General features: G+C 64.3%; 51 protein-coding genes, 2 tRNA genes, 1 pseudogene and 1 riboswitch (1 of these 55 cut by a window edge). Of the genes and pseudogenes, 28 read left to right on the top strand and 26 right to left on the bottom strand.

Annotated features, from left to right (window positions below):
• Positions 1–194: 194 nt before the first annotated feature.
• The 7 genes from GE253_RS07810 to GE253_RS07780 all read right to left on the bottom strand — a co-directional run bounded on the left by GE253_RS07810 (position 195) and on the right by GE253_RS07780 (position 4,331).
• Positions 195–271, bottom strand: a tRNA-Arg gene (locus tag GE253_RS07810).
• A 45-nt stretch (positions 272–316) separates the two neighbouring features.
• Positions 317–622 (bottom strand): ETC complex I subunit, encoded by a 306-nt coding sequence (locus tag GE253_RS07805; protein ID WP_089288101.1) that lies wholly within the window; start codon positions 620–622, stop codon positions 317–319.
• A gap of 41 nt (positions 623–663) precedes the next feature.
• Positions 664–740: transfer RNA gene (locus GE253_RS07800), tRNA-Pro, on the bottom strand.
• Between the two features lie 65 nt (positions 741–805).
• Positions 806–1,714: an EamA family transporter gene (locus GE253_RS07795; RefSeq protein WP_153203575.1), complete on the bottom strand. Its 909-nt coding sequence runs from the start codon at positions 1,712–1,714 to the stop codon at positions 806–808.
• 108 nt (positions 1,715–1,822) lie between these two features.
• Positions 1,823–2,356 (bottom strand): hypothetical protein, encoded by a 534-nt coding sequence (locus tag GE253_RS07790; protein WP_153203574.1) that lies wholly within the window; start codon positions 2,354–2,356, stop codon positions 1,823–1,825.
• A 94-nt stretch (positions 2,357–2,450) separates the two neighbouring features.
• On the bottom strand, positions 2,451–2,954 hold the full coding sequence (locus GE253_RS07785) for a DUF192 domain-containing protein (RefSeq protein WP_153203573.1): 504 nt from the start codon (positions 2,952–2,954) through the stop codon (positions 2,451–2,453).
• Positions 2,955–3,149: 195 nt separating this feature from the next.
• On the bottom strand, positions 3,150–4,331 hold the full coding sequence (locus GE253_RS07780) for an acetoin utilization protein AcuC (RefSeq protein WP_247878547.1): 1,182 nt from the start codon (positions 4,329–4,331) through the stop codon (positions 3,150–3,152).
• A 117-nt stretch (positions 4,332–4,448) separates the two neighbouring features.
• Positions 4,449–4,554, top strand: a riboswitch (TPP riboswitch).
• Here GE253_RS07780 and GE253_RS07775 point away from each other — a divergent pair.
• The 3 genes from GE253_RS07775 (at position 4,550) to GE253_RS07765 (ending at position 7,025) form a co-directional block, all read left to right on the top strand.
• Positions 4,550–5,320: an ATP-binding cassette domain-containing protein gene (locus tag GE253_RS07775; protein ID WP_153203572.1), complete on the top strand. Its 771-nt coding sequence runs from the start codon at positions 4,550–4,552 to the stop codon at positions 5,318–5,320. Its footprint overlaps the riboswitch before it by 5 nt.
• The gene (locus GE253_RS07770) at positions 5,317–6,075 is read left to right on the top strand and encodes an ABC transporter permease (protein ID WP_153203571.1); all 759 of its coding nucleotides are present in this window, start codon (positions 5,317–5,319) and stop codon (positions 6,073–6,075) included. The genes GE253_RS07775 and GE253_RS07770 overlap by 4 nt, the downstream gene beginning before the upstream one ends.
• Entirely contained in the window at positions 6,072–7,025 is a 954-nt protein-coding gene (locus tag GE253_RS07765; protein ID WP_153203570.1) for an ABC transporter substrate-binding protein, read from the top strand. The genes GE253_RS07770 and GE253_RS07765 overlap by 4 nt, the downstream gene beginning before the upstream one ends.
• 41 nt (positions 7,026–7,066) lie before the next feature.
• On the opposite strand, the gene GE253_RS07760 is transcribed toward GE253_RS07765, so the two are convergent.
• Positions 7,067–9,160: a methyl-accepting chemotaxis protein gene (locus tag GE253_RS07760; protein WP_153203569.1), complete on the bottom strand. Its 2,094-nt coding sequence runs from the start codon at positions 9,158–9,160 to the stop codon at positions 7,067–7,069.
• A 261-nt stretch (positions 9,161–9,421) separates the two neighbouring features.
• On the opposite strand from GE253_RS07760, the gene aat reads away from it, so the two are divergent.
• Complete coding sequence (gene aat, locus GE253_RS07755) at positions 9,422–10,075, top strand: leucyl/phenylalanyl-tRNA--protein transferase (protein ID WP_153203568.1); 654 nt, start codon at positions 9,422–9,424, stop codon at positions 10,073–10,075.
• On the opposite strand, the gene GE253_RS26210 is transcribed toward aat, so the two are convergent.
• The 4 genes from GE253_RS26210 to GE253_RS07735 form a co-directional block, all read right to left on the bottom strand.
• Complete coding sequence (locus GE253_RS26210; protein WP_247878546.1) at positions 10,009–10,548, bottom strand: DUF2155 domain-containing protein; 540 nt, start codon at positions 10,546–10,548, stop codon at positions 10,009–10,011. The genes aat and GE253_RS26210 overlap by 67 nt on opposite strands.
• A gap of 71 nt (positions 10,549–10,619) precedes the next feature.
• On the bottom strand, positions 10,620–11,165 hold the full coding sequence (mlaD, locus tag GE253_RS07745) for an outer membrane lipid asymmetry maintenance protein MlaD (RefSeq protein ID WP_153203567.1): 546 nt from the start codon (positions 11,163–11,165) through the stop codon (positions 10,620–10,622).
• 91 nt (positions 11,166–11,256) lie between these two features.
• On the bottom strand, positions 11,257–11,646 hold the full coding sequence (locus GE253_RS07740; protein WP_173012555.1) for an NADH:ubiquinone oxidoreductase subunit NDUFA12: 390 nt from the start codon (positions 11,644–11,646) through the stop codon (positions 11,257–11,259).
• 165 nt (positions 11,647–11,811) lie between these two features.
• Entirely contained in the window at positions 11,812–12,750 is a 939-nt protein-coding gene (locus GE253_RS07735; RefSeq protein WP_173012554.1) for a lysylphosphatidylglycerol synthase domain-containing protein, read from the bottom strand.
• Positions 12,751–13,289: 539 nt separating this feature from the next.
• Here GE253_RS07735 and GE253_RS07730 point away from each other — a divergent pair.
• From GE253_RS07730 to GE253_RS07715, 4 genes are all read left to right on the top strand, one after another.
• Positions 13,290–17,075 (top strand): vitamin B12-dependent ribonucleotide reductase, encoded by a 3,786-nt coding sequence (locus GE253_RS07730; protein WP_153203565.1) that lies wholly within the window; start codon positions 13,290–13,292, stop codon positions 17,073–17,075.
• Positions 17,076–17,219: 144 nt separating this feature from the next.
• Positions 17,220–18,671 (top strand): hybrid sensor histidine kinase/response regulator, encoded by a 1,452-nt coding sequence (locus GE253_RS07725; protein WP_153203564.1) that lies wholly within the window; start codon positions 17,220–17,222, stop codon positions 18,669–18,671.
• Positions 18,668–19,096: a VOC family protein gene (locus tag GE253_RS07720; protein WP_348770789.1), complete on the top strand. Its 429-nt coding sequence runs from the start codon at positions 18,668–18,670 to the stop codon at positions 19,094–19,096. The genes GE253_RS07725 and GE253_RS07720 overlap by 4 nt, the downstream gene beginning before the upstream one ends.
• A 74-nt stretch (positions 19,097–19,170) precedes the next feature.
• Positions 19,171–20,193 carry an alpha/beta fold hydrolase gene (locus GE253_RS07715; protein WP_153203563.1) on the top strand — a complete coding sequence of 341 codons (1,023 nt, stop codon included), beginning with the start codon at positions 19,171–19,173 and terminating at the stop codon, positions 20,191–20,193.
• Positions 20,194–20,211: 18 nt separating this feature from the next.
• Here GE253_RS07715 and GE253_RS07710 read toward each other — a convergent pair whose 3' ends face one another.
• Genes GE253_RS07710 through GE253_RS07695 form a run of 4 tightly spaced genes read right to left on the bottom strand, consistent with a single transcriptional unit; the run spans position 20,212 to position 23,084 of the window.
• Entirely contained in the window at positions 20,212–20,694 is a 483-nt protein-coding gene (locus GE253_RS07710) for an OsmC family protein (RefSeq protein ID WP_153203562.1), read from the bottom strand.
• A gap of 13 nt (positions 20,695–20,707) precedes the next feature.
• Complete coding sequence (locus GE253_RS07705) at positions 20,708–22,066, bottom strand: sensor histidine kinase (protein WP_153203561.1); 1,359 nt, start codon at positions 22,064–22,066, stop codon at positions 20,708–20,710.
• Entirely contained in the window at positions 22,066–22,725 is a 660-nt protein-coding gene (locus GE253_RS07700) for a response regulator transcription factor (RefSeq protein WP_153203560.1), read from the bottom strand. The genes GE253_RS07705 and GE253_RS07700 overlap by 1 nt, the downstream gene beginning before the upstream one ends.
• The gene (locus GE253_RS07695) at positions 22,725–23,084 is read right to left on the bottom strand and encodes a PepSY domain-containing protein (protein WP_153203559.1); all 360 of its coding nucleotides are present in this window, start codon (positions 23,082–23,084) and stop codon (positions 22,725–22,727) included. The genes GE253_RS07700 and GE253_RS07695 overlap by 1 nt, the downstream gene beginning before the upstream one ends.
• A 262-nt stretch (positions 23,085–23,346) precedes the next feature.
• Between GE253_RS07695 and GE253_RS07690 the strand changes: the two genes are divergently transcribed.
• Both GE253_RS07690 and GE253_RS25795 read left to right on the top strand, forming a co-directional pair.
• Positions 23,347–23,667, top strand: a complete 321-nt coding sequence (locus GE253_RS07690) for a PepSY domain-containing protein (RefSeq protein ID WP_173012553.1) — start codon at positions 23,347–23,349, stop codon at positions 23,665–23,667.
• Positions 23,668–23,808: 141 nt separating this feature from the next.
• Positions 23,809–25,782 carry a cache domain-containing protein gene (locus GE253_RS25795; protein WP_173012552.1) on the top strand — a complete coding sequence of 658 codons (1,974 nt, stop codon included), beginning with the start codon at positions 23,809–23,811 and terminating at the stop codon, positions 25,780–25,782.
• A gap of 34 nt (positions 25,783–25,816) precedes the next feature.
• Here the strand turns inward: GE253_RS25795 and GE253_RS07675 are convergent, their stop codons facing one another.
• The gene (locus tag GE253_RS07675; protein ID WP_282183199.1) at positions 25,817–26,677 is read right to left on the bottom strand and encodes a TorF family putative porin; all 861 of its coding nucleotides are present in this window, start codon (positions 26,675–26,677) and stop codon (positions 25,817–25,819) included.
• Positions 26,678–27,033: 356 nt separating this feature from the next.
• Entirely contained in the window at positions 27,034–28,758 is a 1,725-nt protein-coding gene (locus GE253_RS07670) for a DEAD/DEAH box helicase (RefSeq protein WP_348770815.1), read from the bottom strand.
• Positions 28,759–29,196: 438 nt separating this feature from the next.
• On the opposite strand from GE253_RS07670, the gene GE253_RS07665 reads away from it, so the two are divergent.
• The 3 genes from GE253_RS07665 (at position 29,197) to GE253_RS07655 (ending at position 31,261) form a co-directional block, all read left to right on the top strand.
• Positions 29,197–30,075, top strand: coding sequence for a dienelactone hydrolase family protein (locus GE253_RS07665; RefSeq protein WP_153203554.1), 879 nt, complete (start codon positions 29,197–29,199; stop codon positions 30,073–30,075).
• A 2-nt stretch (positions 30,076–30,077) separates the two neighbouring features.
• A complete protein-coding gene (locus GE253_RS07660) occupies positions 30,078–30,446 on the top strand; it encodes a CidA/LrgA family protein (RefSeq protein ID WP_153203553.1) in 369 nt (122 codons plus the stop codon).
• A gap of 110 nt (positions 30,447–30,556) precedes the next feature.
• Positions 30,557–31,261, top strand: a complete 705-nt coding sequence (locus GE253_RS07655) for an LrgB family protein (protein WP_153203552.1) — start codon at positions 30,557–30,559, stop codon at positions 31,259–31,261.
• Here the strand turns inward: GE253_RS07655 and GE253_RS07650 are convergent.
• A complete protein-coding gene (locus GE253_RS07650; RefSeq protein ID WP_153203551.1) occupies positions 31,258–32,553 on the bottom strand; it encodes a methyltransferase domain-containing protein in 1,296 nt (431 codons plus the stop codon). The genes GE253_RS07655 and GE253_RS07650 overlap by 4 nt on opposite strands.
• 334 nt (positions 32,554–32,887) lie before the next feature.
• Between GE253_RS07650 and GE253_RS07645 the strand changes: the two genes are divergently transcribed.
• Positions 32,888–33,574, top strand: a complete 687-nt coding sequence (locus GE253_RS07645; RefSeq protein WP_153203550.1) for a transglycosylase SLT domain-containing protein — start codon at positions 32,888–32,890, stop codon at positions 33,572–33,574.
• Between the two features lie 74 nt (positions 33,575–33,648).
• Here the strand turns inward: GE253_RS07645 and GE253_RS07640 are convergent, their stop codons facing one another.
• Positions 33,649–36,141 (bottom strand): ligase-associated DNA damage response DEXH box helicase, encoded by a 2,493-nt coding sequence (locus GE253_RS07640; RefSeq protein ID WP_153203549.1) that lies wholly within the window; start codon positions 36,139–36,141, stop codon positions 33,649–33,651.
• Between the two features lie 98 nt (positions 36,142–36,239).
• Between GE253_RS07640 and GE253_RS07635 the strand changes: the two are divergent.
• Together GE253_RS07635 and GE253_RS07630 are read left to right on the top strand one after the other, a co-directional pair.
• Positions 36,240–36,499, top strand: a pseudogene (locus GE253_RS07635) (type II toxin-antitoxin system prevent-host-death family antitoxin).
• Between the two features lie 205 nt (positions 36,500–36,704).
• Positions 36,705–37,142, top strand: coding sequence for a GNAT family N-acetyltransferase (locus tag GE253_RS07630; RefSeq protein WP_211101386.1), 438 nt, complete (start codon positions 36,705–36,707; stop codon positions 37,140–37,142).
• Positions 37,143–37,148: 6 nt separating this feature from the next.
• Here GE253_RS07630 and GE253_RS07625 read toward each other — a convergent pair whose 3' ends face one another.
• Complete coding sequence (locus GE253_RS07625) at positions 37,149–37,979, bottom strand: endonuclease/exonuclease/phosphatase family protein (protein WP_153203548.1); 831 nt, start codon at positions 37,977–37,979, stop codon at positions 37,149–37,151.
• Positions 37,980–38,062: 83 nt separating this feature from the next.
• Complete coding sequence (locus GE253_RS07620) at positions 38,063–38,482, bottom strand: HIT family protein (protein WP_153203547.1); 420 nt, start codon at positions 38,480–38,482, stop codon at positions 38,063–38,065.
• Between the two features lie 189 nt (positions 38,483–38,671).
• On the opposite strand from GE253_RS07620, the gene GE253_RS07615 reads away from it, so the two are divergent.
• A complete protein-coding gene (locus tag GE253_RS07615; RefSeq protein WP_247878544.1) occupies positions 38,672–41,281 on the top strand; it encodes a glycosyltransferase in 2,610 nt (869 codons plus the stop codon).
• Here GE253_RS07615 and GE253_RS07610 read toward each other — a convergent pair whose 3' ends face one another.
• A complete protein-coding gene (locus GE253_RS07610; protein WP_153203546.1) occupies positions 41,282–41,467 on the bottom strand; it encodes a DUF4169 family protein in 186 nt (61 codons plus the stop codon).
• Positions 41,468–41,545: 78 nt separating this feature from the next.
• Here GE253_RS07610 and GE253_RS07605 point away from each other — a divergent pair, with 78 nt between their 5' ends.
• The 4 genes from GE253_RS07605 (at position 41,546) to GE253_RS07590 (ending at position 48,726) form a co-directional block, all read left to right on the top strand.
• Positions 41,546–44,725: an AsmA family protein gene (locus GE253_RS07605; protein ID WP_153203545.1), complete on the top strand. Its 3,180-nt coding sequence runs from the start codon at positions 41,546–41,548 to the stop codon at positions 44,723–44,725.
• A gap of 114 nt (positions 44,726–44,839) precedes the next feature.
• Positions 44,840–45,622, top strand: coding sequence for a 3-hydroxybutyrate dehydrogenase (locus GE253_RS07600; RefSeq protein ID WP_153203544.1), 783 nt, complete (start codon positions 44,840–44,842; stop codon positions 45,620–45,622).
• A gap of 172 nt (positions 45,623–45,794) precedes the next feature.
• Positions 45,795–46,883 carry a patatin-like phospholipase family protein gene (locus tag GE253_RS07595; RefSeq protein WP_153203543.1) on the top strand — a complete coding sequence of 363 codons (1,089 nt, stop codon included), beginning with the start codon at positions 45,795–45,797 and terminating at the stop codon, positions 46,881–46,883.
• A gap of 265 nt (positions 46,884–47,148) precedes the next feature.
• Positions 47,149–48,726, top strand: a complete 1,578-nt coding sequence (locus GE253_RS07590) for a peptide MFS transporter (RefSeq protein WP_153203542.1) — start codon at positions 47,149–47,151, stop codon at positions 48,724–48,726.
• Between the two features lie 204 nt (positions 48,727–48,930).
• Here GE253_RS07590 and surE read toward each other — a convergent pair whose 3' ends face one another.
• Positions 48,931–49,689 (bottom strand): 5'/3'-nucleotidase SurE, encoded by a 759-nt coding sequence (gene surE, locus GE253_RS07585; RefSeq protein ID WP_247878543.1) that lies wholly within the window; start codon positions 49,687–49,689, stop codon positions 48,931–48,933.
• Between the two features lie 111 nt (positions 49,690–49,800).
• Here surE and GE253_RS07580 point away from each other — a divergent pair, with 111 nt between their 5' ends.
• Positions 49,801–50,133 carry a DUF1491 family protein gene (locus GE253_RS07580; protein ID WP_153203541.1) on the top strand — a complete coding sequence of 111 codons (333 nt, stop codon included), beginning with the start codon at positions 49,801–49,803 and terminating at the stop codon, positions 50,131–50,133.
• 49 nt (positions 50,134–50,182) lie between these two features.
• Here GE253_RS07580 and GE253_RS07575 read toward each other — a convergent pair whose 3' ends face one another.
• The gene (locus GE253_RS07575) at positions 50,183–51,421 is read right to left on the bottom strand and encodes a DUF2336 domain-containing protein (RefSeq protein ID WP_153203540.1); all 1,239 of its coding nucleotides are present in this window, start codon (positions 51,419–51,421) and stop codon (positions 50,183–50,185) included.
• A 186-nt stretch (positions 51,422–51,607) separates the two neighbouring features.
• Between GE253_RS07575 and GE253_RS07570 the strand changes: the two genes are divergently transcribed.
• The 3 genes from GE253_RS07570 (at position 51,608) to GE253_RS07560 (ending at position 53,867) form a co-directional block, all read left to right on the top strand.
• A complete protein-coding gene (locus tag GE253_RS07570) occupies positions 51,608–52,384 on the top strand; it encodes a transporter substrate-binding domain-containing protein (RefSeq protein ID WP_153203539.1) in 777 nt (258 codons plus the stop codon).
• A 124-nt stretch (positions 52,385–52,508) separates the two neighbouring features.
• A complete protein-coding gene (gene zapE, locus GE253_RS07565; protein WP_153203538.1) occupies positions 52,509–53,633 on the top strand; it encodes a cell division protein ZapE in 1,125 nt (374 codons plus the stop codon).
• A gap of 15 nt (positions 53,634–53,648) precedes the next feature.
• On the top strand, positions 53,649–53,867 hold the full coding sequence (locus GE253_RS07560) for a ribbon-helix-helix domain-containing protein (protein ID WP_089286640.1): 219 nt from the start codon (positions 53,649–53,651) through the stop codon (positions 53,865–53,867).
• Here GE253_RS07560 and GE253_RS07555 read toward each other — a convergent pair.
• Positions 53,857–54,045, bottom strand: coding sequence for a DUF1192 domain-containing protein (locus GE253_RS07555; RefSeq protein WP_153203537.1), 189 nt, complete (start codon positions 54,043–54,045; stop codon positions 53,857–53,859). The genes GE253_RS07560 and GE253_RS07555 overlap by 11 nt on opposite strands.
• A 107-nt stretch (positions 54,046–54,152) precedes the next feature.
• Between GE253_RS07555 and GE253_RS07550 the strand changes: the two genes are divergently transcribed.
• From GE253_RS07550 to GE253_RS07540, 3 genes are all read left to right on the top strand, one after another.
• On the top strand, positions 54,153–55,148 hold the full coding sequence (locus GE253_RS07550; RefSeq protein ID WP_153203536.1) for an NAD(P)H-quinone oxidoreductase: 996 nt from the start codon (positions 54,153–54,155) through the stop codon (positions 55,146–55,148).
• 182 nt (positions 55,149–55,330) lie between these two features.
• The gene (locus GE253_RS07545) at positions 55,331–55,933 is read left to right on the top strand and encodes a DUF1013 domain-containing protein (protein WP_089286637.1); all 603 of its coding nucleotides are present in this window, start codon (positions 55,331–55,333) and stop codon (positions 55,931–55,933) included.
• A 195-nt stretch (positions 55,934–56,128) separates the two neighbouring features.
• On the top strand, positions 56,129–56,549 hold the 5' portion of the coding sequence (locus tag GE253_RS07540) for a tellurite resistance TerB family protein (RefSeq protein ID WP_173012550.1). It continues 239 nt past the right edge of the window; 421 of the gene's 660 nt are visible here — the first part of the coding sequence; its start codon is at positions 56,129–56,131; its stop codon lies off the right edge, out of view.

The following is a 56,549-nucleotide window of genomic DNA, read 5'->3' as shown; positions in this document are numbered from 1 at the left end:
GCGATGGCCAGCCGGCGATCGGGCGTTGTGGGTGGCCTGGAAATCCATGACAATGGCGCCAGGCAACCTCATCAGCCAGTTGGCGTAAAATTCGCCCTGGCCGATCCATGCGAAAACCGCGCATGAAAAAGCCCGACCGCACCCCGGCTGGGCTTTGCTTGTGGATCAGCGTCAGCGCGCCAATCACTTATCGTTGGCGACCCCTGCTGGATTCGAACCAGCGACCTACCGCTTAGAAGGCGGTTGCTCTATCCAACTGAGCTAAGGGGCCGTCCTGGCGGCACCGTCATCAGGACGGCGCCGCAAATAGTCAAAATCAGAAGCGGCCGATGCGCGGCCGGTCGGTGCGGAAATTATCCGCATAATTACGCGGGATCACCCGGCGCTCATGCAGCTCGGCTACATCGGCATCCCAGCCCTTCTTGGCGCAGAAGGCCAAAGCCTCTTCCTTGGTCGGGAAAGAGACGCGCACCTGATTGAGCGTATCGCCGGAGCTGGTCCACCCCATCAGCGGTTCCGGCCGGCGCGGCGTGGCCAGCTCATATTCCAGAACCCAGGCGCCCGTCTTGGCGCGGCCAGACTGCATCGTCGTCTTGGCGGGCTGATAGATGCGGACCTTCATGATGTGCCTGCTGTAATCAAGGGTGGCGTCCATCGGGGGGATGGTCGGAGCGAGAGGATTCGAACCTCCGGCCTGCTGGACCCAAACCAGCCGCGCTACCAGGCTGCGCTACGCTCCGTAACCAGGGGTGGGGAATACACCACCCTTTTGCCGGGAGCAAGCCCGGGATACCGCCTGCGCGTCTTATGCATGGCCTTTTACGGTCTGGCGGGCAAAAAAGCCGGTGGGGGCCATCACCAGCAGGTTGCCGACCAAGGCCAGAACCAGCCCGGCAATGCCCGCCGGCGTCCAGTGATACCCCTCGAACAGGGTGGAAATCAGCAGCGCCACCACCGGCGTCATGATGGAGACATACCCTGCCCGATCCGCCCCCATCCGCCCCAGCAGGGTGAAATAGCAGAGGAAGGCAGCGATGGAGCCGAACAGCGCCAGATAGAGCAGCGAGAGCAGATAAGGGGCCGTCAGGCTGACACTGAAATCAGCACCCCGCACCGCCGCCAGCCCCAGCATCAACGCCGCCCCGGTCACCATGCCCCAGCCGGTCAGCGCGATCAGCGGCATACCGCTGCGGCGGGCGGTGGAGACCACCATATTGCCCAGCGACGCGCTGTAATTGGACAGCATCATCAATCCCAGCCCCGCCAGGGCGCCGCTGACCAGCGATCCGCCCTCCAGTTCAGGGGAGAAGAGCAGCAGCACCCCGACCAGCCCCAGGCAGCCCCCCAGAAGCACAGCCGGGCGCAGGGGCTGTTTCAGGAACAGCCGGGAATTCAGCACATTCATCAAGGACAGGGCAGACCCCGCCACGGCGACCAGGCCAGAGGGCAGCAGCACCGTGGCCTTATAGACCAGCAGATAATTCAAAGAGAAATTCAGCAGTCCCGCACCGGCAATCAGCGGCCAGGTTTTACGCGCCGGCCACAGATTCTGCCGGCGCACCACCAGCCACCCCAGCAGCACCGACCCGGCCAGCAGGAAACGATAGCCGATGGAAACAGACGGATCGACCGCGCCCAACTGAAAGGTGATGGCATACCAAGTCGATCCCCAGATGAGAATCGTGGCGAGAAAGAGGGCGAGGTTCAACGGCATAGTAAGACAAAGTCCAAGCGGCGCCGCCAGATCGCGGCTGCCCGACCCTGGCTATAGCCCCGGCGGCCAACCTTACCAATCCGATACTTGTCGCCGGGACATTTTGCTTCAGGCTTCCAAGGTCAGCTGGTGTGTCTCCGGCACCATGGCCTGCAGGGCATGGATATAGGAGGCGATCTTCGTTGCCTGTTCGGAATGCAGTTCCAGCAGCTGGCGCATCTGTTGGGCCAGCTTCACCGCTTCCGCGTTGCTGGGACCGCTGGGTTCGCCCCCATCGCTGATGGCGGACAGCGTAACCGCCAGCGGATCGGCCGGCGGTTGTGGTACGGGGGGCGGCGATGGGGTGTCTGGCGGGGAGTGCTGGGATGTTTCCTGTTGCCCGCCTGGTGCGGACTGCCGATCGGCAAAGCGGTCCAGATTACCGCGAATCCTGTCGCGCTGTTCCGGGGTGAGGTCGGGGAACTCCTCCACCTCATCCATCACCATATCGATGAGGCGCTGACGCAGGCTGCGACCTTGGCGGGCGTCACGCTCCCCCGTCGCCTGGGCCGCCACCTTGGATATAGCGGCCACACGCCGCTCCCGCGTGGGGGGCGTCGCACTGACTGGCAGGCGCTGGATCGGTGGCGTGTATAGAACCATGACTGATTCTACCATGTCGCAAAGGAGCGTAGTTCCGCCCTTTCGGGTGAGGCGCCGGCTTCCCTTCTCTCATGTGCGCATGGCAAGGGCCGGATCAGCTGGGACGTTTGACCCCGAAGGCCGGGTGCAGCAGCCGGTCACCGGCACGAATGCCCAGCCGGGCGCACAGGCCGCCATTCAGCTCCAACACGGCCAGCGCCGGGCGGGAGGATGGCAGTGGGGTGGTGTTGCGCGGCTTGCCATGCTGGATATTGATGATCACGCCTTTCTCATCAATGAAGATGATATCCAGCGGGATCAGCGTGTTCATCATCCAGAAGCTGAGCGGCTGTTCCACCTCGTAAAGGAACAGCATCCCGCGATCATCATCCATATGGTCGCGGTACATCAGGCCGCGCGCCTGCTGTTGCAGGGTCAGTGCCAGTTCGATGGTGAATTTATGGCGGGTGCCGCCCGCCGTCTCCACCACCAGCGTATCTTCCTGCAGGCCGGTCTGCGGCCCCTGTTGGGCCAGGGCCGTGGTGGGCAAGCTCAAGACCGGCACGGCGAGGGCCAGCAGGAGGGCGGTCAACAAGCGACGAAGCAGACGCTGGATCATGGTCTCATCCCGAAAAGGCGGTCTTCCCGCCTGATATCCTGCCAATCCGTCTTGATCGTGACCGATGAAGACGGATTACATTTTCCCTCAGACGCCGGGCGGGCGCATCCGCGCCCTTGGCTTGCGCGCCACGAGGTGCGGGCCGCCGGTCGGCGGCCTCCAATCGACCAAAGGTAAACCTTCGGCCGATTGATATCACAAATCGCGGGTCGCGGCTGCGACCATCCTGATCTCATCGCGGACCGGCCCTTCGCGGGGGGCATCGTGCAGCCGGTCGAACCAGTGGGTGGGCGGGTTGCGCCCTTCCCGCCGGTCCCAGGTCAGGCCACGCAATACCGATACCGCTTCCGGTGTCAGGGGCGTGCCGGCCGGGTCAATCCCGCACAATACCGCCCAGATGCCGGCCCAAGCACGGCCCACCGACCAGGGGTTATAGCCGCCGCCGCCCACCACCAGGGTACGCGGCGCCAGCCCCAGCAGTTCCGATACCGCGTGCCAGAGCGCGCGGTTGGAGAGGCTGAGGCGTGACAGCGGATCGTCCGCCAGCGCATCCGCGCCGGTCTGGATCACCATGGCCTGCGGACGGAAGGCGCAAGCCAGCGGGATCAGTGCTTCTTCCACCAGATAACGCAATTCGCTGTCATGGAAGCCGGCGGGAACCGGCAGATTGCGCGCCATACCGCCCGCCCGATCTTCCAGCTTGCCCGTGTGGGGCCAGCGCCCGCCTTCATGGATGGAGACGGTCAGCACCCGTTCATCATCATGAAAGGCATCCTGCACCCCATCGCCATGATGGGCGTCCAGATCGATATAAAGGATGCGGTCCAGCCCCTGATCCAGCAGGGACAGGATCCCGAGCACCGGGGCATTGAAGAAACAGAAGCCACTGGCCCGGCCGGGCCGGGCATGGTGGGTGCCGCTGGCGGGGCTATAGACGACACCGCCATCGCGCAGCAACTCAGCCGCCTGGATGGCGGCACCCACGGCGATGGCGGGGCGGCGATACATTTCCGGGAAGACCGGGTTTTCCAGCTTGCCCAGTCCATAGCGCTGGGACGTTTCCAGATCGACCCGCTGATCCCGCTCCGCCTGCCGCACCGCCGCGATATAATCGCGCGCGTGAAAGCGGGCGAGCTGCGCCTCCGTCGCCATCGGGCTGTCCAGATAGCGGGTTTCATCCAGCCAGCCCATGGCGCGGGCCAGATCCATCGCCACCGTCACGCGGGGAATCGACAGCGGATGCTTCTTGCCATAGCTGGAATGGCGATAAATCTCCCCGCCCAGGAACAACGGAGGCAACGCCGCCGATAGTTTCGGCAGCGGATCGGGCGCGGCATCGATAGCCGCAGGCGGGGCGACGGAAGCATCCAGCATCATGAGGATAATCCTATGCTGCGCCGCCGCAGGATGACAATGGTGCCTGTCACAGGGCGGGTGGGGTTTTGCCCGTCGTTCAAGTCGCTTGTTCCGCTGTCACGGCAGTGCAATAACCCAACATTCACTGGGGGGAGCCGATGGGCGGCTGAGAGGTTCCGTGCCGGAACGACCCCTGGAACCTGATCCGGCCAAGACCGGCGTAGGGACAGTGAGACAAGATGCCGCCGGGCGCCGATCCGCTTTCACCCCCCTCTCCCGCCATTCATATCCGTCAGGCCCGTCTGGAACTGGCCGGGCGCGTGCTGTTCGACGGGCTGCATCTGGATGTGGCGGCCGGCCGATTCTGCTGTCTGCTGGGCCCCAGCGGGGTGGGCAAAACCACCTTGCTGCGGCTGGTTGGCGGATTGACGCCACCGCAGGGCCAGACACGCATCCAGGCCGGTGACGGGCTGCCACTGGCCGGGCGTATCGCCTGGATGAGCCAGCAGGATCTGCTGCTGCCCTGGGCCAGCGTGCTGGACAATGTGATGATCGGTGTCCGCCTGCGCGGGGGCCGGCCCGACAGTGCCGCACGGGAACGGGCCCTGGGCCTGTTGCAGCAGGTGGGGCTGGCCGATCGTGTCGGTGACCGCCCGGCTGCCCTGTCCGGCGGGATGCGCCAACGGGTCGCCCTGGCCCGCACCCTGTTCGAGGATCGGCCCATCGTGTTGATGGACGAGCCTTTTTCCGCCCTGGACGCCCTGACAAGGCTACGGCTGGGCGAACTGGCCGCCCGGCTGCTGGCCGGACGCACGGTGTTGATGGTGACGCATGACCCAATGGAGGCGCTTCGCCTGGGCCATCAGGTGCTGGTACTGACGGGGCTGCCGGCCAGCCTGTCGGCGCCGATCATCCCGCCAGATGATCCGCCGCGCCCGCCCGACCTGCCGGAACTGCTGCATCTGCAGGGGCGGCTGCTGGCCGAACTGGCGCGGGAGGTCGGACCATGAAGGCGGCCTTACGCGCGTTGATCACCTTTGCCGGCCTGCTGCTGGCCTGGGCGGCCCTGGTCCGCTGGGCGGAACTGCCGCATTACATTTTGCCGGGGCCGGAGCGGGTGGCCGCCCGGCTCTGGTCCGACCGGGCGCTGCTGGCCGATCATGCGCTGATGACCCTGGCGGAGGTCGTGCTGGGCCTGTTGCTGGGCACACTCTGCGGGGTGCTGGCAGCCCTGGCGTTGATGGCCTCCACGGCGGCACGGCGCTGGCTGCTGCCGCTGCTGCTGGTCAGCCAGGCCGTGCCCGTCTTCGCCATCGCGCCGCTGCTGGTGCTGTGGCTGGGCTATGGCATGGCGTCCAAGGTGGCGATGGCGACGCTGATCATTTTCTTCCCCGTCACCGCCGCCTTTTACGATGGTCTGCGTCGCACCGATCCCGGCTGGCTGGATCTGGCGCGCACCATGGGCGCCAGCCCCTGGACGCTGCTGCGCCATATCCAGGGCCCCGCTGCCCTGCCGGCCCTGGGGGCCGGGCTGCGCGTGGCCGCCGCCGTCGCCCCCATCGGGGCGGTGGTGGGGGAATGGGTGGGGGCATCGGCCGGGCTGGGCTATCTGATGCTGCACGCGACCGCTCGGGTTCAGACCGACCTGACCTTTGCTGCCCTGTTCCTGCTGGCCCTGCTGGCTGTCGCCCTGTGGCTGCTGGTTGATCTTCTGCTGCGCCGGGCCCTGCCCTGGCTTCCCGATTCCCACGGTTTTGAAGGATGAGAAAGATGCGACACTGGTTGCGCGGGGCGGCGATGGCCGCCGCCCTTTCCCTGGCCACCCTGCCCGCCCTGGCGCAGGACAAGATGACCGTGCTGCTGGACTGGTTCGTCAATCCGGACCATGGCCCGCTCTACATCGCCCAGGAAATGGGTTACTTCAAGGAAGCCGGTCTGGTGGTGGAGATGATCGCACCGGCCGATCCCAATGATCCGCCGCGTCTGGTGGCCGCCGGTCGCGGCGATGTCGCCATTTCCTACCAGCCGCAACTGCATTTGCAGGTCGATGCCGGCCTGCCGGTGGTGCGCATCGGCACCCTGGTGGCCACGCCGCTCAACTCGATCATCGCGCTGAAAGACGGGCCGGTGAAAAGCCTGAAGGATCTGAAGGGCAAGAAGGTCGGCTTCTCCGTCGGCGGGTTCGAGGATGCGCTGCTGGGCGCCATGCTGGAAAAGCACGGGCTGTCGCTGAAAGATGTGACGCTGGTGAACGTCAATTTCTCCCTGTCGCCGGCTTTGTTCGCCGGGCAGGTGGATGCCATTGTCGGCGGCTTTCGCAATTTCGAACTGAACCAGATGGCCATTGAGGGCAAGCCCGGCCGCGCCTTCTTCCCCGAAGAGGAAGGCGTGCCGGCCTATGATGAGTTGATCTTCATCGCCGCCCGCGACCGCGCCAATGATCCGCGTCTGGGCCGCTTCCTGGACGCGGTGGAACGCGGCACCGCCTATATGATCAACCACCCGGATGCGGCCTGGGCCCTGTTCATCAAGGGGCGTCCGGACATGGATACAGAGCTGAACAAGCGGGCCTGGCGCGACAGCCTGCCCCGCTTTGCCCATAGCCCCCGTGCTCTGGACCGCGCCCGCTATGCCCGCTTCGCCAATTTCCTGAAGGAACGCGGACTGGTGAAGACCACGCCGGACGTGGCGACATATGCGGTGGAACTGAAATAACGGTCAATCGGGGGCGGTGATCACCGCCCCCTTCCCGGTTTTCAGGCCGCCTGCGCCAGAATGACCCCCAGGCGGGAGCGCAGCGACTCCATTTCATCGGTCACCTGGCGTGCCTTGTTCGCCAGATTATCCGCCAGCGTCCGCGTCTCGCTGGCATCGGCCGCCACACTCTGGATGCGGTCCGACACTTCAATCGTACCGCCAGCCGCACTGGCGGCACTGTGGCTGATGCTCTCGGTGGCACTGCCTTGTTCCGTCACGGCGGCGGTGATGGCGCCGGCGATCTCATCGATACGGGCGATCACCTCGTGCAACTGATGAATATCGCCGATCACCCGTTCGGTGGCACGCTGCACGGCGGTGATCTGCGAGCTGATCTCCTCCGTCGCCTGACCGGTCTGGGTGGAGAGGTTCTTCACCTCCGCCGCCACGACGGCGAAACCACGGCCGGCTTCACCTGCCCGCGCTGCCTCAATGGTGGCATTCAGCGCCAGCAGGTTGGTCTGTCCGGAAATATCACCGATCAACTGGGCCGCTTGCCCGATATTCTGTGCTGCTTCGGCCAATTGCGCGATCATGGCGCGGGTCTGGGCGCCACGGGCCACCGCCTCATGCACCATGTCCGCTACCTCGGTCACCTGGCGGCCGATCTCCCGGGAAGAGGTGGCCAGTTCCTCCGTGGCGGCAGCCACCGTCTGCACATTGTTGGTGGCATCCTGGGCGGCCCCGGCCACACCGTGGCTTTGCTCACCCGTCCGCTGGGCGGCGGAATTCATCTTACCAGCCAGGTCGGAGATGCCCGCCGCCTCGGTCAGCACCACTTCAACGCGGCGCGTCACCTCCTGCTCCAACGCCTGGGCCAGACCGCCCAGCCGGTCAGCGAATGCCTGCTTATGCGCACGCTCGCGTTCCTGCTCTTCCACCTTCAGCCGGTCCATCTCCTCTGCATTGACACGGAAGACATCAATGGCACGGGCCATGTCACCGATTTCATCACGGCGGCCAGTGCCTGGGATGAAGGACAGGCGCTCACCCCGGGCCAGCGTTTCCATGGCGCGTTCAATCTGCGCCAGCGGCCCGGTGATCGACCGCACCAGCAGCAGTGACAGGCCACAGAACAGGGCAACCAGCGAACCGCCGATCAGCAAGGTCATCCGCTGGGTCTGGCGGCGGATGGTGGCCTCTGCCTCACGGGCCTGTTCCAGACCACCTGCCGTAAAGGTGAACAGCTCATCAATCAGCGGCGTGGTCTCGGCCACCACCTGGGCGAAGGCAGCAATCGCTGAACGCTGCGCCGCCGTGGCGTCGGCCAGCGCCACCATATCCTGGCGATATTTGCGCGACAGCGTATCAATCGCCGTCCTGGTTTCCGGATCCAGCTTGGATTCGGGAATGAAGAAGGAGAATTCGTTGAAGGCTTTGCGGTGCTGGCCCAGATACTTGTCCTCCCCCGTCAGCAGGAAGGATTTCTCGGCATTGCGCATTTCTGCCATGCCAATATATAGCTCTGCCGCCACGGCCGCTGGCCATTTCTTCAATTCGCCTTCCGTTGCCGCAACCGATTTGAACATCTGGCCCCGCAAGCCGTCCTCATCGGTGAAGCCGACCGCGCGGGTGGCGTCATCCACCTTGTTGAAGGCGTCGGCCAGCGCCACCAGCTTGGCCTGGATGGCGTTGACCGTGTCCGCCTTGTCGGCTGCGGCGGGGTGGGCGGCGATACGGGCGGCTGCCTCCTTCACCTTGGCCAGACTGTTGCGGAAGGCCTCCCCCTCGGCGGGGATGCGTTCCCGCAGGAAGCGGGTGGCATGAAGCTGCAGCGCCGTGGTCTGGCGATTCAGTTCGGCCGCCGTTTCGGCCACCACTGACAAGCCTGTCATGCGGTCGGAGGCATCGCCCCGGCGTGCGTCGCCCAGCAGGAATAGGCCCGCCGTCATCGTCACGGTCAACAGGGCCGCCCCAACCAGCAAACCGATGCGGGTGACGATGGATAGCTGGGCCAAGACCCCGCCTTCCCCACCATCACCCCCACCTTCGCCTTTGCCGCGCAGCTTCTGCCACAATTCGCCCAGGCCCCAACGCCCGGTCCCCGTTTCCAAATCGGCATTCAACGGGGCGGTCAGCGTAACATCGGTCATGCCAGTATCCCGGTGTCTGGAATTTATTTAAAATCCAACACATACATGAGGCGCAGCGGCCGATAGCGGCACTGTTTCCACAACGCCCCACCGGCCTGTCCTGAAGTGATATGGGCCGCCGATATAAAGTCTGTGGGTCAGTTTTATTAATTTTGGGTGACGCTCGCTTTAGCTGCAAAATCACGTTTGCATATTCACCAGCGCCCTTAGAGTTGTTAGTCTATATCCCCGCCGCCTTGGTGGACGTTTTGCCAGGACATCATGGTCATTCTGACACCGGAATTATTGTTAAGGGCCTACGCCAATGGGGTTTTCCCGATGGCGGAGAACGCCCGTTCCACCGATTTGATGTGGTTTGACCCGCCGCATCGGGGGATTCTGCCCCTGAACGGCTTTCATGTTCCCCGCCGGCTGCGCAAAACCGTGCGCCACTTCCCCTTTGATGTGCGGGTCGATACAGCCTTTCGGCAGGTGATGGCCGGCTGTGCCGGCGGTGGTCCGCAGCGGCCGGAAACCTGGATCAATGGGGAGATCACCGACGCCTATTGCCAGCTCCATGCCGTCGGCCATGCGCATTCAGTCGAATGCTGGCTGGATGGGCAATTGGTCGGGGGGCTTTATGGCGTCTCCATTGGCGGCGCCTTTTTTGGGGAGAGCATGTTCTCCCGCGCCACCGATGCCAGCAAGGTGGCCCTGGTACATCTGGTGGCGCGGTTGACGGCAGGCGGCTTTCGCCTGCTGGACACGCAGTTCATCACCGAGCATCTGGCCCAGTTCGGGGCGGTGGAAATTCCCCGCCACCGCTACCGGGCGCAGCTATCGCAGGCGACCCGGATTGAAGCCGATTTTTACTGTTTGGATGATGAACGGGCCTTGGTTTCCGACTTTTTGCAGTCCTTGACCCAGATATCGTAAACCGGATGCTCCATGGCCGACAGGGCCGGGCTGGAGGCAAACATCCAGCCGACGAAAACCGGCACCGGGGCCGCACCGGCCGTGGTGGGGATTTCCGAGATATCCAGGAAGGCAGCCGATTCCGGCGGATCGATCGGCGGGGCCTTGCGGCAGGACTTGACCTCAATCGATAATTGGCCGAACTGCACCACATCGCCCACCTTGGCTTCGAAGGTGGAGGTGCGGGCCGTTACTTTGTCCAGCCCCTGCAGCACAACAACCGGCATGGCCTCGAAACTGCGTTGCGGGGCGGGGGGCGGTGCCGGGCGTTGTACGGCCGGGGCCGTTGCCCCGGCAGCAGGATCTTGTTGAGCATCTGGGGCCGACGATGGCTCCGGCAGCGTCGGTACCGTGGCATCCTGTGCGGCGGCAACAGCGGCGGCGCCAAGGCAGGCCCCCAGCAGCAGCGCACGAACGATCTTCTTCACCAGCATCGAACCTGTCCGGTCAGCTTGACATCACCCTGCCGATCAGGCCCGCCGAAGCGGGCCCTTTGATGGCAGTCTCACTTGCCGCCCAGCAGGCCACCGGGGGCCGGTGCCTGCGCACCCTGATTGGCGGCGGCGGGCGGGGTTGCCGCATTGCCACCGGAACCGGCATTGGAACTGGAACCGCCGGAATTGAACATGAAGCGCCCCAGCAGTTCCTCCAGATTGACGGCGGACTGCGTATATTCGATCAGATCGCCTTCCTTCAGCTTCTCCTCTTCCCCGCCGGGATCAAGCTGGAGATAGCGGCCGCCCAGCAAGCTCTCGCTGGCGATGACGGCAGAGGTATCGCGGGGCAGTTGGATCGTGCGGTCGATTTCCATCTGCACCACGGCCTGGAAAGTCTGCTTGTCCAGGAACTGGCTGGTGACGGTGCCGACCTTCACCCCGCTGATGCGCACATCCGACCCGGCCGACAGGCCGCCCGTGCTGCTGAACCGGGCTTCCAGTTTGTAGCCACCGACCGCCCGCACGGAGCTGCTGGTATAGGCGAAGAACAGGAAGAAGCCGGCCATCACCAGCACCACCGCGCCCAGCACGGTCTCAATCACATTCCTGCGCATGGACAGAACCACTCCCGACTAAACCCCGAAACGGACATGGCGGCGCTGGATCAACGCCGCCATGACGATGATGAACCCTAAATGGTGCCGATCAGTTCGGAGTCCATGCCTGATAATCGCCGGTCGCCTTGTCGCGCTTGCCACCTTCGAACAGGTGGCCGGGCGGACGATAGGCCTGCAACGTACCGGTCGGGTTCGGCTGGTGTTCCTTAATCCACGGCTTGTGGAAAACACTCTGCTCGGGCAGGGGTTCCGCCATCACATAATGCAGCCAGCCATGCCATTCCGGCGGCACATTGGTCGCCTCCGGCTCACCATTATATATCACCCAGCGACGGGCCTTCAGGCCGGTGCGGGCCTTCTTCTCCTCATAATACTTGTTGCCGTATTTGTCGGTACCGACCAGACGGCCCGCACGGGCGGTGAAGAAATTGATCTGGATGTTGGCCATCCAGGTGACCAGGGAGATGCGTTTGCTCATGATGGTCCGTTTCGGGACTGAAGGGACAAACCCCCGCGGCAACGGCGCGGGATACGGCAGTGCGGGGGACTATGGCACCGCGGCAAAGCAAAATCCACCCCCGCGCGCAGGTGGGACAGGCTGCTCAAGGCGTTGCCGGTCTACCCAAATCGCACAACAGATATTTCACGGGGCCGATGGCGGCTCCCCATGACCACGCAGCCGGTCCGCCGCCCGGCCAATACGGCCGGTATGGTGGCGGATTTCCCAGATGGCGATGGCGATGCCGGCCAACACCAGCGGCAAAATATAATAGACGAAGCGATAGGCCAGCATCGCCCCCAGCAACTGGCCCGCTGGAATATCATCCGACAAGCCCAGGATGATGATGCTCTCAAACACCCCGATACCACCGGGCACATGGCTGAAGATCGCCACCACCAGGGCCGCGCAATAGATACCCAGATAGGCGGTGAAGCCGATGCCATGTTCCAGCGGCAGCAATGACCAGAGCACGCCTGCGGCCAGCACGATTTCCAGCGAGCCAATGCTGATCTGGGAGATTACCCCCAGGGGCGAGGGCAACTGGATCGACCAGCGCCAGAGCTTGATCGGTTTGCGCGTCACGCCTGTGATGACGCAGAGCGACGCCAGCACCAGCAATGTCGCCACTGCCAGCCCCTGCACCAGCAATTCCGGCACCTTCAGCATGGCGGCCACCGGATGCGGCCCCACCAGTACGCCCACCGCCCCGGTGAAGCTGATCCCCAAGGTAAAGGTGGAGGTGGAGAAGACGACGACGCGGGCGACATCGGCCGGGGTCAGACCGGCAGCGCCATAGGTGCGCAACCGCACCCCCGCACCACTGAGCACCGCCCAGCCGATATTGTTGGAGAAGGCATAACCACAGGCCGCCGCGAATGCTGTGGTGCGATAAGGTACCCTCTTCTTCAGATAGATCAGGGCGGACACGTCATAGAGTGTCAGCACCCAATAGCCGAGTGCCGTGATCCCCACCGCCTGCAACAGGCGCGTATAAGGCAGCGCTTGCAGATAGGCCCAGACATCCTCGAACTTCACTTCCGACAGCACGTGGCGGATGGCGACCGCCAGAAGCACTGCCATGAAAAGGGCGGTTGCTATGCCCAGCCATTTTTTTCGCCGTTGGGCGGCAGCATCTTGTTCAGGCATGGGCTCTCGGAGGGAATCGGGAAGCTCTGACATTCACTCTTGGCGTCACTAACGCGGCCGGAAACCGATTGGATGCATCCCCATCGGCGGCGGCACCCTGCCACTGATCCGGCCGAATGGAAACCCCCTGTCCGGATTGACTAGACCAATGCGCCAAAAGGTGGCAGCCAAATGTGTAAACCCGTCAGCAGCGGCAGCGACTCCGACTCCAGGCCCGTACCGGGGAATCCCGGAATCCCGCCGCTTTACGCCTCTCACCCCCATCGCGGCGAATAATCCCGTCAACCACAATAAGCAGTATGAAGACGTTAATCCGTCACAAAATCTGGTTGATGTGGGGCCCCCTGTGGCCTAGCCTCCGCCTCGTCACCATATCTTATCTGTAGGCACCTGCCCCGCTCGCCTGGGGCGGGTATGGGTTTCGTGCGCCTTTGTGGCGCTGCCCGTCGCCGTACCAGGGAGAGGCCAGTACCATGCGGATCGAGCGCCGTTTCACCATCGAAGGTCAGGACGCCTATGCGGACATCCCCTTCCGAACGGCCACCAGCGAGATCCGCAATCCCGATGGCTCCGTCGTCTTCCAGGCCAAGGATGTGGAGGTGCCGGCGGAATGGAGCCAGGTGGCCTGCGATATCCTGGCCCAGAAATATTTCCGTCGCGCCGGTGTGCCCGCCGCCCTGAAGGCGGTGGAGGAACATGATGTTCCCCCCTTCCTGTGGCGCCATGTGGCCGACGACAAGGTGCTGGCCACCCTCCCCGACTCCGAACGGCGCGGTGGAGAGACCTCTGCCCGGCAAGTGTTCGACCGGCTGGCCGGCACCTGGGCCTATTGGGGCTGGAAGGGCGGCTATTTCGATGGCGAATCGGATGCCGCCGCCTTCTATGACGAAATGCGCTTCATGCTGGCCCGCCAGATGGCGGCCCCCAACAGCCCGCAATGGTTCAATACCGGCTTGCACTGGGCCTATGGCATTGACGGCCCCAGCCAGGGCCATTTCTATGTCGACCCGAAGAGCGGGGAGCTGGTGGCGTCCAACAGCGCCTACGAACATCCCCAGCCCCATGCCTGCTTCATCCAGTCCGTTGCCGACGATCTGGTGAATGAGGGCGGGATCATGGACCTCTGGGTCCGTGAAGCCCGGCTGTTCAAATATGGTTCCGGCAGCGGAACGAATTTCTCCCGCCTGCGCGGGGAGCATGAGAAGTTGGCCGGCGGTGGCAAATCGTCGGGCTTGATGAGCTTCCTGAAAATCGGTGATCGCGCGGCAGGGGCCATCAAGTCCGGCGGCACCACCCGCCGGGCGGCCAAGATGGTAACGGTCGATCTCGATCACCCGGACATCGAAGCCTATATCGACTGGAAGGTGGTGGAGGAGCAGAAGGTTGCCAGCCTCGTCACCGGTTCCAAGCAGGTGTCGCGCCACCTGAACATGATCATGGCCGCCTGCAATGAGGGGATCGGACCGGATGCGGAACGGTTGGACCCGACGCAGAACCGCGCCCTGAAGCGCGCCATCATCGCCGCAAGGCGCGATCTGGTGCCGGAAAATTACATCCAGCGCGCCATCCAGATGGCGGGCCAAGGTTTCACCAGCTTCGATATGAAGAGCTTCGATACGGATTGGGATTCGGAGGCCTATCTCACCGTCTCCGGCCAGAATTCCAACAATTCCGTGCGCGTACCCGATGCCTTCCTGAACGCGGTGGAAAATGACGGTCCCTGGAACCTGATCCGCCGTACCGATGGCAAGGTGGCCAAGACGCTGCGCGCCCGCGACCTGTGGGACAAGATCGGGCTGGCCGCCTGGCAGTCGGCCGATCCGGGTGTGCAGTTCGACACCACCATCAATGATTGGCACACCTGCCCGGCGGCGGGGCGCATCAATGCGTCCAACCCCTGCTCGGAATATATGTTCCTGGACGATACGGCCTGTAACCTGGCGTCCCTGAACCTGATGGAATTCCGCCGGCCCGACGGTCGTTTCGATATCGAAAGCTTCAGCCATGCCTGCCGGCTGTGGACGCTGGTGCTGGAAATCTCCGTCCTGATGGCGCAGTTCCCCTCGCGCGAGATCGCCCGGCTGTCTTATGAATACCGCACGCTGGGGCTGGGCTTTGCCAATATCGGCGGCCTGCTGATGGCCGCCGGCCTGCCCTATGACAGCGAGGCCGGGCGATCCCTGACCGGGGCCATTACGGCGCTGATGACCGGTGTGTCCTATGCCACGTCGGCGGAGATGGCAGGCGAACTGGGCCCCTTCCCAGGCTTTGCCCCCAACCGCGACCATATGCTGCGCGTCATCCGCAACCATCGCCGTGCCGCCCATGGCGCCGCGACGGGTTATGAGGGGCTGTCGGTGGCCCCGGTGCCGCTGAAGGCCGCCGAGTGCCCCGATGCCGATCTGGTGGAGGCGGCGCGCGCCGCCTGGGACCGGGCTTTGGTGTTGGGCGAGCAGCATGGCTATCGCAACGCCCAGGCCACGGTGATTGCCCCCACCGGCACCATCGGGCTGGTGATGGATTGCGACACCACCGGCATCGAGCCGGACTTCGCGCTGGTGAAGTTCAAGAAGCTGGCCGGCGGCGGCTATTTCAAGATTATCAACCGCGTGGTGCCGGAGGCGCTGTCCCGCCTGGGCTATAGCGACGAACAGATCACCCGCATCGAACGCTATGCTGTGGGCAATGGCACGCTGGTCGGCGCGCCTGGCGTCACCCATGCCAAGCTGCGCGCCAAGGGCTTCACCGACGCGGAGATCGCCAAAGTCGAAGGCGCCCTGGAATCGGCCTTCGATATCAAGTTCGTCTTCAATAAATGGACGCTGGGCGTCGATTTCTGCCGCGACGTGCTGGGCGTATCGGAACAGGATCTGGATGCCTTCAGCTTCGACCTGCTGGCCCATCTGGGCTTCAGCCGGAAGGAGATTGAGGCCGCCAATGTCTATGTCTGCGGTGCCATGACTTTGGAGGGTGCGCCGGGCCTGCGCGACGACCATCTGCCGGTGTTCGATTGCGCCAGCCCCTGCGGCAAGATCGGCAAGCGCTACCTGTCGGCGGATGCCCATATCCGCATGATGGCCGCCGCCCAGCCCTTCATTTCCGGCGCCATCTCCAAAACCATCAACATGCCCAACCAGGCCCCGGTGGAGGCCTGCAAGGAAGCCTATATGCTGTCCTGGCGGCTGGGCGTGAAGGCCAATGCGCTCTACCGCGACGGCTCCAAACTCTCTCAGCCGCTGAACGCCCAGGTGCTGGAGGAGGATGAGGAGAGCTTCGACACTGACGAACAGACGCTGCTGGAAAAAATCGTGGAGGCTCCGGCGGCAGCCCGCGTGCCGCTGGTGGCGGAAAAGGTCGTCGAACGCGTTGTTGAGCGGGTGGTGGAAAAGGTTGTCCGCGCCCATGACCGAGAAAAGCTGCCGCAGCGGCGCAAGGGCTATACCCAGAAGGCCATGGTCGGCGGGCACAAGGTTTACTTGCGCACCGGCGAATATGAAGATGGGCGGCTGGGCGAGATTTTCATCGACATGCATAAGGAAGGCGCTGCCTTCCGGTCGATGATGAACAACTTCGCCATCGCCATCTCGCTGGGCCTGCAATATGGTGTGCCGCTGGAAGAATATGTCGAGGCCTTCACCTTCACCCGGTTCGAACCGTCGGGCATGGTGACGGGTAACGATGCCATCAAGATGTCCACCTCCATCCTGGATTATGTGTTCCGGGAACTGGCCATCTCCTATCTGGGCCGCAACGATCTGGCCCATGCCACGCCGGAGGATCTGTTGCCCGACACGATGGGCCGGGGCGATGCCCAGGCTGATCTGGCGGGCCTGCCGGAAGCCGCCAACCGCGCGCCGGAACTGCCGGACAATGCCGCACGGATGACGCAGGAAACCCTGGCCGCCGTGGCCCGCATCGCGTCCACCGGCTATGTCCGCTCCAACCTGCGCGTTGTGCCAGGCGGCCAGCAGGGGCGCATCGTCGCCGGCTTCCAGAACGCCACCACCGCCTATGCCGCCACCGGCACCGATGCGCCGACCGGCTACAGCAACGGGTCGGTTCACAGCGATGCCCTGTCCGGTACCAGCCTGCGCAGCGGCACGGTGGGAAGGAGCGATGCGCGGTTCGAACGGATCAAGGAAGCCCGCGCGCGCGGCTATGAAGGCGACCCCTGCCCCGAATGCGGTAATATGACCATGGTGCGTAACGGCACCTGCCTGAAATGCGACACCTGTGGCGGTACGACGGGGTGTAGCTGAGGCCATGCAGCGTCGGGGTGGGTCGGGGGAACCGACGGCATCCTGGCGGTGTTGATTGCTGAACAGGGGCTTCACCTCGGGATGGGCGGGCAGCATATATAATCCGCAGAAGCACGCCCCCTATCCTCGCCGGAGCCAGCCCATATGTCGCAAAAACCCTCTCCCCCGGCTGGTCTCCCCCCAGGAGATAAGGCTGTACTGACCGCCTTCAATCAGGCGCATCAAGAGGCTGGGAGTGGTGATTTCATCCAGGATGCGCGGCTATACTATACGCAGGCGCGTGGTATTTTCGCGGCCTGGGCCGGTCAGCCGGAAGATTCCCAGGCCCCGGTTGCGCTTTTATCGGCAAAACAAGCGGTATTGGCCGATGCGCAGCCGCGAAGGCTGACTGTTCCGCTGACCATCCAAGGGCATTCGCGCCCCGTTACTCTGTCGCTTGCCGCCACACGCGCCAGCGATGGCACGGTCAACGGGCTGGTCGGTGTCGGCCATCTGCAAGAAGGGGATAAGGACCGGCTGCCCGCCTCCCAGCTCTTCGCCAAGGCAAATCATGATCTGCGCCAGCCCTTCCAGGCTATGCGGCTGTTTTTACACCTGCTGGAAAGCAAAGCCAGCAACCCGGGCCAGGAAGAGTTGATCCAGCGGCTGGGCGACGCGGTGGGTTCGGCTGCCCATCAGGTGGGCAGTTTACTGGACCTTTCGGTTCTGCAGGCGGGCACGGCCAAAATTTCCGCCGGTGCCGTCGCGCTGGCCCCGCTTCTGAACCGGCTGATGGAGGAGTGCCAGGAGCAGGCAGTGAGCCTGGAGGTACGTTTGCGCCATGTGCCCAGCCGGCTGACGATAGTGAGCGACGGCATGATGCTGGAACGGTTGTTGCGCCAGTTGCTGGACAACGCCCTGCGCCATGCTGGGCGTGGCGGCAAGGTGTTGCTGGGTGTACGGCGGCAGGGGCATCAGGCGGCACTGGAGGTCTGGGACAACGGCCCCGGCATCGCCCGTGACGACCAGGTACACATCTTCCAGCCCTTTGTTCAGTTGGAAGAAGCCGGAACGGGGCGGCGGGGCTTGGGATTGGGGTTGGCCATCGTGCAGCAGGGTGCCCAGGCGCTGGGCCACCGGGTAACCGTACAAAGCCAGACCGGCAAAGGCAGTCGCTTCACCCTGCTGGCCAACCGGCACGGCATGGCCCCCCCTGTCAGCACAGCGACCATGGAGCCAGCACCAACCACGCCATTGGTGGCCGTGCTGGAGGATGATCGGCTGCAGCTGGCAGCGCTTGAGATGCTGTTGCAGGAATGGGGCTACCGCACCGCTGTCGGCGGCAGCCCGACAGCGTTGGACGAAGAACTGGCCGGGCGCAAGCCAGACCTGATCATCACCGACCTGCATCTGCCAGGCGGGCAGAGCGGCCCCGATCTGGTGCAGGCCCTGCGCGCCAGCTATGGCCGCGCGGTCCCCGCCCTCCTGCTGACCGGCGACGGTACGGCAGAAGCCCGCCGCAGGGCAGAGGCCGCCGGCATGGCGCTGATGGGCAAACCCGCCATGCCGCTCAGGCTGCGCCGCGCGGTGGAGTTGGCATTGGCAGGGGATCAGTGAGCGTCCGCGGCCTGAACCATGTCACCCTGTCGGTCAGCGACCTTGACCGTGCGCTTGCCTTTTACCGGGATCTGTTGGGGATGCGGCTGACCCTGCATTCCCCAAATGGGGCCTATCTGGTAGCGGGCAGCCTCTGGCTTTGCCTGCATCGACAACCAGACGGGGTGCAGGTACCGGAAAATGACTACAGCCACATCGCCTTCGATGTGGCAGAGGCCGATTTTCCGTCCCTGGCGGCGCGGGTCGCTGCGGTCGCCCCCTGCTGGCAACCCAACAGCAGCGAGGGGCTATCGCTCTATATGCTTGATCCAGACGGGCACCGGTTGGAACTGCATGTCGGCAATCTGGCCAGCCGGCTTTCCCATTATCGCCAGCATCCCCATCCCGCCAGATGGATCAGCCGCGATGACAGTGGAATATCTTGACGAAAGATCGCCTTAAAATTTACCATATAGATCAAAATCGCCATAAATAAGCGGCCTTTTATGTGGGACATACCATGAAAAAGTTGTTTGTCTCAGCATTGCTGCTCTTCACCTTTCTCGGCGTGCCCCTGGCAAATGGGGGTGAAAGACCGGTCACCGTGACGGGTACCGATGGGGCTACCTTGGCAGGCACCTTGCTTTTACCGGATGGCACGGCCCCGGCAGTGGGCTGGCCCGCCATTTTGCTGATCCAAGGCAGCGGCCCCACAGATCGCAACGGCAACAGCGCCGTGCTTCCTGACAAGCCCATCGATCTGTTGAAACAACTGGCTGAGGCCCTGGCGGGGAAAGGCATCGCCAGCCTGCGGCTGGATAAACGGGGTATGCAGGCCAATGCCGCCCAGATGCCGCATGACCCGGCAGCCATGGCGCAATTTTTTCGCTGGGGTGCCTTTGTCGGTGACCTTGCCGCCGCCTATGATGCTTTGGGCCGGGAAGCTGGCATCAATGGCGCACAGCGCGGCGTCATGGGCCATAGTGAGGGCGGGGCGCTGGTGCTCGCCGCCATTGACGAGGGGCGGATATCACCCGTCGCCGTCGTGCTGCTGGGAACTGCCTCGCGCCCGTTTGGCGATGTGATTGCCGATCAATTGCGGGCGCAAATGGCGCGGGCCAATGTGCCTGAACCGCCGCGCAAGGCCATTCTGGAAGCAGACGGGGCCATCCGTCGTGAGATCGTCAGCACCGGTCAGGTGCCGGCCCAGGTGCCTCCCGGCCTGCGGGGATTGTACCCGGCCTATATCGGCCCCTTCATGCAGGGGGCCCTCTCCTTGAACCCGCTCGGCGCACTGGCAAAGGTCAAAGCGCCGGTGCTGGTGGTCAACGGGGCCGATGATATCCAGATTTCGGCGGAAAAAGACGCTGGCCCCTTCCAAAAGGCATTGGCCAGCCGGCAGGATGGCAGCAGCGTCGCCATCCGCCCCGGGCTGAGCCATAATCTGAAGGAAAATCAGAATGGCGGGTTCACCGGCCCGGTCGAGCCGGCAACGCTGACACTGATCACCAGCTGGGTTTCGCAACATTTGGCACAGAAATGAAGCGTCCTGGCCCCGGCATCACGGTGCCGTGACGAAAACTGGCTCCACCTCCACCGGGAAATTCACCGAGCGGGCGATAAAGCACTTCTCATGTGCCGTATGATGCAGGTCGCGGGCCTTTTCCATATCGGCCTCTTTCGCCAATGTCAGCGTGGGGCGCAGCACGACACGGGTGAACTGCCCCTCCCCGCCCGGATGTTCCACCATCCAGCCTTCCGCCGCATCCTGATAATCCGTGACGACAATGCCAGCCCCGGCACAGAGCCCGAGATACCAGAGCTTGTGACAGGCTGACAGCGAGGCCAACAGCAGCTCCTCCGGGTTCCAGCGCGCCGGATCGCCCCGGAAGCTGGGATCGGACGAGCCGGCGATGGCGGGCTTGTCGCCCGCCGTGATCAGATGATCGCGCGAATAGGCACGATAGGCGCTGGTGCCCGTCCCCTGATTACCGGTCCAGGTGACGTTGACCGTGTAATGGTGCTGTTTGTCGCTGGCGCTCATCTTTCACGCTTCCTCATGCACGGGGTAAGGTCAGGCGGGCCGATAATCCCCCCAATGCCGCGTCCTCGTCCAGTTCCAGCGAGCCGCCATAGAGCCGGGCCAGATCATCGACAATAGCCAATCCCAGCCCGCTGCCCGGCACCGCCTCATCCAGGCGGGTGCCACGGGCCAGCACGGCGGCACGCCTGTCAGCCGGAATGCCCGGACCATTATCGGCCACGATGATGCAAAGCTGGCCGGGGCCGGCCGGGGCGGCGGAAAGCTGGATTCGCCCCGCACACCATTTGGCGGCATTATCCAGCAGATTGCCCACCATTTCCTGCAAATCCTGGCCTTCGCCGCGGAACAGCAGCCCATCGGACACCTGCAGATCAAGGGCAATATCCCGGTCCGGGTGCAGGCGCGGGATGGTGCGGGCCAGCCCGGCCAGGGCCGGGGCCACCGAGACGCGCAGCCCCGCCCCCCGGGCCATGGCCGCCGCCCGCGCGCGCGACAAATGATGGTCGATCTGGCGGCGCATCCGCTCCGTCTCCACCGCAATCAGCCGGGCGCTGTCGGCATCGGCCATGCTATGGGCGCTGTTGGCGATCACCGCCAGCGGGGTTTTCAAGGCATGGGCCAGATTGCCCGCCTGGGTGCGGGCGCGTTCCACCATATCGGCATTGTCGGCCAGCACTTGGTTCAGATCATCGACCAGCGGCTGCACCTCTGACGGAAAGGCACCTTGCACCCGTGTCGACTGCCCGGCCCGCAGGTCGGCCAGGGCCGCGCGCAGCCGGTCCAGCGGCACCAGCCCCAACCGCACCTGCACCAGGGCAGCCGCCAGCAGGCCCAGCGCCAGCACCCCCAGCGACAGGGCCAGCACGCGGGCGAAATTGCCCGTCGCTGCCTCCAGGGCGGCGGCATTGGCGGCAACGGCGATATCCAGCGGTTGATCCGCATCCGGCAGGCTGACCCGCCGTTCCCAGATCAGCAGCGTGCCCCCCTCCGGGGCGACGGCCCGGCGCAGATGCAGGGCGCCATCCGCCGGTACCGGGCCGCCGCCCGGCAAATCCTGATCCCACAGGGAGCGGGAGCGTAACCGCACCGCCCCCGCCTGCGACACCTGCCAGTAGAGGCCGGACAGCGGCCGTTCAAAACGCGGATCGCTCAATTCCCGCGCCAGCACCAGGGGCTGGTCAGCCCCCTGCCCCGGCAGCGATAAGGCGGCCGTCAACTGGTCCAGATGCTGTTCCATGGCGCGGGTCAAATCCGCCTCCACATGGCGGCGGAACAGGTCGGTCAGGGCCACGCCGGCCACCAGCAGCGCCAGCAGCACCCAGACCACCGCCAGCGCCAGCAGACGCCGCCCCAGGGAACCGACGCGCCCCATCAGGGCGCTGCCAGCCGATAGCCGAGACCGCGTTCAGTGTGGATCACGTCCACCCCCAGCTTGCGCCGTAGCCGGCCGATAAAGACCTCGATCGTGTTGCTGTCGCGGTCAAAATCCTGCGCATAGACATGTTCGGTCAGCTCCGTGCGGGAGATGACGCGGCCCTGGTGATGCATCAGGTAGGAAAGCACGCGCAATTCATGCGCCGTCAGCGTCACCGGCTGGCCCGCCACCGTCACCCGGCCGGCGCGGGTATCCAGCGCCACCGGCCCACAGGTGATCTCTGCCGCTGCCTGGCCGCCGGCCCGGCGGATCAGGGCGCGCACGCGGGCCAGCAGTTCTTCCATGCGAAAGGGTTTGGCCAGATAATCATCGGCCCCGGCATCCATACCCTCCACCTTTTCCTGCCAGGTGCCGCGCGCCGTCAGGATCAGCACCGGCATGGTACGCCCTGCCGCCCGCCAGCCGCGCAGCACCGACAGCCCGTCCCGCCGGGGCAGGCCCAGATCCAGCACAACGGCGTCATAGGGTTCGGTCTCCCCCATGAAGGCCGCCTCCTCCCCATCGGGAGCCGTGTCAACGGCATAGGGGGCGGCTTCCAAGGCGGCGCGCAACTGCTCTCGCAGTTGCGGATCATCCTCCACCACCAGCAGGCGCATCAATCCTTCTCCGGCCTATGTCCGTGCTTCGGTTCGGTCAACCCTGCCCCCTTGGCTTTCAGCAGGGTGCCGGTACGCGCATCGTAGCGCAGTTTGATCAGCCTTCCATCCGGCGACAGCAGCTCAATATCATAGACGATGGCATCGTCCTTCTCCTCCAGCTCCACTTCCAGCAGGCGGCCAGGAAAGGCTGCCTCCGCCCGCGTCACAATATCGCGCAGGGGCAGCACCTCCCCCCGCTGCAGGGCGGTGCGGGCGCGGTCATGGTCGGGCCGGGCATCGCCGGCCGCCATCGGCGCCAGAGGTACAGCCAGAAGGGTGAGGGCCAGCACGGCCAGGGGGGGAAACAGGTTTCGCATGTGAACCAATATGAGGGCGCCAAGCTGAACGGCCGATGAACGGGCCATTCAGCATCAGTTCAGGGCAGATGCATCAGAAGGGGTTTATACCCGCTGCCCGAAATCATGACCGTTGGTCACGCTTTCAGGCCCCTCAATCGCCGGCGTCGCCATCCGGCGCCTTGGCTACGCGGCATGTGCCGCGCGGCGGCAGTCGCCGCCGTATCATCGGTCAAGAATCCTGACCGATGATCTTATCCCCCCAATTGGAAGGATTATGACAATGAAGACCCGGAACCTGAAGATCGCCGCCCTGACGCTCGCCACCGGCCTGATCGCCCTGCCGCTGGGTGGTTTCGCCCTGGCGCAGAATGCCACCCCCGCCGCCACCCCGGCCGCCACACCCGCCATCCCCCAGGGTCAGCCGTTGGGCATGACGCAGATCATCGATCATCTGTCGGCCAAGGGCTACAGCGAAATCCGTGAGGTGGAGCGCAAGAGCGACAAGCTGTTCGAGGTGAAGGCCCGTGACAGCCAGGGGGTCCGTCGTGAATTGCTGGTGGATGCCCGCAGCGGTGAAATCCTGAAAGATGAGCGCGACTAACCACCAGACGGACAGCGAAATTTTCGCAACTGTACCCCCATCCCGCATCGGGATGGGGGCTTGACTTGAATCAAGGCGGCCAAATCGTTTCCGGTGCCAACTTTCCCCCAGTTAGTGATGACTTTTTTGGGGGGTTGGCCCGTGAACCGCATTTACCGCCTGCCGGTGGCCACAAAGGTGGCTGCCATGAACGCTTTCGGTCTTCTGTTGCTCTGCGCCCTGATCCTGGGCTTTGCCGATCAGCAGATGAGTGCCGCCATGGAACGCAACGCCTACGCCACCCAGACGCTATCCATGCAACTGGCCTGGAACGCGGTGAAGAACGAAGGCACCCCCAGCCTGAAGGATGGCAAGCTGTTCGCCGGTGACACCGCGCTGGAGGGCAACCAACCCTTGATACAAGCCATCGCCAACATTACCGGCGGTCGCGTCACCCTGTTCAAGGGTGATATCCGGGTGGCCACCAATGTCACCGGTGCCGATGGCAAGCCGGCCGTCGGGACAAAACTAACCAGTCAAGAAGCCCGCCAGGCAGTGCTGGGCCAAGGCCAGCCGTACCGTGGCGAAGTGGATATCCTGGGGGAGCGTTATTACGCCGCCTATGATCCCATCACGGACGCCAGCGGTAAAACCATCGGCATCCTTTATGTCGGCCTGCGCAAGGCCGACCTGTTCGCCGAGTTCAACCGGGCCCTGAAATGGATCGTGCTGGGCGGCGGGTTGATCGCGCTGGCCATCATCCTGGGTGGCCATGCCGCCACCGCCCGCCTGCTCCGGCCATTGCGCTCGCTGCGGGAAACCATGGATGCCATGCGCACCGGTGACCTGTCGCGCACCGTGGAGGGCACGGAGCGGCTGGATGATGTGGGCGCCATGGCCCGTGCCGTCGCCGTGTTCCGCGATGGGTTGGCGGAAACCGAGGCGCTGCGCGCCGCGCAGGAGGAAGAGCGCCAGGCCGCCGAAGGCCGCCGCGTCGAAGCCCTGGCCGCCATGGCCGACACGGTGGAACGCGAAACCGGCAGTGCCGTGGACCGCGTTTCCGAACGCACCCATATGATGGAGGATGAGGCCGACCGCATGGCCGCCGCCGCCCGCCGCGTCGGGGCCAATGCAGAGGGGGTGGCCGCCGCCGCCGCCCAGGCGCTGGCCAATGCCCAGACGGTGGCCAGCGCCACCAACCAGCTGACCGCCTCCATCCAGGAAATCGGCAGTCAGGTGGCCCATTCCAGCGACGCCACCGCCCGCAGCGTGCAGGCCGGCAGCGAAGCCGTTTCCGCCATCGACGCGCTGGCCGGTGCCGTGTCGCAGATCGGCGACGTGGCACAGATGATCGCCGACATCGCCGCCCAGACCAACCTGCTGGCCCTGAACGCCACCATCGAGGCAGCCCGCGCCGGGGAAGCCGGCAAGGGCTTCGCCGTGGTGGCGGGTGAGGTGAAGAATCTGGCCGGGCAGACGGCGCGGGCGACGGAGGATATCAACCGCCGCATCGCTGAAATCCAGCATGTACGCGACCGGGCGCTGGCCGCCGTGCATGATATCGGTGACCGCGTGGGCGAGCTGAACGAGGTATCGGCCGGCATCGCCGCTGCCGTGGAACAGCAATCCGCCGCCACCGCCGAAATCGCCCGCAATGTGGAACAGACCGCCCAGGCCGCGCGGGAAGTATCCTCCCGCATTGCCGAGGTGTCACAGGAGGCTGCCGCCACCGACAATGCCGCCGGCACGGTGCGCACCGCCTCGCACGGGCTGGCCGAGGCGGTAACGGCGCTGCGCGGTACCCTGGTGCGGGTGGTCCGCCAGTCCGCCGAGGAGGCGGAAAAGCGCCCGGCCCGCCGTTTCGTGCTGGACCGCGACGCCACAGCCGAAACCAAGGCCGGGCAGAAGCGGGTGCGGGTGCAGAATATTTCCGAAGCCGGGGTGACGCTGGCCGGTCTGGATGCCAATACGGCCCGCGGCGTACTGGTGCTGGATGGTCTGCGCCTGCCCTTCCACGGGCTGAAGGCCACCGACCGCCATTTGCACGCCGCCTTTGAACTGGACGCGGTAACAGCCAAGGCCTTCCTGGACCGGCTGCCGCAACTGGTGGATGGTTGTCAGGAACTGGCCGCGTAAAACCGATGGCGGGAAGGCCCGAACGGGCCTTCCCTCACCATTCCGGCTGCCAGTTGATACCGGCCACCAGCCGCTTGCCGCAAGGGCCGGGGGCATCTTCCCGGTCCAGACCCGGCGTGTCGGAGAAGGTGAGCGACAGCGACACCGTGTTGATGCTGTAGAAGAGGCCCACAGCCCATTCATTGTAATCCGGTCCCGCGCGGTCTTCCCGCTGGTTCCATTGCCGCCCGACATGGCCGAACAGGGCGAAATTTTCATCCAGCTGCCATTGGGTTTCCAAGGCCAGATACAGCGCGTCCCCGGCATGTCCGGAATTATCCGGCGTGGCGATGGCAATCAGGCCGATCTGACCCCGCTCCGTAACGGGCTGGTGCAGCACGGCGGAAAATTCCCACAGATTGGCATCGCTGTCGGACGGCGCACCGGGATAGCCGATCCAGGTCGCCGCCAGCTCAAGATCTCCATCAGCGATCTGCCAATCCTTGGCCAGGTAGAAATCCACCTCCGACCAGTTATTGCCCTCCCCCTCGCCGATGGTGGAGGCCCAACTCCCCAGGGTGAACCCCTCACCCAGCGCGCGGGCCAAGCCCAGTTGCAGCGCCGGCTTGCCACCGGAATTGCTGAGGCCACGGTCGACATAATCGGTGACGATGGCCGCGTCCGCAGACCAATCCTGGGCCAGCGCTGCCTGTGATGGCAGAAGCACCAGCGCACAAAAACCGAGAATACCACCGAACAGGTTCGATAACCCATGGTGGCCTGCGACCGCCGGATCAGCATTCCCTTGTTTGGCAAGCCAACCAGCATGATCGCAGCACCTGGTGTTTGACAGAAGACACCAATACCAAGAGTCACGCCCATGGGCTGTTGGTATAAGCGGGCTATAAACCTTCATCATTCTATCACCGCCATGTGATCAGACGGCGTCTGCTCGCAATCAATGCAAGCTGCACCATTCTTTTTTCATCCTGGAAGGATAAAAAGGGCAGTTGGTCAAAGCCATACGAATGAAGGTTCAAAAGCAGTAGATTCAACCGGCAAAGGCACCAAAATTTATTCTTTGTGCGCTGATATTAAGAGATATTTTCATTTGCTGGTCGAGCCCTTTTGGAAACGCTATAAACCAGCCGGTCTGATACATCGGGGCGTATATTGGAATTTTTATTTAATAAATAAGAAACAAGGGATTGACGATAATAAAAAAAGCGGTTTCCGGCTGACCGGAAACCGCTGCAACAACATACGAAATCCTCAGCCCTGGCGGAACGGGCGGCGCGTCGGGGCGGCACCGCCGGCTTCGCGGGCCTCGCCACGGCGTTCGCCGCGGAATTCCCGCCGGCCTTCGCCGCCAGCGTTAGCACCCTGGTCGCGGAAATCGGCGCGGCCTTCACCACCATGGCCGTGGGGACGGCCCTTGCTGGCATGGGGCTTGTAGGGGTTGGTCTTGTGCGGATGCGGACCACGGGCCGGACGCTCACCAGCCACCTCACCGCCCACCGGGGCGGCATCGGGGGACCAACCACGGCGTTCGCCGCCACCATTGTGCGGACGGTCGCCATGCTGTTCCTGCGGACGGGGCTGATAGCCTTCGCCGGCCGGACGCTCGACCCGCTCGCCACCGGCAAAACGGTCCTCGCGGCGTTCACGGCGCTCGCCGTTCCAGCCACCCTGGCCGCCCTGCTCACCCTCACGGCGCGGGCCACCACGATAGCCGCCGCCCTGGCCATAGCCACCACGATTGCCACCGAAGGACTTGCCGCCGCCGCCATAGCCACCCTTGCCGAACGGCTTGCCGCCGGCACCGGCGGGACGGAACTTGCGCTCCTGCTCCGGCATCGGCTCCAGGCCCGGCAGGGTGGTCTGCACATGCGGCTGACCGGTGTACTGTTCAATCGCACGGACCAGATTGCGGTCCTGGCGGGTGAACAGGCTGTAGGAAATGCCGGTGGCGCCAGCGCGGCCGGTACGGCCGATGCGGTGAACATAATCTTCCGCCACGCGCGGCAGGTCGAAATTGATGACGTGGCTGATGTCGGAAATGTCAATGCCGCGGGCGGCCACATCCGTGGCGACCAGAACATTGATGCGGCCATCGCGCATCCATTGCACCACGCGGTTACGCTCGCGCTGCTGCATGTCGCCATGCAGCGGCATGGCACGGTGGCCCTTGTCGGACAGTTGGTCGGCCATCACATCGCAATCGGCCTTGGTAGCCATGAACACGATGCCCTTGCCGAAAGCCTCATCCTCCAGCAGGCGGGCCAGCAGCTTGTGCTTATGGTCCAGCCCGTCGGCGCGCAGCCAATGCTGGGTGATGGAAATGTTGGTGACGGTCTTGCCGGCCACGTCCACGCGGACGGGGTCCTTGGTCAGGCTGTTGGCCAGCTTTTCCGCCGTGCGGTCCAGCGTAGCGGTGAACAGCATGGTCTGGCGGCCCTGCGGGCAGGCGCCGGCAATCTGTTCCACCGCATCGCGGAAGCCCATGTCCAGCATCCGGTCGGCTTCGTCCAGCACCAGCATTTCAACGCAGCTAAGATCGACCTTGCCATTTTCCAGATGGTCGATCAGGCGGCCCGGCGTGGCGACGATCAGGTCGGCGCGGCGGCGCAGCATTTCGATCTGGGCGCGATAAGGCATACCGCCCAGCACCGAACCGGTCTGGATACGGCCGAACTTGGACAGGATGCGCACCTGATCCAGCACCTGGGTAGCCAGTTCGCGGGTCGGGGTCAGCACCAGGACGCGCGGGCCCCAGGAACCGGCATCACGCGGGGTGGCGGCGATACGGGCCAGCGCCGGCAGCACGAAGGCCGCCGTCTTGCCGGTACCGGTATTGGCCGACGCCACAACGTCGCGGCCTTCCAGGGCTGCAGGAATGGCCTGGGCCTGAATGGGGGTGGGATTGACATAACCCAGCTCTTCCACGGCCTGCAGCAGGGAGGTCGGGAGGGCGAGTTCGGCAAAGGTAATGGTCACGGTCAAAGCGATATCTTCTCAAGCAGACGACCCAAGGCTTCGCCCACCGCCGCAATCAAGCGGCGGGGCACGGGCAAAGCGCAAAGGCTGCGGGGTGCCGGACTTTGCGGCACCAACGCGATTGCGCATGAGCGGCTTGACTTGTTCGGAGAGCGAAGGGGGCAGCCATCCACCGGGGACAGGCACCTTGAAACGACCCGACTCAATCTCGGGGCGTTCAATAGGGCGGCACATAGGTCCGCCGGGGCCCCTCAGCCACTCGGTGATGGCGGATAGATAGGGGCATTGCCGCCGCAACGCCAGACAATTCCACCACAAGGCTGGGCAGCGCCCGGCGCAGGGCGCTGCGCCGATCAAGCCCATGGCGGATTGAAGGGAAACAGGGTTGCACTATACTCCCCGGCGTTTCGCCTGATGGGCGAAGGAAACGGAGGTTCCATGCACCAGACCGACGCCGAAACCCAGTGCCTGCTGGGTGCAGTCAACACCCCCCTGACCCGCCGGATGTTTGCCGTGACCAGCCTTGCCACCGGATTCGCCCTGTCCACCCTGCCCGTCTCCGCCCAGACCATCACCACGCCCGCCGAGGGGCTGCTGGCAGGTGAGGTGAAAATCCCCGTGGGCGACGGCGAACTGCCAGCCTATCGCGCCCAGCCGGCAGGCAAGGGTCCGTTCCCGGTGGTGCTGGTGGTGCAGGAAATTTTCGGGGTGCATGAACATATCAAGGATGTCTGCCGACGCTTTGCCCGGCAAGGCTATCTGGCCATCGCGCCGGAGCTTTATGCCCGCCAGGGCAATCCCGCCGGGATCAGTGACATTCAGACCCTGATCAAGGATATCGTCAACAAGGTGCCCGATGCGCAGGTGATGGCCGACCTGGACAGCACCGTCGCCTGGGCCAAGGCCAATGGCGGCGATACGGCACGGCTGGGGGTGACCGGTTTCTGCTGGGGCGGACGCATCACCTGGCTTTATGCCACCCACAATCCGGCCGTGAAGGCCGGTGTCGCCTGGTATGGCCGGCTGGTCACGCCGGGAACGGCGCTGCAGCCCATGGTGCCGGTGGATCTGGTGCAGAAGCTGAATGCCCCGGTGCTGGGGCTTTATGGCGGCAAGGATAGCGGCATCCCGCTGGAGGATGTGGACCGGATGCGCGCCGCCCTGAAGGCAGCGGGCAAGGCCAGCAGCGAGATCCATGTCTATCCGGATGCACCGCACGGCTTTTATGCCGATTACCGGCCCAGCTATCGCCCGGAAGAGGCGGCGGACGCCTGGAAACGCTGCATCGGCTGGTTCAAGGCCAACAAGGTCGGGTAATCATGCCACCCTTTCTGGCGGCCATCGCCCTGGTGCTGTTCTGCCAGTTGCTGGGGGAGGCGCTGGCGAGGGCCAGTACCCTGCCTTTGCCCGGCCCGGTGCTGGGGGCGGTGCTGTTGTTCGCGCTGATCGTCTGGCGCGGTGGGCCGGGGGAGGCGTTGCGCAGCTTCGCCGACGGCCTGCTGCGCCATCTCTCCTTATTGTTCGTACCGGCGGGGGTGGGGCTGATCCAGCATCTGGACCGGCTGGCGGCGGAATGGCTGGCGGTGGGGGTGGCGCTGGTCGGCTCCACCATCCTGACCCTGCTAGTCACCGGGGGGGTCTTCACGCTGGTGGCCCGCTGGCAGGAAAGGCGGCGGGGGCACGGTTAGGACCAATCTGCCCTTGCAGATTGGAGGCTGGCGACTGCCAGCCCGGCGCACATGCGCCGCGAGCCAAGCCGCCGGATGGCGGCGCCCGGCACTTGAGGGAACATATCGTCATGAATCTCTGGGTCTATCTGGCGACCACGCCGCTTTTCTGGCTGACGGCGACGATTCTGGCCTTTCTGGTCGCCGGCTGGGTGCATGAAAAGGTCGGGCGGCCGCCCTGGGCCAACCCGGTGGCGCTGTCCATCCTGCTGCTGATGGGGGTGTTGTTCGCCACCCGCACCCCCTACCCCACCTATTTTGCCGGCGCCCAGTTCGTGCATTTCATGCTGGGGCCGGCCACGGTCTGTCTGGCGGTGCCGTTCTGGACGCACCGGCATGATGTGCGTGCTATGGCCCTGCCGCTGCTGGCCGCCATCCTGGCTGGCGTCGTCACGGCGATCAGCAGTGCGGTGGGGCTGGCCTGGTGGCTGGGGGCGGATCGGCTGACTGTCGCCTCCATCGTGCCGAAATCGGTGACGGCACCGGTGGCCATGGGCATTGCCGAACAGATCGGCGGCCTGCCCTCGCTCACCGCCGCCCTGGTGCTGGGTACTGGCATCCTGGGGGCGATGATCGGCCCCGGTGTGCTGCGACTGGCGGGCCTGCGCGACCCGCGTGCCATGGGCACGGCCATGGGCTGCGCCTCCCATGGCATCGCCACGGCTGCCGCCTTCCAGATCGATCCCAAGGCTGGAACCTATGGCGGCATCGCCATGGCCTTGTCCGGCCTGTTGACGGCGGTGCTGGTATCGCTGGCGGTGCTGGTGCTGGGTTAAGCCCGCCCCGCCAGACAGATCAGCCCCGGCACCGGCTGGCCCCGGTCGGTGCGGGTGCTGTGATGGCGCAGGGTGCGGATGGTGAAACCGGCCTGCGCCAGCGCTTCCCGCACATGGAATTCAGAGTGGGCGAAGCGGCGGCCTTCATGCAGCAGGAAACCGTCCGGTTGGTCCACCCATTCACAGGTGAAGGCGAACAGCCCGCCCGGCCGCAGAACTTTGGCCGCCGCCGCCATCACCGGCCGCAGATCACCCAGATAAACCAGCACATCGGCCGCCAGCAGCAGATCGGCACTTCGCGGGCGCTGCGACAGGCTTTCCACCAGTTCCCCCACCCATAGTTCATTATAGATGTCGCGGGCACGCGCCTTCTCCACCATGCGGGGGGAGAGGTCAAATCCAGCCAGATGGCGCGCCATATCCCGCACGGCCAGGCCCGCCAGACCGGTGCCACAACCGGCATCCAGTATATCGCGCCCACCGCCGACACCCTGTTCATCCAGCAGGGCCCGCAGCGCACCCGGCGCATCATAGTGCAGACGGCCGACCAGTTCGCGGTCGAACCGGTCGGCATAGGTATCGAACAGGGCCCGCACAAAGGTGGCCGGTAGGTCGGCCGGCACATCGGCCGCCGCCAACTGGTCCAGCAGTGACTGGGCACCCGCCAAATCGTCGGGGTCCAGCTCCAGTGCCCGGCGCAGGTTGGCGCTGGCCTTGGCCGGTTCCGCCAGCGCCAACCAGCCACGCGCCTGCGCCACCATGGCAAAGGGAAGCGCCGGATCGGCCGGATGCGCCTGGGCCAGGGCGGTAGCCAATGCCTCCACCGCTGGCAAAGGCTCACCTGCCGCCGTCAGAATAAAGGCAATGTCGCGCAGCGATTCCAGATCGTGCGGGGCCAGAAAGATGGCTTCGCGTGCGTGGGCGACCGCAGCCTCTCTCTCCCCCACCTCCAGACACAGCCGGGCCATATGACGATGGGCGACCGGCTCGTCACCCCGCTGGGCAAGCATTTCCGCACAGAAACGCCGCGCCTGCCCCCGCCTTTCCGGCAACTGCATCAGGGATGTCAGGCTGGCCCGCCGCCAGGGCCCATGGCCGGGATCATCGGCCAGCGCACGGGTGAACAAAGCGACGGCCTGTTCATGTTCCCCGTCTTCGGCCCTTAATTCGGCCAGCAGGCCGGCGATCTCCCCCCCTGCCCCCTGCTCTGTTGCCTGATACAGGATGGCGATGGCGCCGCTGCGATCTCCCTGGTCAAGCAGTTCGAAGGCGCGCGCGAGGGTGTTTGTCATGATCGTCTTGTGGGCAGGAAGGGCGAATGGCGTTGCTATATCACGCCGTTTTTCCGGCGAGAGCCGGCGGCCCACGCTGGGCAGACCCAGCCCTTTTGCCGAAAAAGGAGTCTTTCTGTGCTTTTGCCGCACCAGTTGGAGTTTTTTCTGGTTGACCCAATGCGCGGCATCTGGGATTGATATGCGGCCGGCGCATAGAGCCGGTGTTCGATATAGGGAGCGGTCACCGCATTTCGTAACGGTGGCCTGATTGCGGCGCCCGCGCACAAGCGGGCACATGGCGGAAAGAACCGGATTGGCCGGACCTGACGCCACCAACGGACCGGAGCCTGGGATGACCGATACGACGATGCGTGAGCACCGCAAGGCCAAGCCCAGCCCATTTGCGTCCGGTCGCCTGATCTCCCGTATCGCCGCTGCTACATTTGCCTTTATCGGTCTCGGCCTCGTCGCCGGGCAGGCACAAGCCGGCTGCACCAACCATATTCTGGCCGCCGAAAAAGAATTCAACATTCCCAAGGGCATGTTGCTGGCCGTCTCCCTGGTGGAGAGCGGTGGTGGCGGCACCCCCAGCCCCTACATCATGAACGTGCGCGGTCGCGCCGTGTTCCCGGGGAACGAGACGGAAGCAGCCCGTTACCTGCGTGACAGCAAGGGCAATCTGCGCGACGGCGTTTTCGCCGGCTGTATGCAGCTCTCCCTGGCCCATCACAAGCAGGCCTTCCGCCCGGTTGAAAAGATCGTCAATCCGGAAGCCAATGTCCGCTACGCCGCCCGTTATCTGGTGCAATTGCGCCAGGAGGTGGGGAGCTGGGCCGGCGCCGTTGCCCGTTACAATGGTTCCGCCGGCTTCAAGGCGGCTGCCTATCAGTGCAAGGTGCAGCGCCAGTTGGTCAGCCTGGGTGCGGAGCAGAGCGCTTCGCTGATCGATGCTCGCAATTGCGGCGACACCGACGCCCCGTCGATTGCGCCGCGCACCCGCCGCGCCTTCGAACAGCATAGCAATACGCCGGTCGGTTGATCGGCTGTTTTGCATCTAACCAATGGACAAGGCCCGGCAGTGACATCGCTGCCGGGCCTTGTTGTTTTTGCCCCTCACAACAGGCGGGGTTGCGTCGCTTTACCGGCACCCGGCAGCAGTTCCGGCACGGCTTCGGCCAGCATGTCGCTGGCGGCCTCATCCAGCAGCGCATCCAGGGCGCTGCCATAGACCTGTTCGCGCCCGATCTCAAGCAACACCGGCACCGCCAGGGGGGAGATGCGATCCAGCCGACGATGCTGGATGCGGCCCTTGACCCGGCCCAGCATGTCGGACAGGCGGCGCACATCGGTCAATCCCGCCGCTGCATCGGCACGGGTGGCGCGCAGCAGCACATGGCCGGGCTCGTGTTTGCGTAACACATCATAGATCAGATCGGCGCTGAAGGTGACCTGCCGCCCCGTCTTCTCCAATCCCGGATGCCGGCGTTCGATCAAGCCGGCAATGATGGCGACGTTGCGGAACAGCCGTTTCAGCATAGAGGATTCCTCCATCCAGGCTTCCAGATCGTCGCCCATCATGTCCTGATCAAACAGGAAATCCAGGTCGGTGGCCGGCTTCAGCGCCCAGGTGGCCAGCACATAATCGGTCGCCACGAACCCCAGCGGGTGCAGCCCCGCCCGCTCCATCCGCCGTGTCAGCAACATGCCCAGCGTCTGGTGGGCATTGCGCCCTTCAAAGCAATAGGCAACGAGGAATTCCTTGCCGGCGCGCGGAAAGGTCTCCACCAGCAGGCCTGAGCGGTCCGGCAGGGTGGAGCGATATTGCTGCAGCCGCAGCCATTCCTGCACCGTTTCCGGCAGCCGATCCCAATGGCGGGGATTTTCCAGCAGCCCGCGCACCCTTTCGGCCAGATGGGTGGAAAGCGGCAGCCGCCCGCCGGCATAGGCGGGTACCTTCGGTGTCCCCTCCCCGCCCTTGGCGACAATCACCTCCGTCTCCCGCACACCAACGAATTTCAGCAATTGGCCGGCAAAGACGAAACTGTCGCCCGGCACCAGTCCATTGACGAAATATTCCTCCACCCGGCCCAGCACCGCCCCGCGGTTCAGCCGGACATTCAGCATGATCTCTTCAACAATGGTGCCGACATTCAGCCGGTATTGCCGGCTCACCTGCGGGTTGGCGGCCCGCCACAACCCATCCTCATCCCGCGTCAGCCGTTTGAAGCGATCATAAGCACCCAGCGCATAGCCACCGGTCGCCACGAAATCAAACACATCGTCAAATTCATCGCGTGACAGGTCGGCATAGGGGGCCGCCCGCACGACCTCCCCGTAGAGCGCATCGGCGCTGAAGGGGGCGGAACAGGCGGTGCCGGTCATGTGCTGCGCCAGCACATCCAGCGCACCCGGCCGCATCGGGTCACCATCCAGGGTGCCGTCGGCAATGGCCTCCACCGCCGCCTCGCATTCCAGCACCTCAAATCGGTTGCCGGGCACCAGCAGCGCCTTGGAGGGCTCATCCAGCCGGTGGTTGGCCCGGCCGATGCGTTGCAACAGGCGCGACACGCCCTTAGGCGCGCCGACCTGCACCACCAGATCAATCCCCGCCCAGTCGATCCCCAGATCCAGGGAAGAGGTGGCGACGACAGCACGGAGTTTTCCGGCGGCCATGGCCGCTTCCACCTTGCGGCGCTGTTCCACCGCCAGACTGCCATGGTGCAGGGCGATTGGCAGGTTCTCGGTATTCAGCCGCCAGAGTTCCTGAAAGGCCAATTCTGCCTGGGCGCGGGTATTGACGAAAACCAGCGTCGTGCCATGGTCGCGGATGCGCTGATAGACCTCCGCCAGCGCGTGCAGCGCCATATGGCCGGCCCAGGGCAGATATTCCTTGGTCGCCAATATCTCCACCGTCGGCCGCGCCCCGGCCCGGCCCAGCACCGTGCGCACCGGGGCCAACTCCCCCTCATCATCATGCAGACGACCGGTGGGGGAGAGATAGGCCACCAGCGCATCAGGATCGGCCACCGTGGCCGACAAGCCCGCCCGCAAGGCGCCGGGTGCCAGGGTGGAAAGCCGCGCCAGGCCCAGCGCCAGCAGGTCACCCCGCTTGCTGCCGGCCAGCGCGTGCAACTCATCAATCACGATCCGTCGCAGTGGCCGGAAAATATCCGCCGCTTCGGGGTAGGAGAGCATCAGGGCCAGGCTCTCCACTGTCGTCATCAGGATATGCGGTGGTCTGGAGCGCTGGCGGGCACGCTTGGCCTCCGGTGTGTCACCGGTGCGGGTTTCGGCCCGGATGGGCAGGCGCAGGCTGGCAATGGGCGTTTCCAGATTGCGCTGGATATCCACCGCCAGCGCCTTCAGCGGCGAGATATAGAGCGTGTGCAACCCCTCACGCGGGCGCTCCGACAGATCAATCAGGGTCGGCAGAAAGCCCGCCAGCGTCTTGCCCGCCCCGGTCGGTGCGATCAACAGCGCGTGCTGCCCGTCGGCCGCCGCACGCACCATCGCCACCTGATGGTCGCGCGGCACCCAGCCCTGCGAGCGAAACCAGCCGGCAATGGCGGGGGGGACCAGATTATCGACGGGCTCAAGCGCATCCATCGGCGCATCATGGCGGAACGCAGCACGAACGGAAAGGGTGATTGCTGGCAAGTATCCTTTAAACGAAGCTCATTAGACTAAGTTTGTCGGAGGGGACCATGACGCGCGTGGTGAACTTCCACGAAGCCAAGACCAACCTTTCCCGTCTGGTCGAAGACACCGTGAAGGGCGAGAAATTTATCATCGCCAAGGCCGGCAAACCGCTGGTCAAGGTGGTTCCCCTTGCCGCGATTGAGAAGCCCCCACGCCGGTTGGGAATGCTGGCCGGTTATTTCTGGTACCCGATGAGTTTGATGAGCTGGGGCGAGCAGAAATTGATGCCATTCGACCGGATATTGATCGCCCAGGCGAATATTGAAGGTTTATTGTTGCTGACGGCAGACAGCACCATTGCCCACTACCCCGGCCCCATATAACTGATCTAAAGTAGATTGCAGAAAGGTGAAATGACCTTTTGGCGTGAATCCGCTCGCAGGCAGACTCATCTAGGGCCACACGGCCAAGCTGAAAAAGACGGTGCAGCCAGGGTGAAAATCGGCCAGGGTCGGGGGGATGGAGAAATCATGACAGCTTCCCTCGCCTATCACATCCGCCTTGCGACGAGGCCGGATATCCCCAACCTGATGCATATCCGACTTTCGGTGCGGGAAAATATCCTGTCCAACCCCGCCAGGGTGCCGGAGAGTGCTTATTACCCCTTCATCGAACAAGGATCGCTTTGGTTATGCGAACAAGCCACAGGCGAATGTCTGGGGTTTGCCGCCGCTGATCTGCGGGATGGCAGCATCTGGGCGCTTTTCATTTTCCCTGAGGCGGAGGGCCGGGGCATCGGACAAAGCCTGATGGAACGGATGATCGGCGATCTGCGCCGCGCCGGCTGGCAACAGGCGACCTTATCCACCCAGCCAGAAAGCCGCGCCGCCGCTTTTTACCAGCGCAATGGCTGGGCACCGGACGGGATGACCAGCGGCGGCGACCAGATTTTTATCCGCCCGCTGTGAGCTAGGTTACCTGACCGCCGGCACCATATCCGCCACCAGCGGATAATGGTCGGAAATCACCTGCCCATTGATGCTGTCGGTCAGGGTGGCGAAGCGCGCCACCCCAAGGCCGGCATCGATGAAAATATGATCGATGGCCTCCCCGCTCTGGCGGATGTCGAAATCATTGAAAGTGCCCTCCGGCCCGAAAATGATCGGGCTGAGCGGGCGAGCATCGCGCAGGCCGCTTCCCGTTGCCAGCAAGTGATAGGCCCCGCCATCCAACCCACTGTTGAGATCGCCCAGCACAATGGTATGGGCACCCGGTGCCGTCGGGATGGCCGCCACCTGCCGGGCACAGTCGCTGCGGGCTCGGTCGCTGACATTGTCGAAATGCACATTGCGCACATCATAGAGCGCGCCATCCTGCCGATCCTTCAGCACCAGCCGGGTGATGGTGCGCGGCTCCCCTGCCCCATCGGCCTTGCTGGGCCGGTCGGGTGTCTTCGAACACCATTGGGTTTCGGCACGCACCTGTTCAAAACGGGATTGGCTGTAAAAAATGGCGGTGCTTTCACCCTGCACCCCGTCATTGCGGCCCTTGCCGTAATGACCATAGCCGGGCAGCCCCTGGGCCAGTGCTGCCAGCATGTGCGGCAGCGCTTCCTGTACGCCCAGGATATCCGGGGCGGTGAAGCGGATTTGCGCCAGCATCGGCCCCTGGCGTTCCGCCCAGTTGGGCCGGTCATCCGGATTGTCATAGCGGATATTGTAGCTCATCACCCGCACGGGCGGTGCGGCAGCCGGGGCCAGGGATGCCGAAAGAACGAAAGCCATGCCGAGCAGAAGGCGCTTCATGACAAATCTGATACCTTTACTGCGTTTAGATAGAACCAATCGCTAAAGCACCCCCGGTGGCCTGTCCAGCCCGTCACCAAAACTTAACCGTCAAAGCGTGCCAGTTCCCGCCAAACCGCCGCCGCCAGCCGCTCCGCCTCCCCTTCTGCGTAGTCAGCCCCCTGTCCGCTGCCCCAGACCGGGCCAGGCCAAGCAGGATCGTCGCGGCGACGGGCGATCACATGAATATGAAGCTGCGACACCATATTACCCAGCGCCCCGGTATTGATCTTGTCGGGCTGGAAAAGATGCTCCAGGACCTGCGCCGCCGCTGAGGTCTCATGCGTCAACTGCATCTGATCGACCACCGACAGGCGATGAATCTCGATCGCCCCGGCCCGACGCGGTACCAGGATCAGCCAGGGGAACAGTTGGTTGCGCATCAACAGCACGCGACACAGCGGCAAATCCCCCAGCGGAACCGTATCGGCGGCCAGCCGTTCATGCAGGGTGAAATTTTCCATGGCGCTGCGCATCCCTTCAAATCAGCGTGATACTGGGGCAACACTGTACCAGCGGTGCTATATTGCGTTATCTTAAGGTGGGCAAGTAGCGATAGACATTGCGCGGTTCACAAAAATAACAGAAACGGCTGCCACACCATGCCGGTTTGCGGATGACATCCGGCTGTTTCCAGGGGCTTGATTGGTAAGATGGGCAAAATCCTGAAGATGCGTGGTTCGGCCTGGCTGGTGCTGGTGCTGCTGGTTCTGGGCAATATCGGCGCCTGGGCCGTGTCCAACCGGCCCACCACGCCCGAGCGCCTGTGGGCCGGCACCATCGCCGGCGTGGCGTTCAGCCCCTATCAGGAAAACCAGAATCCGCAGGATGGCCGCCACCCCAGCCGCGCCGAGATGGAGCGTGACCTGGAAGTGGTGGCCCCCTATGTGCGCTCTATCCGCACCTATACCGCCACCGACGGGCTGGAGGTGATCCCGGAGCTGGCCGCCAAGCATGACCTGGATGTGACGGCCGGCGCCTGGATTTCCGGCGATCTGGGCAAGAATGAGCAGGAGATTAACAGCCTCGTCCGCCTCACCCGCGCCAACCCCAATGTGAAGCGGGTGATGGTCGGCAATGAGGTGATGTATCGCGGCGATCTGGAGGTCGGCGCGCTGATCGATTACGTGCAGCGCGTCAAGAAGCAGCTGGACGTGCCGGTTTCCACCGCTGAGCCGCCCTATGTCTGGCTCAAGCATCCCGAGTTGGCGGAGGCGGTGGATTACATCACCATCCATCTGCTGCCCTATTGGGAAAAGGTGCCGATCGAACAGGCGATGGATCAGGTGCGCAAAGGCTATGACGCGGTGCGCGCCAAGTACCCGGACAAGCATATCCTGGTGGGTGAGGCCGGCTGGCCGTCCGATGGACCCTATCGCGGCGGTGCTCAGGCCAGCTTGGTGAACGAGGCCACCTTCATCCGCAATTTCCTGAACCTGGCCGGTGAGAACCGCTGGGACTATTACATCATGGAAGCCTTCGACCAGCCCTGGAAGCGGGAGATCGGCGGCGAGGCTGAGGCCAACTGGGGCATCTGGGATACCCATCGCCAAATGAAATTCCCCATGGAAGGTGGGGTGTTCGAAGTGCCGGGCTGGCCGGTGCTCTGCGCCATCGCCACGGCACTGGCCTTCCTGCCCATGGTCTGGTTCGTGCTGCGGCGCGACGATCTGAAACCCACCGGCCAGCTTTTCTATGGCGCCCTGATCCAGGGTATTGCGTCCGGTCTGGTCTGGACGGCAACAGAGGCGATGACCACGGGCATGAACACCATGTCCTTCATCGCCTTCCTGGTGCTGATCTTTGCCCAGATATTGCTGTTGGTGGTGGTGCTGATTGACGGGCTGGAACTGACGGAGGTGGTGTGGACCGACCGTTGGAAGCGGAAATTCGCCCCCGTCAAGGCCAACCCCAACAATTACTACCCCAAGGTTTCCATCCATGTGCCCTGTTATAACGAGCCGGCGCATATGGTGATCGAAACCCTGAACGCATTGGCGAAGATGGATTATCCCAACTTCGAAGTGCTGGTGCTGGACAACAACACCAAGGATGAGGCGGTATGGAAGCCGCTGGAAGAACATTGCGCCAAGCTGGGGCCGCATTTCCGCTTCTTCCATCTGGCGAAATGGCCGGGCTACAAGGCCGGTGCGCTGAATTTCGGTCTGGCCGTCACGGCCCCGGATGCCGAAGTGGTCGGCGTGATCGACAGCGATTATCAGGTCACACCGGACTGGCTGTCCTCCACCACCCCCTATTTCGAAAATCCCAAGGTCGCCTTCGTGCAGAGCCCGCAGGATTACCGGGATTGGCACATCCATCCGTTCCACCGGATGATCAATTGGGAATATCAGGGCTTTTTCCATATCGGCATGGTGCAGCGGAACGAACGCAACGCCATTATCCAGCATGGCACCATGACCTTGATCCGCACCTCCATCCTGAAACAGGTGGGCTGGTGGGCCGAATGGTGCATCTGTGAGGATGCGGAGTTGGGCCTGCGCCTGTTCGAGGAGGGGCTGGAATCGGTCTATATGCCCGACAGTTTCGGCAAAGGCCTGGTGCCGGACAGCTTCGCCGGCTACAAGACCCAGCGTTTCCGCTGGGCCTATGGTGCCGTGCAGATCATCAAACGGCATTGGCGGGAATTCCTGCCATCCGGCAAGAAACTAACCTTTGGCCAGAAATACCATTTCGTCACCGGCTGGCTGCCCTGGTTCGCAGATGCGGCCCATATGGGCTTTGTCATTGGCGGTGTCTTCTGGTCGCTGGGCCTGCTGCTGGCACCGCGCTATTTCGAATTCCCGCCCACCGTCTTCATCATGCCCACGCTGGGCGTCTTCTTCTTCAAGGTGGCGTGCGGTCTTTGGCTCTATGCGGCACGGGTGAAGTGCGGCTTCCTGGACAAGGTGAATGCCGCCGTGGCCGGCATGGCGCTGACCCATACGGTGGGCCGCGCCGTCTGGACCGGGCTGTTCACCCAGGGCCGCCCCTTCGTGCGCACGCCGAAGTGCGAGGATCAGCCGGCGCTGATCCAGGGCTTCCTGCACGCCAAGGAAGAGGTGATGCTGATGGTGGCCCTGTGGATCACCGCCTTTGCCGTGGGTTGGCGCGAAGGTGGCGACAACCGCGACGCCTATATCTGGTCGGCCATGCTGGTGGTGCAGTCCCTGCCCTATATCGCAGCCCTGGCCGTGGCCACCATCAACGGCCTGCCCATGCCCAAGCAGGATGAACCGCAGCCGGCGCCGGCGGCAGAATAGTTATTGGTCTGGTTTATCCAGCTTGTGACCTTCCAAAAGCCGGGCCTTGGCTTCATCCTCGGCCCGGCTTTTTTGTTTCTCAGCCTTGGTGCGGCCGAACTTCACCCGGTTCTCTGCCGCCTGTGATTCCCGTGCGGCCTTTTCCTTGGCCTTGCGGGCCCGATTGAGATTCACGATTTCGCCCATTTCATCCCCTATCCCTCGGCGGCGTTCCCGCGATAGGTTAACGCCGGTCTGCACGGCTATGGCAAGAGGGTTGGTCCGTTGCGCAAATTCCTGGTCCTGGTGGTTCTGTTGCTGCTGGTCGGCGCCGGTCTGGTGCTGGCCCCGGCGCTTATTCCCTGGAACCAGTTCCGCGATCAGGTGGCCGCCGTCCTGGCCGATCTGACGGGGCGGCAGGTGGTGATCGATGGCGACCTTTCGCTGACCCTGCTGCCCGCGCCAGCATTGACCGTGGCCGATGTGCGCCTGCTGGATGGCGGGGAGAATGTCGCCAGCGTGGAAAAGGTGGCGCTGCGCGTGCGCCCGTTGGCCCTGCTGTCGCAATCCATCGAAATCGAATCGCTGCGCCTGCAAGGCGCCGACATGCGGGTGCGCCAGGACCGTGACGGCACTGTGCGCTGGCCCATTGCCGTGCAGTCGCTGGGCAAATCGGTGCAGGTGGAAAGCCTGCATTTCAGCGACAGCCGGCTGAGTTGGGAGCGCCCGGAACGGCCCACCCTGCGGCTGGAAGCACTGACCGGGGAACTGACAGCCGGTGGCCCCGATGGGCCGTTTGAACTGACCGCCAATGCCACCGCCAATGACCAGCCGCTGCGCCTCAGCTTTGCTGCCGCGCGCCGGGCCGCTGGCGGGGCCCTGCCGGTGCGGGCCACCCTGTCCATGCCGGCGGGCAAGACGGAAATGCGCTTTTCCGGCGTGCTGCCGGCGGGCGACAGCGACAAGCTGACAGGCGACATCAGCCTGCAGGCGGTGGATGCCAATCCGCTGGCCGCATTGTTGCGCCCGCTGCTGGGGCTGACTTCACAACCGGCCGACGGGCTGGGCCGGTCGGTGCAATTTGGCGGGCGGTTGACGGCAGACCATGACAGTGTCGGGATCGATGGGATCGACCTGCAATGGGGGGTGGCCCACGCCACCGGCAGCGCGGAATTCCCCCGCTCTGCCGAGGCATCGGGATCGCTGGTGCTGGCCTTCAGCCAGTTGGATCTGGATATGCTGGGCAAGCCCGGCGAATTGCCGGTGGATTTCTGGCCCAGCGCCCTGATGGATATCGACCTGCTGGCCGATGAGGCGCGCTGGCACGGGGATACGCTGCGCGACCTGCGGCTGGTGGGCCGGATGCAGGATCGGGTGCTGGCGGTGGATCAGGGCAATGCCACCCTGCCCGGCGGCACCGCCATCACCCTGTCGGGCAGTGCCGATCTGCGGGAAGCGGCAGCGCGCATGGAGCTTGCCGTCAGCCTGACCAGCCCGTCCCTGCGCGACACGCTGACCTGGGCCGGCCTTGATCTGGCCAAGGTGCCGGTGGAACGGCTGCGGCAAGCGGACCTGCATGGCAAGCTGGCCGGCAAGCCGGATGATCTGTCGCTGACCGACCTGACCGGCAGCATCGACACCACGAAACTGACCGGAGCCGTCAGTCTGACAAGGCGGGAACGCACCGGGCTTGGCGCCCGGCTGGTGCTGGACCGGCTGGACCTGGATGCCTATCGCACGGCCGATGCGCCCGCCTGGGCCGACCTGCTGGCCCCGCTGGTCAAGGAAACCAACCTGACGCTGGACCTGAAGGCGGATCAATTGGCCCTGGCCAGCTTGCAGGCCGAAGGGTTGGCCCTGGATGGCAGCCTGGAAAATGGTGCTGTCACCCTGCGCCAACTGGCGGTGAAATCCCTGTCCGGCATCGCCCTGCAGGCCAATGGCCGCTATGCCGGGACCGGGCAGACCGGCGGTTCCCACCTGACCCTGACCGCCAGCGCGCCCACCCTGGCCCCGCTGTTCCGCGCGCTGGCCATCGATGCCATCCCGCTGGCCGACCGGCTGGGGGCCGTATCGCTGGAAGCGCGGATGGTGGGCGATGATGCCAAGGCCGCGCTGGATATCCGCGCCGGCCTGCTGGGTGGTACCGTCCAGATCGGCGGGGAGGTGCTGGAACCAGCAGCGGCACCCACCCTCGCCTTGAAAATCCGTACCACCCTGCCGGAAACCGCCGACGCGCTGCGCCTGCTGCTGCCCGATGCCGCGCTGGCGGGGCTGGGCAATCTGGACCTTTATGGGGAACTGGGTGGCCGAAGGGGCGAGGTGCTGACGCTTTCCGCCCTGCAAGGCAATTTCGCCGGCCAGCCCCTGGAAGGCACCCTGCGCTGGACACCCGGCAAACCGGCCCCGGCAGAGGGCGGGGAAGCCACGCCCCCCAGCCTGGATGGGGAATTGAGCCTGGGTGCCCTGGACCTGGATCGGTTCATCCCCAACTTGACCAAGCCGGAGGGGGATATCGGCCTGGGTTGGACCCGCCGCTATAATGGTGCCCTGACCCTGCGCAGCGCCGCCCTGACCCTGGCGGGGGAGACGGCGCAAAACACCCTGCTGCGGCTGGAGGCACGACCCGGCCTGCTGCGCCTGAATGAAGGGACCGGCACCTGGCAGGGCGGCAGCCTGAGCGCCAGCGGCGCCTGGGCACAGATGGAAACCGGACCGGAGGGCGGGGCCCCGCCCTTGACCGGCAACATGACCCTGGCGGTCAAGGGGGCAACCCTGCCCGACCGGTTCGCCGCCCTTCCCACCGGTATGGGCGTCACCGCCGGTCAGGTGGAACTGAGCTTCAATGGAACCGGGGAAGGCAAGAACCCGCATGGCCTCTGGTCCGGGCTGAATGGCCAGGGCAAGGCGGCTTTCCGCAATGGCACGCTGGCCGGGCTGGATCTGGGCGCCGTCGCCAAGCGCATCGACCAGGGCGGGGCCAATATGGCCGCCGATCTGCGCCATTTGCTGTCGCGTGGCGGGCAGACCGGATTCGATCAACTGACGCTCGACTGGTCGCTGGCCGACAAGGTGGTCGCCCTGAGCGGGGTAAGCCTTGAATCCGCCGCCGGCAGTGTGACCGGCGGCGGTGCCTGGGCACTGGAGCCCGAGAGCCTGACCATGGCTTTCAGCCTGTTGCCCGCCGCCGACGGCAGCCCCCCCGCCATCGGCCTTGCCCTGAAAGGGCCGAAAAACAACGCCACACGCACGGCCGATCTTGCCGCCTTGCAGGGCTGGAGCCAGAAGCGGGAAGCCGCCAAGGCCCCCAAGCCCGCCCCGGCAGCGGCAGCGCCCGCCAACCCTCCCGCCACTCCTTCCAAGCCAGTGGCCAAGCCAGTGGCCAAGCCGGCCGCCAAGCCCGCCCCCACCCCACGCGACCCGGTGGGCGGGATTCTCGACCGGCTGCGCAAGGGGGATGGCTGATGCCCGCGTCACCACACCCCCTATCGCACTGCCGAAAAGCGTGGTTGGATGGCGGCGCGATCCGGGTTATTTCATCAACCTGAATAACCATTCATTTTCGGGAGCCAGCACAGCATGTTGAAGGGTAAGACCGCCATCGTCACCGGTTCCACCAGCGGCATCGGGCTGGGCATCGCCCGCAAGCTGGCCGCCGCGGGGGCCGACATCATGCTGAACGGTTTCGGCGATGCCGCCGAGATCGAGGCGGAGCGTCAGGCGATTGAGGCGGATTTCGGCGTCAAGGCGCTCTATTCCGCCGCGGACATGAGCAAGCCCGACCAGATCGCCGCCATGGTGGCCAGTGCGGAGCAGGCCTTTGGCGCCGTTGACATTCTGGTCAACAATGCCGGCATCCAGCACACGGCCCTGGTGGAGAATTTCCCGGCGGAACGGTGGGAGACCATCATCGCCATCAACCTGTCTGCCGTCTTCTATGGCACCCAGGCCGTGCTGCCGGGCATGAAGGCGCGCAACTGGGGCCGCATCATCAATATCGCCTCGGCCCATGGTCTGGTGGCCAGCGCCCAGAAGGCCGCCTATGTCGCCGCCAAGCATGGCGTGGTGGGGCTGACCAAGGTGGTGGCCCTGGAAACGGCGGAAAGCGGCATCACCTGCAACGCCATCTGCCCCGGCTGGGTGCTGACCCCGCTGGTGCAGAAGCAGATTGATGCGCTGGCCGCGCGGGAAAACATCACCGTTGCCGAGGCACAGGTAAAGCTGCTGTCGGAAAAGCAGCCCTCCCGCCAGTTCACCACACCTGACCAATTGGGCGATCTGGCGGTCTTCCTGTGCAGCGAAGCCGCTGGCAATATCAAAGGTGCTTCCCTGCCCGTCGATGGCGGCTGGACGGCGCAGTAATTACCAAGCGCCATGTGCCATGGCACTTGGTATGTGCATTTTCCCTCAGGCGCCGGGCGGGCGCCGAAGCACCCTTGGCTTGCGCACACATGTGTGCGCGGGTCAGCGGTCGATGGCCTGCAAGGGGCATGGTCCATGCCCCTTGGTGTAATTTTATGAAGACACCGGATCAATGACCAAGCCCCCCTCCCCGCACACGCCGGGCCGCCGTTCCGCGCCCGTCGCTGCGCAGCCATCTTCTGTGCCCACCCGTCACCGCGTCAATCTGGCCCTGCAGGGGGGCGGCTCCCACGGGGCGTTCACCTGGGGGGTGCTGGACCGGCTGCTGGAAGATGGGCGACTGGAGGTGGAGGGGATCAGCGGCACCTCCGCCGGTGCCATGAATGGTGCCCTGCTGGCCCAGGGCCTGCTGACCGGCGGGCCGCAGGCGGCGCGGGAGCTGTTGGAGCGGCTATGGCGGCGGGTGGCCAAGTCGCACGCGCTGGGGCCTTTCTCACAGCCCTGGCTGTCCCCCTTTGGCAGCGGCCCCAACCTGGACAACAACCCCATCTATGCCGGGTTGGACATGATGGTGCGCATGATGTCGCCCTATCAGTTCAACCCGATGGGGTTGAACCCGCTGCATGATGTGCTGGAAGGGCTGGTGGATTTCAGCCTGCTGCGGCAGGCGACCGATGTGCGCCTGTTTGTCAGCGCCACCAATGTCAACCAGGGCCAGTTGCGGGTGTTCGCCGGGCAGGAACTGTCAGTGGAATGCCTGCTGGCATCCGCCTGCCTGCCCATGCTGTTCCAGGCCGTGAAGATCGACGGCGAACATTATTGGGATGGCGGCTACATGGGCAACCCGGTGATTGACCCGCTGGTGAAACATTGCCAGTCGGCCGATGTAATGATCGTGCAGGTCACGCCCATTCATCGCCCGGAATTGCCCCGTGCCCCCAGCGCCATCATCGACCGCATCAACGAGATCAGCTTCAATTCCACCTTCTACCGTGAACTGCGTTCCATCGAACTGGTCAACCGGCTGCTGGCCGACGGGCGCATCGGGCCGGAAAGCGGCCTGCGCCCCATCCATCTGCATATGGTGGAAAGTGAAGCCGGCATGGCGGAACTGGGCGTTTCCAGCAAGTTGAACGGCGATTGGGGTTTCTTGTGTGAATTGCGGGATATGGGCCGCAGTGCCGCCGATTCCTGGCTCGCCAGTCATTCCGACCGCCTGGGCCATGGCAGCAGCTTTGAAACAGGGCCATTTTTTGTCTGATCCGTGACGGATGGGTGAAAAAAATTTTCCCCACCCGCAACGGTCAGCCATGGTGATGGCGGCGGATTATTTCAAGCCAGACGTTGGCTGAGAGGCATTATTTCAACACAGCGCTCCCGCTGATGGAAAATGTGCCGAACACCCCTTGAACACTGCTCATACCGCACCTGCGAGGGGCCATGTCTGTCCCGCAAAGCCGGTATTCCAGACCCACCAAACATGATATAGCCCGCGCCTTCGGACATATATCACCCGCAAGGCGACGATGGCTTTGATCTCTAACGACCCGGAGCGCGGCTTCTTCGGCCACCCGCGTGGTCTGGCCCCCCTGTTTTTTGCCGAGATGTGGGAGCGTTTTTCCTTTTACGGGATGCGCGCCCTGCTGACCCTCTTTCTGGTCAAGCATTTCCTTTACAGTGATGAAATGGCGGGCTTCATCTATGCCAGCTATGCCTCGCTGAACTATGCGATGCCGGTGATCGGCGGCGTCATCGCCGACCGTTATCTGGGCAACCGCAAGGCGGTGATGCTGGGCGCCATCCTGCTGGTCTGCGGCCATATCGGCATGGCGTTCGAGGGCAGCCCAGCCCAGATCATCGATGGCGTCATCGTCCGCCAGTCGCCTTTTGATCAGATCATGTTCCTGTCGCTGGCCTTCATCATTGTCGGCGTCGGCTTCCTGAAATCCAACATCTCCACCATGGTGGGCAAGCTCTATCCCAGCAAGGATGATCCACGCCGCGACCCCGGCTATACGATCTTCTACATGGGTGTGAATCTGGGCTCCTTCTTCTCCACCATCGCCTGCGGCTATCTGGGCGAAACCTATGGCTGGGCCTATGGTTTCGGGCTGGCCGGCATCGGCATGGTGGCGGGCCTGGTGGTGTTTGCCCGTGGTACCCAATGGTACCGCAATGCCGAACCGCCCAATCCGGCGCAGTTGAAGGCGCGCACCGCCATCGGCCTGTCGCGGGAAGCCATGATCTATGTCGGCGCCCTGGCTGCCGTGCTGATCAACTGGCAATTGGTGCAATGGCACGCTGTCGTCGGCAGCCTGCTGCTGGTGATTGTGGCCGTGGTGCTGGCCGGTATCCTGTGGTTCAGCCTGACCCAGTGTAGCAAGATTGAACGCGACCGTATGGTCGTGGTGCTGGTGCTGACCTGTCTGTCGGTGGTGTTCTGGACCCTGTTCGAACAGGCCGGCACTTCGCTGACCCTGTTTGCCGACCGCAATTCCGACCGCTCCTTCTTTGGCCTGTTCATCGTGCCGGCCTCGGTGGTGCAGGTCTTCAACCCGATGTTCATCGTGCTGCTGGCCCCCGTCTTCTCCTGGGGTTGGGTGAAGCTGGCGCAGAAAGGGTGGGAGCCGTCCACCCCGATGAAATTCGCCCTGGCCATCCTGCAGGTGGGCCTGGGCTTCGGCGCGCTGGTCTTCGGTGCCTCGCTCGCGGGGGAGGATGCGCAGACCGGCCTGTTCTGGCTGGCACTGGGCTATCTGCTGCACACGACCGGTGAGCTGTGCCTGTCGCCGGTCGGCCTGTCGATGATCTCCCGCCTGTCGGTGGCGCGCATCACCGCCATGGTGATGGGCGTCTGGTTCCTGGCCTCTGCCGGGGCGCATTTCCTGGCCGGCTGGGTTGCGGCCCTGGCCAGCACCAGCACGGAACCGGGCAAGGTGATGACGGCGCAGGAAAGCCTGCCGGTCTATAGCGGCGTGTTCTGGGATCTGTTCATCGGGGCCACGGTGATTGCCGTGCTGGTCGCCCTGATCAGCCCCTTCCTGCGCAAGCTGATGCACATGGACGCCGCCGATATGCACACCTCCAAGAACGGCAAGAAATAATTAAAGCAAGCCGTCTGAAGGCAATCCAGAAAGGCCCGCCGGATGCTGATCCGGCGGGCCTTTTTATTTCTTTGCCAGACTGGCCATACTCTATCAGCCCTCACCACCGTCATTCCCGCGAAGGCGGGAATCCAAAATCCGCTCTGTTGCATGGATTCCCGCCTTCGCGGGAATGACGGAAAGGGGTCGAAATATCCCCAACCGCTATACCCCACCCGCCGCGCGCAGTTCCTCCAGCATGGCCTCATCGGTGAAATCAAAGCCCAGCGGGCAGACGCTGATTTCCCCCCGGCGCAGGGCCGCGATGTCGCTGCCATCCGGCATCGGCGCCCCCTGGCGGCGGCGCAGGGCCAGCCAGTGATAGGCATAACCCCGCGTATCGCTGCGCTGTTCCACCTCCACCGACATGGAACCCGGCTGGCCCTGGCGGGTGATGGACAGGCCGGTCAGTTCGTCTGGCTCCAGATCGGGGAAATTCACGTTCAACACCGTGCGCGGGGCCGGGCCGAAGCGGCGCACCACAGCGGGCAGCGCCTGGATGGCCGTGTGCCAGCGCACATTCTCCCGGTCGCGCCAGGCCTGGCTGACGGCATAGGACGGCACGCCCAGCAGCCGCGCCATCATCGCCCCGCTGACCGTGCCGGAATATCCCACCTCATCGGCCAGATTGGCGCCGCGATTGATGCCGGAAAACACGATATCCGGCGGGTTGTCCGCCATCACCACCCGCAGCGCCATCGCCACGCAGTCGCTGGGCGTGCCGCTGACGGCAAAGCGCCGCTCCCCCCGTGGATAAAGCCGCAGCGGGGTGTAAAGCGAGAGCGCCCGCGACACCCCGCTCTGATCATGTTCGGGCGCCACCACCCAGATTTCCCGCGCCAGCGGGGCCACCGCCGCGGCCAGGGCGGCCAGACCGGGCGCATCAATCCCGTCATCATTGGTCAGAAGGGCGCGATTGAACATCACTGGCTCTTGCATCATCGGGTCCGCATGGTGTTGTTGATCTCTCGTCGGCCCCATTTGAAGCCGACGGGCGTTTGAAGTCGATCCCCATCCTGCCGGAAAGCCAATCCCATGGAAGACCGCCTGCCCACCCACCTGATCGTGCAGGCCGGCCTGCGCCGCTGCAACAGCACCGGTATCGGTGCCTATGTGCTGCGCAAGGGGGATCGGGAAGGGGGGCTGATCCTGCTGAAAATCGCCCTACTGGGCCAGGGCAACAAGCTGTTCACCCAGGGGCGCGACCTGTCCGGCAAGCTGGGCTGGGTACCGGGCGCCAATGGCGCCCTGATGGATGAGATGGAGGCCGCCGCCTTCATCGACCGCCACACCAAGCGTGACCCCGACCTCTGGGTGATCGAGGTGGAAAGCCGCGACGGCAAAAACCCGTTCCAAGAAGTGGATTGAGGAAACGGCGGGAGCGACAGTTTTTGGATGGCAATCGTGGAATCGGCTGTCATTCCACCCCGAACAGGCCCAGTTGCCAGCGCATCTGTTCCTCTGTCATCGGGTAGTCCACCCCGTTACGGGCGTTCAGCAGTTTCGTGGGCGGCAGGCCGGATTTCAGTTGCAGCAGACGGGCGCAACGCATGGAAAGCCCGGCCCGCCAGGCCAGCGCCGTGATGGCGCGCGCGCTCTGCGTATCAATGATGCGCTGCACCAGATCGGGCGGCAGATCGGCGCGCAGCGCCAGCGCCGCGCGCACGAAACCCTTGTCGCCCCAGGACAGCGCATCCCACACCACCTCTTCCGACAAACGGCCTTCCGCCTTCAGGCGCAGGGCCTTGGCGTCGGCCGGTTCCCGTTTCACATAATCGCGCGCCCATTCCAACCGGCGCTGGGTGACGGCGACGATTTCCTGCCGGTCCTCCCGGTCAAAACCATGCGCCACCAGTTCGCCGCGCACGCTGTCATCAATGATGCGGGACAGCCGGCCCAGCAGGCCGGGGGGCAGCAGCGACTTGACCGCGTTGGCCGGCTGCTGGGTCACCGCCAGCCGGCCTTCCACCAACCCGTCCAGCCCCTGGTCCGACAGGCTTGCCCCCGGATTGGCCAGCAGCGTGGCCGTGGCCACCCGGTCACCCTGGGCCGCCACCGCATCGGCCAGCGGGGGAGACAGTTTTGCGCGCCGGGCAATCGCCTCCAGCACCCAGGGGATGGGCTGGGCGCCGACAATGGCGATCAGTTCCTGATCCGGCAGGTTGATGCAGGATCGCAGGATGGGTTCCGCCACCTCCCGCGCCACATCGCGCGCCAGGGTGGCGATCAGGGCCGGCGGGGCCACGGCAACATCGCGCAGCGCACCGGCCACGGCAGCACGCACCCGCACCACCTGATCGGCGGCCAGCATGGTCAGCGCGTGCAGGGCGATATCGCGCAGGGCCACGCTTTCCGCCGCCGACAAGTGTGGCAGGGCACGGGCCAGCCGGCGGGCCAGCATGACGCGCACATCCACATCCCGGTCACGCGCCAGCCGGGGGGCCACCCGCAAAGGTGTGGATTCATGCATGGCCACGGCGCGGCGCACCGCCGGATCATCATCATCGGCCATATAGAACAGCAGTTCCGGCGCCAGATCGGGCCGGGCCGCCAGATCGGCGCGCACCTGCGGGTCAGGGCTGACGGCCAGCGCCTTGGCCTCCTCATAAGCCACCATGGCGCCGGGGCGGGCGGGCCTGTCCGGTTTGTCGGTCATATGATGAGGGGGCGCTAGCAGAAGTGCCTTGGGGGGGCGGGACCATGAAACCACGATTACCCAGCCGGAACGAAGTTGCAATCGGAATAACGGGCGGGCTTCGCACGGGCTTGTCGCAAAACCAGCCGCATAATCGAAATAAAATTCTGGCACGATCAATGGTGGAATTGGCTGGGGGGCAAAACCATGAAAAACCTTCTGATCGGCTTGGTCATGATCGCAGCTGGCACAGTACCGGCCGGTGCCGACAGCACCATTCGTCTGCGCGCCGATAACTGGTGCCCCTATAATTGCACACCGGGGGATGAGAAGCCGGGCTATATGGTGGAAATTGCCCAGACGGTGTTCGGCAAGGACAAGCTGGATTACCAGTTGATGCCATGGAGCCGGGCGGTGGAAGCCGCCCGCGAAGGCCAGTTGGAGGCGGTGGCCGGTGCCACCCAGGCCGACGCCCAGGGTTTTGTTTTCGGGACGGAGCCGATGGGCATGTCGGTGAATGTCATCATCACCCGGCGCGGCAGCAACTTCCGGTATAAAGGACAGGAGAGCCTGACAGCCCTGAAGCTGGCTGCCGTGCAGGATTACTCCTATGGCGAGGAGGTGGATGCCTATATCGCCGCCAACCGCGACAAGGTGGAGCTGCTCTCCGGTGATGACGTCACCGTGCAGAACCTGCGCAAATTGCTGGCCAAGCGGGTGGATGCGGTGATTGAGGATATGAATGTGGCCGAATATTCCCTGGCTGCCCAGGGCATGGATGGCCTGGTGGAAATCCACCCGATTGACAACGCCACCCCGCTCTATATCGCTTTTGCTCCTGGAAACCTTGCGGCGGCAGAACAGGCGCGCAAGCTGGATGAGGGGGTGCGTAACCTGCGCCGCAGCGGCGCCTTGAGCAAGCTGCTGGGCCGCTACGGGCTGGGCGACTGGGCGCCGCTGATGGCGGCCGCCCGCCAGCCCTGACGCCCGGCAAAGACCCTGCCTCCCCCGCCGGGCAAGGCAGGGTCCAGGCCCAGGGGGCTTGCGGGTATGGGGGGCAACCCGTTAGGTATCCCCAGCCCGTTACGCCGCAGAGCAGCAGAAGCCGATGACCGAAGGCCCCCTTTCCGTCTACCGCGCCCGCCGGGGCACCGGCACCCTGAAGGCCGATCCCGCCCAGGAACTGGCGGCGGAAAAGCTGCAAAGCCTGTGGCACGCGCTGAAGGATTACAAGCCTGCCAGCGGCCAGACCGGCTGGCGCGCCCGGTTCGGCCTGACCCGCCGGCCTGATCCCGCGCCGCAGGGCCTGTTCATCTATGGCGATGTCGGCCGCGGCAAATCCATGCTGATGGATTTGTTCTATGAAACCGTGCCGGTGGAACAGAAGGTGCGGGTGCATTTCCATGCTTTCATGCTGGAAGTGCATGAAAGGCTGCACGCCATCCGCCGCGAAGGTTCCGTTGCTCGCAAGGGCGGGGATGAGGTGGTGGAACTGTCCAAGCAGATCGCCGCCAAGGGCTGGCTGCTCTGTTTTGATGAATTCCACGTCACCGACGTGACCAACGCCATGATTTTGGGCCGGCTGTTCACCGCCCTGTTCGATCAGGGCATCGTGATGGTGGCCACAAGCAACTGGGCCCCCGATGATCTGTACAAGGATGGGCTGAACCGTCCGCTTTTCCTGCCCTTCATCGCCCTGCTGAAGGAAAAGCTGGATGTGCTGCATCTGGCATCGGAGCGGGATTACCGGCTGGCCCGGCTGATGGGGGCCAAGGTCTATCATTACCCGCTGGGCCCCGGCAGCAGTACTGCCATGCAGCGCACCTTTGATGATCTGACCGACGGGCAGACCCCGGAGCCGGTGGAGTTGACGGTGCAGGGCCGCAAGGTGGCGGTGCCGCGCGCGGCCCGCGGCGTTGCCTGGTTCAGCTTTGATGATCTCTGCGCCAAACCGCTGGGGGCCGGGGATTATCTGGCCATCGCCACGCATTTCCATACGGTGCTGATCGACTATGTGCCCAAACTGTCAGACGCCCAGCGTAATGAGGCCAAGCGCTTCATGACCCTGATCGACGCGCTGTATGAGCATAAGGTGAATGCCGTCATCGCCGCTGAGGTGGCGCCCGAACGCATCTATGCGGAGGGTACCCATGCCTTTGAATTCCAGCGCACCGTCAGCCGCATGATGGAAATGCAGGCGCGGGATTATCTGGAACGCGCGCATCTCACCTGACGCCAAGGGGCGACAATGACCGAGGTGAAAAAACGTTCCCTGATGATCGCCGGCCATCCCACCAGCGTGACGCTGGAAGAGCCCTTCTGGGATGTGTTGAAGGAGCTGGCGGCGGCGGAGAACATCGCCGTCAATGCGTTGGTGGAGCGCATTGACGCGTCGCGTACCGGCAACCTGTCCAGCGCCATCCGGGTCTATGTGCTGGAAGCCTGCCGCCGCCCGTCTATTTCTTGAAAAACGCCTGGGCAGCGACAACGGAGGCCTGTTTACTCTGGATCATGTCGCGGGCACGGGTGATTTCCGACTCCAGCGCTGCAATGTAATCCTGCAGGTCGCTGATCGACAGGCCGTTCAAATCCACCGGCTTTTTCGGGATTTTCGTGGGCAACAGCTCATCCAGATCAAAACCCATGGCCCTTTCCCCTTCCCTGCCCGTTTGCTGCGACATGACGCACAGCACGCGTGTTCATTCTGCGCTATGCCACAGCAACAGCGCAACCGCCCGGTAGGAGAGAAAAGATGCCGATACCCCAGACCATGCGCGTGGTGGAAATCCAGCAGCCCGGCGGACCCGAGGTGCTGGTCATGTCGCAACGCCCGGTGCCAACCCCGGCGGCGGGGGAAGTGCTGATCCACGTCCAGGCGGCGGGCGTGAACCGGCCCGATGTGATCCAGCGCCAAGGCCATTATCCGCCCCCGCCCGGAGCCAGCGACATTCCAGGATTGGAAGTGGCCGGCACCATCGCCGCCCTGGGTGACGGGGTGAATGGCTGGGCGGTGGGCGACAAGGTATGCGCGCTGCTGGCCGGCGGCGGCTATGCCGACTATGCCACGGCCCCCGCTGTGCAATGCCTGCCCATCCCCGACGGGTTGAACCTGGAGGAAGCGGCCGCCCTGCCAGAAACCATTTTCACCGTCTGGTCGAACGTGTTCGAACGCGGGCACCTGCAACCGGGTGAAAGCCTGCTGGTACATGGTGGTACCTCTGGCATCGGCAGCATCGCCATCCAGCTGGCCAAGGCGCTGGGTAGTACCGTCTATGCCACCGCCGGCGGCCCGGAGAAGGCACGGGCCTGCGAAACCTTAGGCGCGGATCGCGGCATCGATTACCGGGGGGAAGATTTCGTCGCCGTCATTAAGGAACTGACGGGCAGGCGCGGCGTGGATGTGGTGCTGGATATGGTGGGCGGTGATTACCTGCCCCGCAATATCGAATGCCTGGCACCGGATGGCCGCCATGTCACCATCGCCTTTCTGCGCGGACCGAAGGCGGAAATCAATCTAACTCCGGTGATGTTGAAGCGCCTGACCCTGACCGGTTCCACCCTGCGTGCCCGGCCGGTGGCGCAGAAGGCCGCCCTGGCGGCGGCGGTGCAACGCCATGTCTGGCCGCTGGTCGCGGCGGGCCGGGTGCGCCCGGTCATCCATGCCCGCTTCCCGCTGGAACAGGCGGCCAGTGCCCATCGGCTGATGGAAGCATCCGGTCATATTGGGAAAATAGTGTTGATCCCCTGAACAGCGCTGCAAGAATCCCGTGGCTTGTCGGACGGCGTGACGCTATAGGTGATTTGCACGCTGTCTTGTCCGTCCGGTTGGCTGCGCGGGGCCCCTCCCGCGCACGACGGGCGGCTTTTGCGTTTGCGCAGGCTTTTTTGAGAGTGCCGGGGCACCCCCGGTATCGCGTTTTAGGAGGAAGCATGGCACTGCCCCTGATGCCGAAGGCCACCGCCATCTGGTTGGTCGAGAACACCGGTCTCAGCTTCGAGCAGATCGCGGAATTCTGCGGTATGCATGAGCTGGAGGTGCAGGCCATCGCCGATGGCGAGGTGGCGGTTGGCATGGTCGGCCGCGACCCGGTGGCCGGCGGTGAGTTGACGGCGGAAGAAATCGCCCGCGCGGAAAAGAACCAGGATCTGAAGCTGCGGATGCGCCATCAGGATCTGCCGCAGCCGGTGGCCCGTTCCAAGGGTCCGCGCTATACGCCGGTGACCAAGCGCGGTGACAAGCCGGATGCGGTGGCCCATCTGCTGAAGGCCCATCCGGAACTGTCGGATGCCCAGCTCTGCAAGCTGATCGGCACCACCAAGCCGACCATTGCCGCCGTGCGGGACAAGACGCACTGGAACGCCGCCAACATCAAGGCACGCAACCCGGTGCTGCTGGGTCTGTGCACCCAGCGCGAACTGGATGCAGCCCTGGAACGGGCCCGCCGTGGCCGTCCGGAGCTGAGCCAGGCCGACGTGCATGTGCCGGATTATGAAAGCGGCGATGAGGATGACGCCGGCCCGATCCGGGATTGATCGCGGCGGAACTGTCTGAAAGCGTGAAAACGGCGTTCGGGGGCAACCCGGACGCCGTTTTCTTTTACCTACCTCTTCCGCCTGACAGGCGGATCAAGCCTTTGGTGGGGGCGACAAAACCCCCTGCCCTTCCCATCTATGCCTGTATTGGCAGTTCCGCCGCGGTCATGGGCGGGAACGGGAAGGATCACAAAGATGAGCCTGGAAAAATTGTTGGGTTCGCTGCTGCAATCGGGACTGTCCCGCCATGTGCTGGGCGGGAAGAAGAAAAAATACAAACACAGCTATGGCGGCAGCGGGTTAGGCGGTATTGCCGGCAAAGCGCTTGGCTCCAAGGGAGGGCTGGCATTGCTGGCCAGCATCGGCATGGCCGCCTATGAACAGTATCGCCAACGGCAGAGCCAGAACCAGAGCGGCTACAAGGGCTATGCCCCGCCACCACCGCACCCCTCCTATGGCAGCGGTAATCAGCCCCCCTTTCAACGGCCCTGGCAGGGCCACACGCCCACGACGCCCGATGCCGATCTGCTGCTGACTGCCATGGTGGCAGCCGCCAAGGCAGATGGGGTGCTGGATGCCGAAGAACGGGCGCGGTTGGAAAACTATCTCATCGAAT

Origin of the sequence: Niveispirillum sp. SYP-B3756, assembly GCF_009495745.1 — a bacterium.
In the GTDB taxonomy this organism is placed as follows: domain Bacteria; phylum Pseudomonadota; class Alphaproteobacteria; order Azospirillales; family Azospirillaceae; genus Niveispirillum.
This window is presented reverse-complemented; position numbering and strand designations above follow the sequence as displayed.

Bases quoted from the DNA above. Each gene is read 5' to 3' on its own strand.
- GE253_RS07805 (WP_089288101.1), bottom strand. From the start codon at position 622: ATGAAGGTCCGCATCTATCAGCCCGCCAAGACGACGATGCAGTCTGGC.
- GE253_RS07795 (WP_153203575.1), bottom strand. From the start codon at position 1,714: ATGCCGTTGAACCTCGCCCTCTTTCTCGCCACGATTCTCATCTGGGGA.
- GE253_RS07790 (WP_153203574.1), bottom strand. From the start codon at position 2,356: ATGGTTCTATACACGCCACCGATCCAGCGCCTGCCAGTCAGTGCGACG.
- GE253_RS07785 (WP_153203573.1), bottom strand. From the start codon at position 2,954: ATGATCCAGCGTCTGCTTCGTCGCTTGTTGACCGCCCTCCTGCTGGCC.
- GE253_RS07780 (WP_247878547.1), bottom strand. From the start codon at position 4,331: ATGATGCTGGATGCTTCCGTCGCCCCGCCTGCGGCTATCGATGCCGCG.
- GE253_RS07775 (WP_153203572.1), top strand. From the start codon at position 4,550: ATGCCGCCGGGCGCCGATCCGCTTTCACCCCCCTCTCCCGCCATTCAT.
- GE253_RS07770 (WP_153203571.1), top strand. From the start codon at position 5,317: ATGAAGGCGGCCTTACGCGCGTTGATCACCTTTGCCGGCCTGCTGCTG.
- GE253_RS07765 (WP_153203570.1), top strand. From the start codon at position 6,072: ATGAGAAAGATGCGACACTGGTTGCGCGGGGCGGCGATGGCCGCCGCC.
- GE253_RS07760 (WP_153203569.1), bottom strand. From the start codon at position 9,160: ATGACCGATGTTACGCTGACCGCCCCGTTGAATGCCGATTTGGAAACG.
- aat (WP_153203568.1), top strand. From the start codon at position 9,422: ATGGTCATTCTGACACCGGAATTATTGTTAAGGGCCTACGCCAATGGG.
- GE253_RS26210 (WP_247878546.1), bottom strand. From the start codon at position 10,548: ATGCTGGTGAAGAAGATCGTTCGTGCGCTGCTGCTGGGGGCCTGCCTT.
- mlaD (WP_153203567.1), bottom strand. From the start codon at position 11,165: ATGCGCAGGAATGTGATTGAGACCGTGCTGGGCGCGGTGGTGCTGGTG.
- GE253_RS07740 (WP_173012555.1), bottom strand. From the start codon at position 11,646: ATGAGCAAACGCATCTCCCTGGTCACCTGGATGGCCAACATCCAGATC.
- GE253_RS07735 (WP_173012554.1), bottom strand. From the start codon at position 12,750: ATGGCAGTGCTTCTGGCGGTCGCCATCCGCCACGTGCTGTCGGAAGTG.
- GE253_RS07730 (WP_153203565.1), top strand. From the start codon at position 13,290: ATGCGGATCGAGCGCCGTTTCACCATCGAAGGTCAGGACGCCTATGCG.
- GE253_RS07725 (WP_153203564.1), top strand. From the start codon at position 17,220: ATGTCGCAAAAACCCTCTCCCCCGGCTGGTCTCCCCCCAGGAGATAAG.
- GE253_RS07715 (WP_153203563.1), top strand. From the start codon at position 19,171: ATGAAAAAGTTGTTTGTCTCAGCATTGCTGCTCTTCACCTTTCTCGGC.
- GE253_RS07710 (WP_153203562.1), bottom strand. From the start codon at position 20,694: ATGAGCGCCAGCGACAAACAGCACCATTACACGGTCAACGTCACCTGG.
- GE253_RS07705 (WP_153203561.1), bottom strand. From the start codon at position 22,066: ATGGGGCGCGTCGGTTCCCTGGGGCGGCGTCTGCTGGCGCTGGCGGTG.
- GE253_RS07700 (WP_153203560.1), bottom strand. From the start codon at position 22,725: ATGCGCCTGCTGGTGGTGGAGGATGATCCGCAACTGCGAGAGCAGTTG.
- GE253_RS07695 (WP_153203559.1), bottom strand. From the start codon at position 23,084: ATGCGAAACCTGTTTCCCCCCCTGGCCGTGCTGGCCCTCACCCTTCTG.
- GE253_RS07690 (WP_173012553.1), top strand. From the start codon at position 23,347: ATGAAGACCCGGAACCTGAAGATCGCCGCCCTGACGCTCGCCACCGGC.
- GE253_RS07675 (WP_282183199.1), bottom strand. From the start codon at position 26,677: ATGAAGGTTTATAGCCCGCTTATACCAACAGCCCATGGGCGTGACTCT.
- GE253_RS07665 (WP_153203554.1), top strand. From the start codon at position 29,197: ATGCACCAGACCGACGCCGAAACCCAGTGCCTGCTGGGTGCAGTCAAC.
- GE253_RS07660 (WP_153203553.1), top strand. From the start codon at position 30,078: ATGCCACCCTTTCTGGCGGCCATCGCCCTGGTGCTGTTCTGCCAGTTG.
- GE253_RS07655 (WP_153203552.1), top strand. From the start codon at position 30,557: ATGAATCTCTGGGTCTATCTGGCGACCACGCCGCTTTTCTGGCTGACG.
- GE253_RS07650 (WP_153203551.1), bottom strand. From the start codon at position 32,553: ATGACAAACACCCTCGCGCGCGCCTTCGAACTGCTTGACCAGGGAGAT.
- GE253_RS07645 (WP_153203550.1), top strand. From the start codon at position 32,888: ATGACCGATACGACGATGCGTGAGCACCGCAAGGCCAAGCCCAGCCCA.
- GE253_RS07640 (WP_153203549.1), bottom strand. From the start codon at position 36,141: ATGGATGCGCTTGAGCCCGTCGATAATCTGGTCCCCCCCGCCATTGCC.
- GE253_RS07630 (WP_211101386.1), top strand. From the start codon at position 36,705: ATGACAGCTTCCCTCGCCTATCACATCCGCCTTGCGACGAGGCCGGAT.
- GE253_RS07625 (WP_153203548.1), bottom strand. From the start codon at position 37,979: ATGAAGCGCCTTCTGCTCGGCATGGCTTTCGTTCTTTCGGCATCCCTG.
- GE253_RS07620 (WP_153203547.1), bottom strand. From the start codon at position 38,482: ATGGAAAATTTCACCCTGCATGAACGGCTGGCCGCCGATACGGTTCCG.
- GE253_RS07615 (WP_247878544.1), top strand. From the start codon at position 38,672: ATGGGCAAAATCCTGAAGATGCGTGGTTCGGCCTGGCTGGTGCTGGTG.
- GE253_RS07610 (WP_153203546.1), bottom strand. From the start codon at position 41,467: ATGGGCGAAATCGTGAATCTCAATCGGGCCCGCAAGGCCAAGGAAAAG.
- GE253_RS07600 (WP_153203544.1), top strand. From the start codon at position 44,840: ATGTTGAAGGGTAAGACCGCCATCGTCACCGGTTCCACCAGCGGCATC.
- GE253_RS07595 (WP_153203543.1), top strand. From the start codon at position 45,795: ATGACCAAGCCCCCCTCCCCGCACACGCCGGGCCGCCGTTCCGCGCCC.
- GE253_RS07590 (WP_153203542.1), top strand. From the start codon at position 47,149: ATGGCTTTGATCTCTAACGACCCGGAGCGCGGCTTCTTCGGCCACCCG.
- surE (WP_247878543.1), bottom strand. From the start codon at position 49,689: ATGTTCAATCGCGCCCTTCTGACCAATGATGACGGGATTGATGCGCCC.
- GE253_RS07580 (WP_153203541.1), top strand. From the start codon at position 49,801: ATGGAAGACCGCCTGCCCACCCACCTGATCGTGCAGGCCGGCCTGCGC.
- GE253_RS07575 (WP_153203540.1), bottom strand. From the start codon at position 51,421: ATGACCGACAAACCGGACAGGCCCGCCCGCCCCGGCGCCATGGTGGCT.
- GE253_RS07570 (WP_153203539.1), top strand. From the start codon at position 51,608: ATGAAAAACCTTCTGATCGGCTTGGTCATGATCGCAGCTGGCACAGTA.
- zapE (WP_153203538.1), top strand. From the start codon at position 52,509: ATGACCGAAGGCCCCCTTTCCGTCTACCGCGCCCGCCGGGGCACCGGC.
- GE253_RS07560 (WP_089286640.1), top strand. From the start codon at position 53,649: ATGACCGAGGTGAAAAAACGTTCCCTGATGATCGCCGGCCATCCCACC.
- GE253_RS07555 (WP_153203537.1), bottom strand. From the start codon at position 54,045: ATGGGTTTTGATCTGGATGAGCTGTTGCCCACGAAAATCCCGAAAAAG.
- GE253_RS07550 (WP_153203536.1), top strand. From the start codon at position 54,153: ATGCCGATACCCCAGACCATGCGCGTGGTGGAAATCCAGCAGCCCGGC.
- GE253_RS07545 (WP_089286637.1), top strand. From the start codon at position 55,331: ATGGCACTGCCCCTGATGCCGAAGGCCACCGCCATCTGGTTGGTCGAG.